This window comes from Gordonia oleivorans, from assembly GCF_040044975.1.
GTDB classification, from domain to species: Bacteria; Actinomycetota; Actinomycetes; order Mycobacteriales; family Mycobacteriaceae; genus Gordonia; species Gordonia oleivorans.
On the sequence record NZ_JBDZDI010000031.1, the window covers coordinates 1 to 47,159 of the forward strand.

Here is a 47,159-nt window from a genome sequence, read left to right on the forward strand (position 1 = left end):
GTTTCATACCATTCAAAAAAATGGCATCAAACAATCCACCAACACACTATCGAGTTCTCAAAGAACACACACCCACCAACACCACCCACACAGGGCGAACTCCGATGAGCTTGTTCTGTTTCCCAGATCGTTGACCCTCGCTCGGGCAACTTTTCCAGGTTACCAGCCGTGTTCCGCGGGTGCAAGTTGCGCCCTCCGGCTTCCGACTACATCCCAGAGTACGACGCCCCTCCAGCGGAGGGAAGACACTCAGCAACCCCCGAATCCTTGTCGGCCCCGGGGGAGTTGCTCTCTGCGGTGCAACAAGAAAGTTACACAGACGCGAACAGCACGTCAAATCCCCTGGTCAGAGCGAGATTGTCGCACCGGCGAAGCTCTTCTTACCGCGCCGGATCACCAACCACCGGCCATGCAGCACGTCGCCGGCACCGGGGCGCCAATCGGCATCGGTGATCTTCGCGTTGTTCACGTACGCGCCACCCTCGCCGATGGCACGACGGGCAGCCTTGTTGCTGTCGGACAGACCGGTGTCCACCAGGAGCTCGACCATCGTCGGCGCCGAATCCGTGTACTCCGCGATCGTGGTCTCTCCGAGAGCGGCGGCAAGCGTTGCCTCGTCCAGTTCGTGGAGGTCGCCGCGTCCGAACAATGCCTGACTCGCAAGCTCAACGGCGGCGGTGTTGGCCGAACCATGGATGAGCGTGGTCATCTCGGCGGCAAGCCGCTTCTGCGCGAGGCGTAGATGCGGCGTGTCGACGGTCGCCTGCTCGAGCTCGGCGACCTCGTCCCGGGTGAGGAAGGTGAACCACCTGAGATACCGCACCACATCGGCATCCGCGGTATTCACGAAGTACTGGTACCAGGCGTAAGGGCTGGTCAGCTCCGGATCGAGCCACAGGCTGCCGCCACCGGTGGACTTCCCGAATTTCTTGCCGTCCGACGACGTCACCAACGGCACCGTCATGGCATGGACCGAATCACCGTCCACTCGGCGGACGAGGTCGACGCCACCGATGATGTTGCCCCACTGATCCGACCCGCCCACCTGCAGGAGGCAACCGTAACGGCGATGCAACTCGAGAAAGTCGTTGGACTGCAACAGGATGTAGCTGAACTCGGCGTAGCTGATGCCGTCGCTCTCCAGCCGCCGCTTCACGGTCTCGCGCGCGAGCATCACGTTGACCGAGAAGTGCTTGCCGAGGTCGCGGAGGAAGTCGATGACCGTCATCTCCCCGGTCCAGTCGAGATTGTTGACCAGCACGGCACTGTTGGCCGAATCGTCGATGGTGACGAAACGCCGCAGCTGGCCACCGATCCGGTCCGCCCATCCGCGCACGACGTCGGCGGAGTTCATCGTCCGCTCGCCGACGTCCCGTGGGTCGCCGATCATCCCGGTCGCGCCGCCGGCGAGGACCAGTGGACGGTGCCCGGCGAGCTGAAAACGCCGCAACGTCAGCAGCGGCACCAGATGCCCGGCATGCAGGCTCGACGCGGTCGGATCGAAGCCCGCATACAGCGTCACCGGTCCGGCCGACAAGGTCGACCGGAGTTCGTCGAGATCGGTGGACTGCGCGATGAGCCCGCGCCACTGCAGTTCGTCGATGATGTCGGTGGTCACCGCGGGCGTCTGCGACTTCTCAGCACTCACGACGTCGATCTTGTCACCCGTGCCGAGGCCGACCGCATCGGGCATCGACGATGTCACGACCCGGCGGTGAGTCGGTTGTGCTCGGCGTCGTCGACGGACCGTGCCTCATCGGCCAGCATGACCGGGATGCCATCCGCATCGATGTGATAGGCGACCCGTAGGCGAGGGTTGTAGAGATCGTCTCCCGCGTCGAGCAACGGTCCGTGATCCTGTGGGCAGACCAGCCGTTCCCGAACGATCGGGTTGATCGCCTCCGCACGCGACATCGTGTCTGATTCCTCTCGTCCTCTTCTCGGCGCCGCTGGGCAGGCGGCATGATCTGTCACCCTCAATCATGCCCCCGCGGTCGCCGACACCTCGTCAGCGGCACGATCATCGCCCCGGTGTTCCCAGGGAACCTTGGCGGCCGCCGACCTCGTGTATCTGCGGTACCGGCCATCATCGTCGCGATACCAGACCTTGGGTCCCGGCCGCGGAACCCCCGCGCGTCGAAGCTCGTTGCTCAGTGGGCGATACGAATCCGACACGGGAATGTCGTCCACGATGTGGATCAGGTGTGGCCTGCTCTCGGCGGGCAGTGCGCCGAACGCCACCCGCAACTGCGTCACGGTGAGCGAGTCGGCCCTGGCATCGTCTCGCAGGGTGATCGCTGCCACCGCGAGGCCGTTCTCCGACTCGCCGACACCGTAGGCCACCACCTGGTCGACGGCGTCCATCCGGGACAGCGCTTGTTCGATGGGCGGCAGGTAGACGACCCCGTCGGAGCTGCGCACCGCGGTGTCGGTCGATCCCATGAACCACATGTCGTCGTCGGCGTCGCGGTAGAACAGGTGACCGGACACCTCCCACCGGTCCCGCGATGCGAAGACGTCCCGCAACACCGTGGCCGACGTGTCCAGGCGGGAGGGCGTGCGCGCCAACAGAAGTCCCACCTCGCCGACCTCCGCGCGCCGGACGAAGCCGTTCCCGCCGACCGCCAGGCGACGATGGTCGAGATCGATCGCCGCGATCTGCACCGGGTTGGTCTCGGGGAGTGCGCGGCCCATCGATCCGATCTTGTCTCCGGACACATTGGCCAGGATCGCCGATCCGTCCGCCGTCGCGAAGAACTCGAGAACGCGGGCACGCGGGAAACTGGACAGCACGTCCTTCCAGAGACCGGTGGGCATGCCCGAACCCATGAGCAGGCGTATCGGGTTGTGTTCGTTGATGTGGAAGTCCGGTGATCGCACGATCTCGCGCATCATCGTCCAGGTGTAGGACACCACCGTGACGCCGTACCGGCGGACCTCGGTGCTGAACGTCTCCGCATCGATGCCGTTGGACAACGCGATGCGCGAGCGGCCGACGACGGTCGCGCCGAGGGTGGTCAGCAGGCCGGACGCATGGTGCAGCGGCGGTAGGCAGTAGACGGTGTCCCGGTCGGTCAATCCGGCCGCCGACGCCGCGCCGAACGCCGACATGGCGAATCGGTGGTTGGTGATCGGCCACACCGCCAGATTGCCCTGGGCGCGGGTGAACAGAATGAATGCGAGATCGCCGGCCAGTCCGGGATCGGGGCGGTACCAGGCGGGTACCGGCACCGATTCCGGATCGATCTGCTCCATGTCGATCACCTGTCGACCGTCGGCACCGTCGATGACTCGTGAGTCGCCGCTACCGCCACCGAGCACCAGGACACGCTCGGCATGGTCGGCGACGACGTCGACGTGGTGCGGATCGGCGATCACCACGATGCAGTCGGTCAGGCGCAGCATCTCGGGGATGTCACCGTCGGCCGACAACAGCACCGCCACCGCGCCCAGCCGCGACAGTGCCGCGACCACGACCAGGGCACTGGGGCGTGTGGCCATCAGGACGCCGACGTGTTGGCCCGGACGGATACCGCATGAGATGAGTCCGGCGACCACGTTGTCGATGCGGGTGTTGACCTGCGCGTGGGTCAGCACGCGGTTCTCGAAGAGGAACAGTTCCTTGTCGGCACCTCGTTTGGTGTTCTCCGACATCAACTTCCCGAGCGAGATCTGGGTGCCCGGCTGGATCTGCCCGAGACGGAACAGGCGTGGCACCGTCCGCACGGACTCCTGCGCCACCGCGAGCGACGAGCGCTGGAACGTCGTCGCCAATTCGACGATCTCGCGCGACAGACCTGCCCCGGCGTCGGCGACCGCACCGAGCCCGTGCGTGAGTCGCGACGCCAGGCTCACGCCGCTGCCATGACCTGGTTCGCCGAGCACCATCGGCTCGATGCGATCGGGTTGTTCACGCAGACCGGACTGCCATTCGATCCATTCCGCGGTGATCGGCCACGTCTGCGCCCCAGCCGTGCTACCGACGACGAGCCCGAAATGTCCTACCGGAACCCGGGATTCATAGACCTGCGAGTCCGGAGCGGCCCGCACGATGCCCCGGACCGCGGCCGGCTGCCCGATGTCGTCGGCTTCCCCGACGAATGCCAGAGTGGGACAGGTGATCTCAGACAGCGTGACCACCTCTCCGTTGATCACGAAGCCACCCGAGACCATCCGGTTGTGCACCACGAACTGGCGCAGCAGCTCCGCGATCGCCGGCCCGGACCACGCCACCCATCCATCGGACTCGAGGAATCGGCGCTGGTCCTCCCTGGGCAGCAACGCATCCCGGTCGTGCAGTTGGCGGAGGAAGTCGATGCGGCTTCGTGCCGTCTTGACCGGATCGAGCATCTGAAATCCCAGGCGCGCCAACCATCCCGGCACCCAGAGGTTGCCGACCACGCGATCGGCGAGGATCTCGGCTCCGGGGACCACCAGCCCGGCCGGCAGGCCCAACGGCAGGGCGGCCAGCACGTCGACCGGGCTCCCGAAGGTGATCAGACTGGCCAGGCCACGCGATCGCCGAAACGCGACCGTCTGGTAGGCGAACATCCCGCCCTGCGAGTAGCCGGCGAGGTGGACATCCTTACCGGTCGACTCGATGATCTGATCGATCGCGCGGCTGACGGCCACCACGTGGTCGGCGAGATTGCGCTCCATCCCGCCCTCTTCGGAGTCGGGCGAGCCGAAGTCGATGACCCAGGGGGTGATGCCGTGGCGATGCAGAATGGATACCGCACCATTGTGCTCGGTGACGTCATAAACGTTGGCGGACACCATCATCGGTGGAATCAACACCACGTTGGGGCCGCCGGTGTCGTCGTCGGGGAAGTACTTGCGGAGTCGGAACATCTTCTCGGTCTCCACGACCGCGAACGGTGCCGGCAGCGTGCCCGTCTCCAGTCCGCCCAACCGCAGGACCTCGAGTCCGTTCTGCGCTGTCGCGACCACCCTTCCGACCATCGCGCCGACATCCGGCAGTCCGCCGATACCGACCATCTCCTCGACCTCCCCTCATCCGGAGGTACCCGCACGTGCGTCTGGTGTGTCGTGTCCCCGATCACGCCACACCCGGGCACCATCACGGACACCGCCCACCAGTGTGGGCCCTCACTCTACTCAACCGCGTGTGGACAAACGCGGATTATCACTGCAGTATGCGCCCCGCCCAGTCGGCGCGCTGCCGGGCCACCACGTCACGCAGCACCCCCAACTGGCGACGGACCTGGCCGGGCGCCGTGCCGCCGTGCGCGTCGCGCGATTCGATGGAGCCCCGCACCGACAACACGTCGCGGACCTCAGGCGTCAACGCCGGATCGATGGCGGCGAACGTCGCGTCGTCGAGTCCATCGAGGCCCACTCCCCGACTCTCCGCCTCTCGCACGCACGCCCCGGCCAGCTCGTGGGTGACACGGAACGGCACGCCTTGTCGCACCAGCCACTCGGCGATGTCGGTGGCCAGGGTGAACCCGGCGGGCGCGAGCTCGGCCATGCGGTCTTCGTGGAACTCGAGGGTGGCGACGAGCCCGGTGATGGCGGGTAACAGGAGTTCGAGCTGCGCGACCGCGTCGAAGACCGGTTCCTTGTCCTCCTGGAGGTCACGGTTGTAGGCCAGCGGCTGCGCCTTGAGTGTGGCCATCAGTCCGGCCAGGTCCCCGATGAGGCGCCCGGCCTTGCCGCGGGCGAGTTCGGCGACGTCCGGGTTCTTCTTCTGCGGCATGATCGAGCTACCGGTCGACCACGCATCGGCCAGCGTGACATACCCGAATTCCGGTGTGCTCCAGAGGATCACCTCTTCGGACAAGCGGGAGAGGTCGACGGCGATCATCGCGAAGACGAAGGCCGCCTCGGCGGCGAAGTCACGTGAGGAGGTCGCATCGATCGAGTTCTCGGCTGGGGCGTCGAATCCCAACTCGGTGGCGATGGCACCCGGATCCAATCCCAGCGACGACCCGGCCAATGCGCCGGAACCGTACGGGGACACCGCAGTTCGACGATCGGCGTCGGCAAGTCGGTCGACGTCGCGGATCAGCGGCTGGGCATGGGCCAGCAGATGGTGGGCCAGCAACACCGGCTGCGCGGCCTGCAGGTGTGTCTTACCGGGCATCACCGCATCCGGATGCGCGATCGCCTGTCCCATCAGTGCTTCCACCACATCGAGCACGCCGGTTGCCACGCGCGTCATGGCGTCGCGGACCCACATCCGAAACAGCGTCGCCACCTGATCATTTCGCGACCGTCCGGCCCGCAACCGACCGCCGAGCTCGGCCCCCACGCGTTCGATCAGTCCGCGTTCCAGTGCTCCATGCACATCCTCGTCGGTGGGCGCCGGACCGAAGGAACCGTCGGCGACGTCGGCGGCCAGACGATCGAGGCCGTCGAGCATCGCGGCCAGATCGTCGTCGCCGAGCAGTCCGGCAGTGTTCAGCACCCGGGCGTGCGCCTTGGATGCCCGGATGTCGAACGGCGCCAGCACCCAGTCGAAGTGGGTGGACTTGCTCAGTGCCGCCATCGCCGCGGCCGGGCCGTCGGCGAAGCGACCGCCCCAGAGCGACCCCTCGTTGGTGCCGCCGGTTCCGGTGTCACTCACCGATCAGGTCCCGTCGGGCCGCGATCTTGGACGACAGTCCGTGCAGTTCGACGAACCCGCGGGCGTTGGACTGGTCGAAGCTGTCACCCTCGTCGTAGGTGGCGAGGTTGAAGTCGTAGAGCGATTCGGGGCTACGACGTCCGTTGACGGCGATGTGACCACCGTGCAGGGTGAGCCGGATGTCGCCGGTGACATGCTCCTGGGTGGAGTCGACGAAGGCGTCGAGGGAGCGCTTCAGCGGCGAGAACCACAAACCGTCGTAGACGAGTTCGGCCCACTTCTGATCGGTCCGCCGCTTGTAGCGGCCGAGTTCGCGTTCGAGGGTGACGTGCTCGAGCTCCTCGTGCGCGGTGATGAGCACCATCGCGCCGGGTGCCTCGTAGACCTCACGGCTCTTGATGCCGACGAGCCGGTCCTCGACGACGTCGAGGCGCCCCACACCCTGGGCGCCGGCGCGGCGATTGAGTTCCTCGATGGCCTCGAGCACGCTCACCGGGCGGCCGTCGATGGCGATCGGGCGTCCCTTGTCGAAGGAGATGATCACCTCGTCGGGCGACTGCCAGTTGATGGTCGGGTCGTCGGTGTAGGAGTAGACGTCCTTGGTCGGCGCATTCCAGAGGTCCTCGAGGAATCCGGTCTCGACCGCGCGGCCCCACACGTTCTGGTCGATCGAGAACGGGGACTTCTTGGTCACGTTGATCGGGATCGCGTTCTCCTCGGCGAAGGCGATCGCCTTCTCACGGGTCCACGCGTAGTCGCGGACCGGCGCGATGACCTCGAGTTCGGGTGCCAGCGAGGCGAATCCGACCTCGAAGCGCACCTGGTCGTTGCCCTTGCCGGTGCAGCCGTGGGCGACGACGGTGCCGCCGTGGTCACGCGCGGCGGTCACCAGGTGCTTGGCGATCAGCGGCCGCGACAGGGCCGAGACCAGCGGGTACCGGTCCATGTAGAGGGCGTTGGAGGTGATCGCGGGCAGGCAGTAGTCGTCGGCGAACTCGTTTCGGGCGTCGACGAGCACCGCCTCGACGGCGCCACAATCGATGGCACGCTGGCGCACGACCTCCATGTCCTCGCCGCCCTGCCCGAGATCGAGCGCGACGGCGACGACCTCCTTGCCGGTCTCCTTGGCGATCCAGCTGATGGCGACCGAGGTATCCAGTCCGCCTGAGTATGCGAGTACGACGCGATCGGCCATGGTGATGTGAGCTCCTGTTTCGTGGGTGCGCGTCCGTCGTCGGACGCGATGTATGTGGTCTTGGGGTGCGGAGGTGGGGTCTGGTGATTCTCGGGAGTGGGGTCAGCCGATCACACGAGACCCTCGATTCGTCGGGCGAGTTCGGCGCCGTCGATGGGGTCGCGGGCGCAGACGAAGATCGTGTCGTCGCCGGCGATCGTGCCGACGACGTCGGGCAGGCTGGCGCGGTCGATCGCGCTGGCGAGGTAGTGCGCGGCGCCCGGCGGGGTCCGCAGCACCGCCAGGTTGCCGCTGCTGTCGGTCGACACCAGCAGCTCCGAGAGGAGCCGCGCGAGACGGTCGGTGCCGCCGAACACCCCGCGCAACGGGGACCCGTCCTCGGGCACCACATACACGCCGACGCCACCGTCGGCCGCGCGGAGCTTGACCGCGCCGAGCTCGTCGAGATCACGAGAAATCGTCGCCTGCGTGGCGTCGATGCCCTGCGCCGAGAGCAGCTGCTGCAGTTCGGACTGACTGCGCACCTGGTTCTTCGCGAGGATCTCGACGATCAGCGCGTGCCGGCCCGCCCGGGTGGACGCCAGCCGGGTCACCGGGTGGTGCTCGCTGGAGGCCGTCATGATCGCTCCAACAGCCAGATGAGCAGTGCCTTCTGGGCGTGCAGCCGGTTCTCCGCCTCGTCGAGGACGACGCTGGCCGGGCCGTCGATGACCTCGTCGGTGATCTCGTCGCCGCGGTGCGCGGGCAGGCAGTGCAGCACGATCGCCTCGGGGTCGGCGACGGCGAGGAGTTCGGAGTTGATCTGATACGGCAGGAAGGGCGCCTTGCGGTCCTTGCCGTCGTCCTCCTGCCCCATCGAGACCCAGGTGTCGGTGACGAGCACGTCGGCTCCGGTCGACGCCCGCTGCGGATCACCGACCACGGTGATCGAGCCGCCGGTGACGTTGGCGCGCTTCTCGGTGTCGGCGATCACCTGCGGGTCGGGTTCGAAGCCGAGCGGCGAACTGATCGTGACGTGCATTCCGGCGGTGACGCCGCCCAGTGCCAGCGAGTGCGCCATATTGTTGGCGCCGTCACCGAGGTAGGTCATCTTCAGCCCGGCGGTGCGGCCCTTGCGCTCGATGATGGTCTGCAGGTCGGCCAGCACCTGGCAGGGGTGGAAGGTGTCCGACAGTGCGTTGATCACCGGGACGGTCGCGGTCGCGGCCATCTCCTCGAGACGTTCGTGTCCGAAGGTCCGCCACACGACGGCCTCGACGAACCGGGACAACACCCGACCGGTGTCCGCGAGGGACTCGTCTCGACCGAGTTGGGTGGTCCGGCCGTCGACGACGACGGCGTGCCCGCCGAGTTGCGCGACGCCCATCTCGAAGGAGAACCGGGTGCGGGTGGAGTTCTTGTCGAAGATGACGCCGACCCCGCGCGGCCCTTCCAGCGGCCGGAAGGCGTACGGGTTGGCCTTCACCTCGGCGGCGATCGCCAGGATCTGCGCCTGCTCGTCGGGTGTCACATCGTCGTCACGCAGGAAGTGCCGGGTCACGGCTTCTCCTTCCGGTCGGCGGCGGCCGCCGCGATGTCCAGGAAACCGGGCAGGGCGGCGACGAAATCGGCGCCCTGTTCCTCGGTGAGGATCAGTGGCGGTGCCAGGCGGAGCACCTCGGGTGCCGGCGCGTTGATGAGGTATCCGCCGTCCCGCGCCGCCGCCTCGGTGCCGGCGGCCAGCGGCGCGTTGAGCACGATCCCGAGGAGCAGTCCCGCGCCCCGGACGTGGGAGATCTGCGGATGGCCGAGATCCTCGATGCCGGTGGCGATCGATTTCCCCACGGCCGCAACGTGATCGACGAGACCTTGCTTCTCGATCTCTCCGAGGACCGCGAGCGCGGCGGCGGCCGAGACGGGATTGCCTCCGAATGTGGTGCCGTGCTGGCCGGGGGTGAACAGCTCCGCTGCCGGACCGGTGGCCAGGCACGCACCGATCGGCAATCCACCGCCGAGCCCCTTGGCCAAGGTCATCACGTCCGGCACCACGCCCGCCTGCTGGTGCGCGAAAAAGGTTCCGGTGCGGGCGATCCCGGTCTGCACCTCGTCGAGGATCAGCAAGGCCCCGTGTTCCGCGGTGATCCGGCGGGCGTGCGCGAGGTAATCGGTGGGGGGAACCACCACGCCCGCCTCCCCCAGGATCGGCTCGAGAATGACCGCCGCGGTCTGTTCGCCGACGGCCGACTCGAGTGCCGCGACGTCGCCGTAGGGCACGAAATCGACCCCGGGGGGCATCGGCTCGAACGGCTCCCGTTTGGCGGGTTGCCCGGTCATCGCCAGGGCGCCCATGGTCCGGCCGTGAAATGCCTTCTCGGCGGCGATGATCTGTGGACGGCCGGTGCGGCGCGCGAGCTTGAACGCGGCCTCGTTGGCCTCGGTGCCCGAGTTGCAGAAGAACACCCGGCCCGGATGCCCGAACCGGTCGAGCAGGGCTTCGGCGAGTTCGACGACCCGCTCGTTCACGTAGAGGTTGGAGACATGCCCGAGCGTCTGCAACTGCGTCGACACCGCGTCGACGATGGCCGGGTGGGCGTGGCCGAGTGCGTTGACCGCGATACCGCCCAGCAGGTCGAGGTAGCGCCGGCCGTCGGCGTCCCACACATAGGCGCCCTCACCGCGTTCGAGTGTGATCGGCGGGGTGCCGTAATTGTTCATCAACGCCGAGGACCAGCGCTGCTGCCATGGGGTGGTCATGAGTGCTCGGCCTTCGTTCCGGGTTGGGTGAGAGTTGCTGCGGGAGAATCGGAGTCGACGCCACCGGGCACGACGGTGGTGCCCGCGGAGCTCGATGTGAGCAGTTCCGCGAGGACCGCGTGGGGTACCCGCCCGTCGATGACGTGGGCGCGGCTCACCCCACCGGTGACCGCGCGCAGGCAGGCCTCCATCTTGGGAACCATGCCCGAATCCAGGCGCGGCAGGAGTTGGGTCAGGGCGTCGGTGCCGATCTGCGAGACCAGCGACGAACGGTCCGGCCAGTCGGTGTAGAGACCCTCGACGTCGGTGAGCATCACCAGTCGCGACGCGCCGAGAGCCTCGGCGAGGGCGCCGGCGGCGGTGTCGGCGTTGATGTTGTGGACCACGCCGTCGCGGTCGGGTGCGATCGTGGAGACGACGGGAATCCGGCCGGCCGCAACGAGATCGAGTACCGCCGAGGTGTTCACCGAGGTGATGTCACCGACCAGACCGATGTCGGTGGCCACACCCTCGACGAGGACGGTGCGGCGGGTCGCGGTGAACAGGTGCGCGTCCTCACCGGTCAACCCCACCGCATACGGACCGTGCGCGTTGATCAGGCCGACCAGTTCACGCCCGACCTGACCGAAGAGCACCATCCGCGCGACATCCATCACCTCGGGTGTGGTGACGCGGAAGCCGCCCCGGAATTCGCCGGACAACCCGAGCTTGGACAGCATCGCCGAGATCTGTGGTCCCCCACCGTGAACGACCACCGGATGCATACCGCACGCGCGGAGGAACACCATGTCGGCGGCGAAGGCGCGTTTGAGATCCTGGTCGACCATCGCGTTGCCGCCGTACTTCACGACGACGGTCGCGCCGGCCAGCGCCTGCAGCGCCGGCAGCGCCTCTGCCAATACGGTCGCCTTGTCGATGGCCGGCAATGCGGAGTGATCGATCCCGTTGTCGCTCATGAGGAGTACGCCGAGTTCTCTTCGACGTAGGCGTGCGAGAGATCGGTGGTGCGGATCGTCGCACTCGCCTCCCCGAGGCCCAACTCGATCCGGACGATGACGTCGACAGCCGACAGGTCCACGTCGCGGGCACCCTCGGCACCGGTTCCGTCGACACACACCGCATGTCCGTTGAACGACACCGAGATACGGTCCGGCTCGATCGGGACCGGCGCGATGCCGACGGCCGCCAGCACCCGGCCCCAGTTGGGATCGGAACCGAACAGTGCGGTCTTCACCAGCGAATCCCGGGCGACGACACGGGCAATGGTGATCGCGTCGTCCTCGGTGCGCGCCCCGGCGACGGTGATCAGGATCCGCTTGGTGACACCCTCGGCGTCGGCCATGAGTTGTGCCGCGAGATCATCGCAGACGGCCAGGACGGCGGCGTCGAGGTCGTCCTGCTCGACCGGAATCTGGCTGGCACCCGAACTGAGCAGTAGCACAGTGTCATTCGTCGAGGTCGAACCGTCGATGTCGAGCCGGTCGAACGTTGCCGCGGTGGCGCGCCGCAGTGCGGTGTCGAGTTGTTCGGCGGTGGCGCGGGCATCGGTGGTGAGCACGCACAGCATCGTCGCCAGCGACGGCGCCATCATGCCGGCACCCTTGGCCATCCCACCGACGTTCCACCCCTGCGGATGATGCAGCGCAGCCTGTTTGGGCACCGTGTCGGTGGTCATGATGGCGTAGGCGGCATCGGTTCCGCCGGAGAGCCCACCACCCATCTCGTGGACGATCTCGGTGACGCCGGCGAGGACCTTGTCCATGGGCAGGCGATCACCGATGAGGCCGGTCGAGCAGACCGCGACCTCGACCGCACCGGTGTCGGTACCCCAGTTGCTCAGGGCGTCGGCGACGGCCTCGGCCGTGGCATGGGTGTCCTGGAATCCACCCGGACCCGTACATGCGTTCGCGCCACCGGAATTGAGGATCACCGCGCGCAGACGTCCGGTGGTCAGCACCTGCTGCGACCACAACACCGGCGCGGCCTTCACCTGATTGCGGGTGAACACTCCCGCGGCGGAGTAGTCGGGGCCCTCGTTGAACACGAGCGCGAGATCGGCCTTGCCCGACGCCTTGATCCCGGCTGCGATACCGGCGGCACGGAAGCCGAGCGGCGCGGTGACGCCCTGTTCACGCAGCAACCGCGGGCCTTCGATCGGTGCTCCCCCGACGATCCGGTCGTCCGATGTGGTCACGGTGCCACCCCCACGGTGCTCAGCCCTTCTGCCTCGTCCCAGCCCAGTGCCAGGTTCATCGATTGCACGGCGGCGCCGCCGGTGCCCTTGGTCAGGTTGTCCACCGCGCCCACGGCGACGAGCGTGCCCGCCCGTTCGTCGACCGTCACTGCCAGTTGAACCGCATTGGAGCCGATCACCGAGCCGGTCGTCGGTAACGATCCGGCGGGCAGGACGTGGATGAAATGCTCGTCGGCGTAAGCCTTGTCGTACGCGGCACGGACCTCGTCGGCGCTCGCGCCCGTGCGGGCGGTGCAGGTGGCGAGGATGCCGCGGGACATCGGTACGAGGACGGGGGTGAAGGACACGCTGACCGGGATGTCGGCGGCCGCCGACAAGGCCTGCGCGATCTCCGGGGTGTGCCGATGGACTCCGCCGACGCCGTAGGCCCGGGCCGACCCGATGACCTCGGAGGCCAGCAGGTCGACCTTCGGCGCACGGCCGGCGCCCGAGGTTCCGCTCACCGCGACGACGGTCACGGCCGGTTCGATCAGTCCCGCGGCCACGGCGGGCAGCAACGACAGGATCGAGATCGTCGGATAGCAGCCGGGCACCGCGATACGACTCGCGTCCCGCAGCACCTCCCGGTTGCCCGGGAGCTCCGGCAGACCGTACGGCCAGGTGCCGGCGTGATCACCGCCGTAGTACGTCGTCCAGTCGGCCGGGTCACGCAACCGGAAATCGGCACCACAGTCGATGACCAGGGTGGTCGGCGGCAATGCGTCGGCGATGGCCGCGGAGGTGCCGTGCGGCAACCCGAGAAATACCACGTCGTGTCCGGCGAGGATCTCCGGCGTGGTCTCCTCGAGCACCCGATCGGCAAGCGGAAGCAGGTGCGGATGCTGGGATCCGAGCGTGCTGCCCGCGTTGCCGCCGGCGGTCAACGCGCCGATCTCGAGGTCCCCGGACCGCAGTCGGGGATGTCCGCACAGCAGGCGCAGGATCTCCCCGCCCGCGTAGCCGCTCGCACCGGCGACCGCCACCTTGATCGTCATGCAATCATTATGCATGACGCTGCAAATCAATTCACCGGGGGTCGGTGGTGGTCAGCGCAGACGCGCGCCCACCTCGCTGCCGGCGTTCTCCACCGCGGCGAGTTTGGCTGCGTTGGCCTCGTCTTCGGTGAGCGTACGGTCCTGCGCACGGAATCGCAGGGCGAAGGTCAGCGACTTGTGACCCTCGCCGACCTGGCTGCCGGTGAAGACATCGAAGAGTTCGATGGACTCGAGCAGATCTCCGGCACCGGACCGGAGCGCCTCGGCGACCACCCCGGCCGGAACATCGGCGGCCACGACGACCGCGACGTCCTGCAGTACCGCCGGGAACACACTGACGCGAGGTGCCGGAAGTACCACGCCCAGCGGGAGGGCATCGACGTCGACCTCGACCGCACAGGTCCGCTTGGGCAGTCCGGAGCGTTCGAGTACGGCCGGATGGAGTTCACCGGCGAAGCCGACGGTCACGCCGTCAACGGTGAGCCGAGCGCAGCGGCCCGGATGCCATGGGCGCTCATCGGCTGCGGACAGGTCGACGGTCACGCCCGCGGCACGGCCGACGGCACGGGCGGCCTCGAACGCGTCAAGGTAGTCGGCCGGACGACCCGGACCCCATGGTCCGGCCGGATCACGCTGACCCACCAGCACTGCGGCGACGTGCAGCGGCTGAAGCGGCAGGGAGGCGTCGAGTGCGGCGATCTCCTCCTCGGTCGGGCGTCGCGTCACATCGAGCGCGCCGACCGGGGCGACATGGTCACCGGCGATTACGACCTGACCCACGGTGAACAATGCCAGATCCCGCTGCCCGCGGGCGATGTTGCGTCCGGCCATCTCCAGCAACCCCGGCAACAAGGTGGTATTCAGCTCGGGCCGGTCTGCCTCGAGCGGATTGAGCACCTTCACCGTCTTGCGACGCTCGTCGTCGGCGGGCAGATCCCACACATCGAACACACCGGCCGGCATGAACGGGTAAGGCAACACCTCGACGTAGCCGTCGAGGGCCAGGGTGCGACCGATACTGCGACGACGCTGCTGTTGCGGCGTCAGGCCGGTCCCGGCAGCCGGCGCGCGCGGCGGGATGGCCGGGATGTCCTCCAGACCCTGGAGACGCAGCACCTCCTCCACGAGATCCGCGCGTTGACGCAGGTCCGGTCGCCAGGAGGGCGGCGTCACCGAGAGCCGATCGGTGCCGGTGACGACGCAACCGACCTCGGTCAGCCGGGCCTCGGTGGTGCCCACCGGATACGGGATGCCCGCGGTGCGGTCGGGTTCGTCGGCGGCGATGTCGATCGGCGCGGGCGCGGGGATGTCCACGCGGGCCTCCGACAACGGTCCGGCAACCCGACCGCCGGCGAGGTCGACGATGAGCGATGCACCGCGGTCGGACGCGACGACGGTGACCTCCGGATCGACCGACCGCTCGAAGCGCTTGGTGGCCTCCGAGGTCAGCTTGTGGCGTTTGCCGGTACGGAACACCCGAACCGGATCGAAGGTGGCCGATTCCAGTAGCACCCGGGTGGTCTCGGGACCCACCTCGGTGGCCTCTCCACCCATGAGTCCGGCCAGCGCGATGGGACCACTGTCGTCGGCGATGACGACATCCTCCGGATCGAGCTCACGCACGACGCCGTCGAGGGTGGTCAGCTTCTCCCCCGCGACAGCGTTGCGGACGGTGATCGTGCCGGTGAGTTTGTCGGCGTCGAACGCGTGCAGCGGTTGTCCGAGTTCGAGCATCACGTAGTTGGTGACGTCGACGATTGCCGAGATCGGTCGCACACCGGCGACCATGAGTCGTTTCTGTACCCACCACGGTGACACCGAGCGGGCGTCCACGCCGGTGAGCAGGCGCGCGGTGTAGCGGGTGGCCTGCGACGCCGCATCGATCGCCACCGGCCAGGGCTCGTCGTCGCCGGCCGCGAGCGGCTCGCCGGGGAGTCCGACGTCGACGAACGGCACCGAGAAGGCGCCGGCGAGTTCGCGACCGAGTCCACGGATGGAGAAGGCGTAGCCGCGGTCGGGGGTGACGTTGACGTCGATGGCGGCGTCGTCGAGGCCGAGGACCTCACGCGCGTCGGCACCGGGCTCGGCGGTGCCGGGGGCGAGGACGAGGATGCCCGCATGGTCGGTGCCGATACCCATCTCGGAAACCGAACAGATCATCCCGTCGGAGGTGTGTCCGTAGGTCTTGCGCGCGGTGATCTCGAACGGACCCGGCAGCACGGTTCCGGGCAATGCCGCGACGATCAGGTCACCTTCGGCGAAATTCCGTGCACCACAGATGATCCCGCGTGGCTCGGCCTCACCGACCTCGACCATGCAGTAGCGGATGGGTTTCTTGAACTCGGTCAGTTCAGTGATCGTCTGTACCCGGCCGATCACCAGCGGTCCGGTGATCTCCGGGAACGGATCGATGTCCTCGATCTCGAATCCGACGCGGACGAAGCCTGCGTCGATCTGCTCGGTGGTCGCCGACCAGGTCGGGTCGCCGGCGCGAAGCACCTCGGTGTACCAGGACTGTGGGGCACGCACGTCAGTCAGCTGCTTTCATCGATCGTTGGGCGGTGGGAGAAGCGGCTCAGGCCGCAGGGCCGAACGGGAGGGAGAAACGGATGTCCCCCTCGACCATGTCCCGCATGTCGGAGATGTCGTTACGGAACTGCAGGGTGCGTTCGAGGCCCATGCCGAACGCGAAGCCGGAGTAGACGTCAGGGTCGATTCCGCTGGCGCGCAACACATTCGGATTCACCATGCCGCAGCCACCCCATTCGACCCAGCCGGGCCCGCCCTTCTTGCCGGGGAACCACACGTCGACCTCGGCCGACGGCTCGGTGAACGGGAAGTAGCTCGCGCGCATGCGGGTGGTGGTTTCGGGGCCGAACAGGGCCCGCGCGAACACCTCCAGGGTGCCGCGCAGATTGGCGAGGGTGAGGCCTTTGTCGACGGCGAGCCCCTCGATCTGGTGGAACACCGGCGTGTGGGTGGCGTCGAGTTCGTCGGTACGGAAGGTGCGTCCCGGGCACGCCACGTAGATCGGCACCTCGCGGTTGAGCATCGAGCGCACCTGGACCGGCGAGGTGTGGGTGCGCAGCACCTGACGGGATCCCTCGGGTGCGATGTAGAAGGTGTCCTGCATCGACCGGGCCGGATGATCCGGAAGGAAGTTGAGGGCGTCGAAATTGTAATGCTCGGTCTCGACCTCCGGGCCTTCGGCGATCTCCCACCCCATACCGACAAACACGTCGGCCACCTGCTCGGCGATCACCGTGATCGGGTGGCGGGCACCGGCGGGGCGACGCCGCGACGGCAGGGTGACATCCACCGACTCGGCGACGAGGACCGCGGTGTCACGCTCGGCCTCCAGGACGACGATCCGGGCGTCGAGTGCGGAGCTCACGCGACCGCGCACCTCGTTGACGAGCTTGCCCGCGGCCGATCGCTGATCCTTGGGGAGGCTGCCCAGCGCGCGCCGGGCGAGTGCAATCGCCGACCGATCTCCGAGATGAGCGGTCTTGGCCGCCGCGATCGCATCGAGGTCCGCGGCCGCATCAAACGCAGCGATCGCTGATGCGGCCGCGTCATCGAGCTCGTGCTGCTCGGGAAAACGGAGATCGGTGGTCGGTTGCTCGGACTTTCCCTGCTCTTTGCCGGAAGGTGCCACGGCTGGCGGACTCCTCGTATCGCGTGTCGGACAGACTCCTCGATCGCTTGCGTACGGGCGAAACACACCGTCAGCGGCTGCGATGATTCCCTTCGAGGGTAGTCGACCCGCCGATCGGGACGACCTGCAGGGATCCGCTCAGGAGATCGGCGCGAACTCGCGAGGGGAACGCAGGATCGCGAGCGAGCGCGCACCGATTGCCGCCGCCACCGCCACCGCGATCCAGTACCACCCGATGAGAATGCCGTCGTGGGCGAGCAGCAATAGTGACGCGGCGACGACCACGAGGCACAGCAGCATCGCGAGATCACGACCGGCCGACGCCGAGCGTTCCAGGGTGGCATCCCACCACGGCAGCCGCCGGTTCTCCAGCGGGCTGAGCACGGCGGTCACCACGATCATGAGAGTCACCAACACCACGGTCTCGGCGATGATCGTCGGCACGAACGTCGGGCTCGACGGATCACGCTCCAGACCCAACGCGATCCCCCCGGCGATGATCGCGGCCAGCACCGGAAGGTGCCACAGGTACAGCGTCATCGCTCCCCGATTGCCCATGGCGACCCACCACCACAGTCGCGGACGCATGGTCAACCGCGCCAACGGTCCGCGAAGAGCGGTGACCAGGGCACCCAGAGTGACCGCATGACCGGCGAGCAGCAGCGTCGGCGGGCTCATATTAGACAGATGCTGCCCCGGCACCGTCACCATCGACAGTTCATAGGGTCCGACGGCGACGAGGACGATGTCGGCGAGGAACGCGATCGCCGCGACCACGACGGCCCAGCGACTCGTCACCAGTCGCTTGGCGTAGGTGACGCCGAAGATGGCCGGCAACATCCACACGATCAGAAAGTTCAGGTACCCCAGCCACGCGGGACCGACGGTGAGCCGCACGGCGTCGACCGTCCCGATCGCGGCCAGACAGCAGGCGACCGCCACGATCAGATGCCGAGTGGTCGTGATCTGTTGCAGCAGTGGCACCACCGCGAGCACGAGCAGGTAGGCACCGAGGAACCACAGGAGTTGGACCGACAATCCCGCCGTCACCCCGGCGGCGGCGTCGAGCCCGGCCAGTTGCAGGATCGCGACCGTCGAGCCCGCGAACGCCAGGTACCAGACAAGCGGGCGCAGCAGCCGTTGCGCACGTCCGAGAAGCCACTGCCCCGGCGTCGTACCGGATCGCCACCCGTACGTCGCGGCCGCAGCACCGGCGAAAAAGAACAGCGGCATTATCTGCAGCACCCAGGTGAGTGCTTGCAGGACCGGCACCGCAGCGAGGGTGTTGCCCAGCGAGATCCGGCCGGCGTCGGTGACGACGGTCAGCATCAAGGAGTGTCCGACGATCACCACGACGAGGGAGACGATCCGGACCAGATCGACGACGCGGTCACGGCCGGCCGAGAGTCGGTCGAGGTCACTCGCGTCGGGCATCTGCCGGGAGATGTTCGTACTGTTCACCCGGTCGATTCTCGGCACACCGTAGCCGCACGGCATGAGTGATTACACGCATTTCAGCGCAGTTGCCGCGCGCCCGCGATGGGCGTCAGGACGGGTGACGCGCCTGGATCCGTGCACCCTCGTAGAGGCAGATCGACGCGGCCGCAGCAAGATTCAGACTCTCCGCGCGGCCCCGGATTGGGATGAAGACCCGTTGGTCGGCGAGCGTCGCGACGTCGTCGGGCAGGCCGTGCGCCTCGTTGCCGAACAGCCAGGCCACCGCACCACGCAGCACCTCGGCTGCGTCGTCGAGGGCGAGTTCACCGTCGGCGGCCGTCGCGAGCAAGACAATCCCCTTGTCCTGCAATGCTTTCAGTGTCCCGGCGATGTCTCGATGCCGCACGACGGGTAGGTGGAAGACGCTTCCGGCGCTGGCGCGAACGCACTTGCCGTTATGTGGGTCGACGGCGTCGCCGAGCAGGAGCACGGCGTCGGCACCCATGGCATCAGCAGTGCGGATCAACGTCCCAGCGTTGCCCGGCTCACGGGGTTCGACGGCGACCGCGAGCAGTCGGGGCGCGCCGGCGAGCACGTCGTCGAGATCGGCGTCGAGGAGCCTGGACACGGCGAAGATGCCCGGCGGCGTGGTGGTCTCCGACAGCTTCTGTGCGGCGCGTTCGGTCAACCCGGCGGTCGGGATTCCGGCGCCGCGAGCGCGAATCAGGATGTCGGAGAATCGGTCCTCGTCGGAATCGCGCACCAGGATCTGATCTGCTCGATCGGTGTCGAGCGCAGCGACAACCGCATTGGCACCCTCCACGAGGAATCGCTGCTCGGCGCGACGCACCGCGGAACGATGCAACTTGGCATACGACACGACCCGCGAGGATCGTTCGGACAGGATCTCCATCAGAGTCGTCCGTCGATCTCTCGCGGGTCGGTGTCGGTTGCGCGGTGGCTGATCAGGCAGCCGGCGCGTTGACGTCGGCGGGCAGCGCCTTGCGAGCAACTTCGACGAGACCGGTGAAGGCCTCCGGGTCGGTCACGGCGATGTCGGCGAGCACCTTGCGGTCCACCTCGACACCAGCTGCCTTGAGGCCCTGGATGAAGCGGTTGTAGGTGATGTCGTTGGCGCGGGCCGCGGCGTTGATGCGCGCGATCCACAGCTTGCGGAACTCACCCTTGCGGGCGCGACGGTCCCGGTAGGCGTAGGTCAGCGAGTGGAGCTGCTGCTCCTTGGCCTTGCGGTACAGGCGCGAACGCTGTCCGCGGTAACCCTTGGATGCCTCCAGGGTTGAACGACGCTTCTTCTGGGCGTTGACGGCCCTTTTTACGCGTGCCATTGGTCAATCCTCTTCTTCGGTAGTGGTCTGGGCGCAGCGTCAGCGGTTCAGCAGGCGCTTGATGCGCGGCGCATCGTTCTCGCTCACGACGGTGGTGCCGTCGAGGCGACGCGTACGACGCGAGGACTTGTGCTCCAGCAGGTGGCGACGGTTGGCCTTCTGGCGCACGATCTTGCCGCTGCCGGTCACCTTGAAACGCTTCGCGGTGCCCTTGTGGGTCTTGCTCTTTGGCATGTCTTTCCTTCATTCGAGCGAGCGGGAGCCACCCGCGTCGGCGGGTGTGCTCACGTTCGCAGTGGTCTGGCCGTCGCCGGCCTGCGGACGCGGCCGGCGATCGGTATCGACTAGCTCGCGGCGTCGGGTGCGGCGGCGTCCTTGGCTTCCCGGGCGGGACGCTGGGACTGCTGCTGCGCCTTGACGCGGGTCTTCGCACCCTTGTGGGGGGCGAGGACCATCGTCATGTTCCGTCCGTCCTGCTTGGCCGAGGTCTCGATGAACCCGTAGTCGGCGACGTCGTTGCCGAGTCGCTGCAGGAGCCGGAATCCGAGTTCGGGGCGTGACTGCTCACGACCGCGGAACATGATGGTGACCTTCACCTTGGACCCGTCCTTCAAGAACCGGATGACGTGACCCTTCTTGGTCTCGTAATCGTGGTCGTCGATCTTCGGGCGGAGCTTCTGCTCCTTGATGACGGTCATCTGCTGATTGCGACGCGCCTCGCGCTGTTTCTGAGCGGCTTCGTACTTGAACTTGCCGTAGTCCATGATCTTGCACACCGGCGGACGGGCGTCGGGTGCGACCTCGACCAGATCCAGATCAGCCTCGTAGGCCAGGCGGAGCGCATCTTCAACACGCACGATGCCCACCTGCTCCGAATTCGGTCCGACGAGTCGGACCTCCGGGACGCGGATGCGCTCGTTGATGCGGGTCTCAGTGCTGATGGGGCCTCCTTGATAATTCCGAATAGGTCGGCCGCCGCGGATATGTCGGGCGCAGGAGGAATTCGCCTCAGCAAAAAAGCCCCGCTCGCGATCCTTGAGGATCTTCGGCAGGGCTCCATCACCGACCGGTCCACCGATGACAGCAGCATCGGACGGTTTCATCCACGCTCACGCGCGGTGAAACCGCTGGACCGGACCGTACAACTGCGTCGTGCAGAATCGCTTCTGCGGGATCGCGTCGTAGCGGTGGGAGCCGAACTCCACTTGCTACCCCGGCGGACCGGGGCGGTCGTGCTATGGAAGTCTAACAGTCATGACCGGGAATACCTATTCGCCCTCCGACGACGCCGCTGGTAGCGGGGCTGACGACGGGAACCCAGGTGACGGCCGGACCGCAGAGAACACTTCCAATGCCGTCGACGACAACGTCCGCGACCTGGCCGATATTCCGGCGATCGAGGTGATCACCAAGGCCGCATTCATGCTGATGAGCGCGGCCGCGGAGAAGTTGGGCGCCGGTGACGCCGACGTCGACCTCGACGAGGCGCGTCGCCTGATCACCGCGCTCGCCGGGCTCGTCGACGCGGCGAAGCCGGACCTCGGCATCCATGCCGCACCGGTCCGGGAAGCCCTCAAGCAACTGCAGCTCGCCTTTCGCGATGCGAGCGCCTACCCGGATGAGCCGGGTGAGGGCCCCGGTGAGAAGTACACCGGCCCGGTGCGTGATCGGCGGCGGTAGCTCTCACCGGTGTGAGCGGACCGGCAATTCGGCCACGGCATATGCGCCGGGTGCGACGCCGGCGGCGGCAAGTTCGGTTCCGAGTTCCGAGATGATCGCCGAACAACCCGGCGGTACGGATGTAGCCCTCGCCCGTCGGGCGCGCCAGTCTGACATTGGGGTCGATGACGCTGCAATCGTGCGAGTTGCACTTCCCTCGTGACATCTGCGCCGCCGCCCGACGTGGGAACCTACGCTGGTCGCATGACCGCACCCGAGGACCCCACTCCGACCGAGCCCACATCTCCGGTCGATGACGTGATCGACGCGGAGATCGTGAGTCCGCCGGCCGCTCCGTCGACTCCGCCGCTCCCCGATCCGGACTACTCCGAAGCCGGCGTTCCATCGTTCGACTTCGTGCGCGACAAGATCGAGAATCGCATCGCCACGGCGATCGGTTCACAGGAGTTGGCCGAGTCCACGCCTGAGGGTCAGCAGGTCGACGAGATGATGCGCGAGCGCGATGAGGCGGCCAAGAAACGCCTGGAGGAGATCCGCAGGTCGATGGGGAGCTCCGGCACCTGAACCCCCGTTGGGTGGGCCGCTCAGGCGAACTGACCGAGGGAGTCGCGCGGGAATCACCTGCACTGGGTACGGCCTGGTTGCGTCGAACAGCTGATCGCCGACCACCGTTGCCGACTCGTGGTAGCGGTCCTCACGGAGTTCGTACACCGTCAGCGCCACCCGTTCGGGGTCGATGACCCAGTAACTGGGGACTCTGAGCCGTTCGTACGCCGCCTTCTTCGTGTTGAGGTGGTGTAGCGCGGTGCTCGGTGATGCCACCTCGACCACGAGAACCGGGGCCGCGGGCAGGTCTCGATCGGTGAACTCCTCGACCCGGCCCACCAGAACGTCGGACCGCAACTCGACACTGTCGCCGGCGCGAACCGCGAACGGTGCCGTCATGACGGCCAATCTGCGCGGGCATATGGCATCGAGCACGCCGGCGAGTTTGACGACGATCTGCTGGTGCCGAATCCCGGTGCGGGGGTCACGATCAAGACCCCGTCAATGATTTCGTACCGGTGACCGTCATCGGGCATCCTCTCCAGATCGCGCACCGTCAACAGACGCGAACCGGGAATGGGGAAACCGTCACGAGTGGTCGTCGCGCTGTCCATGGTGCACATCCTCGGCCGCACCGGTCGGAGAACCACACGCCTCCGGCAACCTCGTGCGCCTGTCAGCCCGCGGAGGCGACCCGTTCGTCGTCGAGGATCTCGGCTAGGAACTTGCCGGTATGGCTCTCCGGGGTGTCCGCTATGTCCTCGGGCGTTCCCTCGGCGACCACCGTGCCACCACCGACGCCCCCTTCGGGACCCATGTCGATGACCCAGTCCGCGGTCTTGATGACGTCGAGGTTGTGCTCGATGACGATGACCGTGTTGCCCTTGTCGACAAGTCCGTTGATCACATCGAGAAGTTTCTTGATGTCCTCGAAATGCAGACCGGTCGTCGGCTCGTCAAGGATGTACACCGTCCGGCCAGAGGATCGTTTCTGCAGTTCGGCCGACAGTTTGACGCGCTGCGCCTCACCGCCGGACAACGTCGGCGCAGGCTGCCCGAGCCGGACATAACCGAGTCCGACGTCGACGAGTGTCCTGAGGTAGCGGTGAATCGAGGTGACGGGTTCGAAGAACTCGCAGGCCTCCTCGATTGGCATGTCGAGGACCTCGGAGATCGTCTTGCCCTTGTAGTGCACCTCGAGGGTTTCTCGGTTGTAGCGGGCACCGTGGCACACCTCGCACGGCACGTACACGTCCGGCAGGAAGTTCATCTCGATCTTGATGGTGCCCTCACCGGTGCACGCCTCACACCGACCGCCCTTGACGTTGAACGAGAATCGGCCGGGCTGGTAACCACGCACCTTGGCCTCGGTCGTGGCGGCGAACAGCGTGCGGATCTTGTCGAACACCCCGGTGTAGGTGGCCGGATTGGAACGCGGTGTCCGTCCGATCGGCGACTGGTCGACCTGGACCAGCTTGTCCAGATTCCCGAGCCCGTTCACCCGCGTGTGACGGCCCGGAACCTGACGTGCGCCGTTGAGCTTGTTGGCCAGCACCGTGGCGAGGATGTCGTTGACCAGCGTCGACTTGCCCGAGCCGGACACCCCGGTGACCGCGGTCAGCACACCGAGCGGGAATGACACGTCGATGCCGCGGAGGTTGTGCTCACGCGCACCGACAACGGTGAGCTGCCGATTCTTGGTGATCGGCCGTCGAATGGCCGGCACCGGCAGGGTGTCCCGCCCGGCCAGGTAGTTACCGGTCAGCGACTTGCGGTTCTTGAGCAGGTCCTTGTAACTGCCGGAGTGCACCACCTGACCGCCATGTTCACCGGCCCGTGGGCCGATGTCGACAATCCAGTCGGCCGAGCGGATCGTGTCCTCGTCGTGCTCGACGACGATGAGGGTGTTCCCCAGATCGCGCAGCCGGGTCAGGGTGTCGATGAGTCGGCGGTTGTCGCGCTGATGCAGACCGATCGACGGTTCGTCGAGCACGTAGAGGACGCCGGCAAGGCCGGAGCCGATCTGCGTGGCCAGCCGGATGCGTTGTGCCTCACCGCCCGACAGCGAGCCCGCGGCCCGGGCCAGCGACAGGTAGTCAAGTCCGACGTCGAGCAGGAAACGGATGCGGGCCTGCACCTCCTTCAGCACCCGGCCGGCGATCGCCTTCTGGCGTTCATCGAGGGCCAGACCGTCGAGGTACACCGCGCAGTCGGCCACCGACAGCGCGCACACCTGGGCGATCGACATCTCACCCGCGGTCGGGTGGTCGAGAGTCACCGAGAGGATCTCCGGGCGCAGTCGGGCTCCCTCGCAGACCGGACAGGGCACGTCCCGCATGTACCCCTCATAGCGTTCCTTCATCTGCTCGGACTCGGTCTGGTCCATCCGGCGGTTGAGGAAGGCCATCACGCCTTCGAACTCGGTGTAGTACGAGCGCGTCCGGCCGTAGCGGTTACGGAACTTCACGTGCACCTGATGGTCGCTGCCGTTGAGCAGCGCGTTGCGCGCCTTCGCGGGCAACTTCTTCCACGGCGTGTCCATGTCGAAGTTCATCTGATCGGCAAGACCACTGATCAGACGCACGAAGTAGTCGGCGTTGTGACCCGACGACCACGGGGCGATCGCACCGTCGGTCAGCGACAGGTCCGGATCGGGGACGACGAGATCCTCGTCGATCTCCTTGCGAATGCCGAGGCCATCGCATTCCGGGCAGGCGCCATAGGGCGAGTTGAAGGAGAACGACCGCGGCTCGAGGTCGTCGATGGCGATCGGGTGCCCGTTGGGGCACGCCATCCGCTCGGAGAACCGCCGTTCACGATGCGGGTCGTCCTCTTCCAGATCGACGAAGTCGAGCACGATGATCCCGTCGGCGAGCCGCAATGCGGTCTCCACCGAGTCCGTCAGTCGCTGCTTGGCACTCGGCTTGACCGCCAGGCGGTCGACGACCACCTCGATGTCGTGCTTCTCCTGCTTCTTCAGCTTCGGCGGATCGGACAGTTGATGCACCACGCCGTCCACACGCGCACGGGAGAAGCCCTGCGTTTGCAGTTCGGCGAACAGATCGACGAATTCCCCCTTGCGGGTGCGGACGACCGGCGCGAGCACCTGGAATCGGGTGCCCTCCGACATCTCGAGGACCTGATCGACGATCTGCTGCGGCGTCTGCTTGGCGATCTCGGCACCACACACCGGGCAGTGCGCCTTCCCTGCGCGCGCGTAGAGCAGACGCAGATAGTCGTACACCTCGGTGATGGTGCCGACCGTCGAGCGTGGGTTGCGGTTGGTGGACTTCTGATCGATCGACACCGCGGGTGAGAGTCCCTCGATGAAGTCGACGTCGGGCTTGTCCATCTGGCCCAGGAACTGGCGGGCGTAGGCCGAGAGCGACTCGACGTACCGACGCTGTCCCTCGGCGAAGATCGTGTCGAACGCGAGGGACGACTTCCCCGACCCGGACAGACCGGTGAAAACGATCAGACTGTCACGCGGGAGGTCCACGTCGACTCCGCGCAAATTGTGCTCACGCGCTCCGCGGACGATCAGGCGATCAACCACTACATTCCTATCTACGAACTCGGCTGTCGGGGCTTGCGGCACCCCGCGCGGATCACCGTAGCGAGGGCCACCGACAATCCGGTGAGAAACAAGCTTCTGCGGCGCCGAACCCATCAGCGCACCGGCATCCCACGATACGCGGCATCGTCGACCTGCTCCGATGTCGATCCCTGCGACGCCGCCGGATCACGCAGCCGTCGGGGCTACGCTTGGTTTTCATGTCCTCAGCCGAGATCACCATCACCGACAACTACACCGGCGACCTGTCCGAATCGGGTCCACAGCGACGAACCCTGTCCAACGCCACGATCGTCAAGGTGTCGGTCGGTCCGATGGACAACAACGCCTACATCGTCACCTCAACCGCCACCGGCGACCAGCTCATCATCGACGCCGCCAACGACGCCGACACCATCCTGGCGGTCCTCGCCCAGTTGGGTGGTACGCCGAAGCTCATCGTCACCACCCATCGACACTTCGACCACTGGCAGGCACTCGAACAGGTCGCCGCCGCCACCGGTGCACCGACCGCGGCCGGACGCTTCGATGCCGACGAGTTACCCATCACCCCCGATCTCCTCGTCGACGACGGCGACGTTCTCACGGTCGGCGACCTCACCTTCACCGCAATCCATCTGGTGGGTCATACCCCGGGCTCTATCGCGTTGGCACTCACCGATCCCGCCGATGGTGTCGTCCATCTCTTCACCGGCGACTCACTCTTTCCCGGTGGCGTCGGAAAAACTTGGGAGCCAGGTGATTTCGATCGCCTCATCGACGATGTCTCGACGAAGATCTTCGATCGTTTCCCCGACTCCACCGTGGTCTATCCGGGGCACGGCAAGGACACCACCCTGGGTACCGAACGCCCCGCGCTGCCGGAGTGGCGCGAGCGCGGCTGGTGAGACCCGGTTCCCCCAACAGGGGTGGAGCATCGGCACGGCACTCGCCCCCGGGCTCGAGCCGGCCCGGCCACCCGCGCGGACGGAACCGCTGACATGCTCGGCCGTCGGCGGCGCGGACGCGGCGGGGCGACCACACGAACCACCGGACCGCGCACCGACGGGTAGCCTCGATAAGGCGCCGGATCGACATCGTCCACTCCAACAGCCGGGTGTCCGAGTGCCGCGGTTCCGGTTCCACCAGCAGACCGAACGAAGGGCAGTATCACCGATGATTCTTCGCCGTATCGCACGTCCCATGCTCGCCACCGTCTTCTTCGCCTCGGGTATCGACGCCGTGCGCAAACCGGCCGGACGCGCCGAGATGGCCGGCGACTTCATCGAGAGTTCGCTCAACGCACTGCCGCCCAACGTCTCCGCCACTCTCCCCAGTGATCCGGCGACGCTCGTCCGGATCAACGGCGCCATCCAGGTGGGTGGCGCCGCACTGCTGGCCACCGGAAAGTTCCCTCGTGTGGCCGCCATCGCGCTCGCAGGTTCGCTGGTACCGACGACGTTCGCGGGTCACCCGTTCTGGCAGGAAACCGATCCCGCCAAGCGGGCCGCGCAACGCACCCAGTTCTTCAAGAACATCAGCCTGACCGGTGGCCTGCTGATCGCCGCCGCCGACACCGAGGGCAAGCCGTCGCTGGCCTGGCGCGGCAAGCGCAAGGCCAATGCGGCCGGCGCCGCCGTGAGCGCAGCTCTGCCGTTCGGCGCCAAAGCCGGTACCTCGGCCTGGGATTCGTTCGTCGAACGCACACACGACGGCGCCACCGCTCTCGGTGAGAAGTCCGAGAACGTGGCCGAGAAGGTGCGTGATCGCGCGCCGGAACTCGCCGAGGTCGCCCGCGAGCGATCGGTGGAGTTCGCCGACCTGCTCCGTGACCGCGCACCGGAGCTGGCCGAGCTGGCGCGCGAGCGATCGACCGAGTGGGCGGAGCTGATCAGCGAACGCGCACCCGAACTGGCCGAAGCCGCCCGCGACCGATCGACCGAGTGGGCCGAGCTCATCAGCGAACGCTCCGCCGAGGTTGCCGATCGGCTCGGCGAGAAGGCACCGGAGTTGGCCGAATCGGCGCGGTCCCTGGCCGCCACCGCTCAGGAGAAGGCTCAGGAGACGGCCGACGCCGGTCGTCGGCGCTGGCGGAAGGCCGCGTCCTGACGCTGCACGACACCCGGCCCGCCCCGGTCACCCCGTCCGACTTCGCCCCCCACCTGTATCCGTGGTGCGAGGACGGTGCCGTCTCCGGGGTCGGTGATCGTCGATCGCCGATCCCGGGGACAGCGATGGTCGTGGCCGTCGGGTCGAACGCGTCACCCGCAGTACTGTCCCGGAAGTTCGCTCGGGCCGGCCTCGACCCGACCGGTCTGAGTCGTCGCATTCTCCCGGTGCGGATCGAGGGAATGACGGTCTCTCATTCGGCGCATGTCGCCCGGGGCGGGTATATTCCCGCGACGCCCTATCGCAGTGCCGGCGGCGGCGTCGATACCTCGGCGGCCTGGCTGACCGCATCCGAACTGGCCGCCCTCGACCAGACCGAACCCAACTATCAACGAATGACAGTGAATTCCCACAGCTTTCCCCTCTACGTCGCGTCGGAACCGCTGACGCTTTCGTTCCACATCTACGTGTCCCGGCACGGCGTTCTCGGCTCCTCGCCCGACACCCCGATTCCGTTCGGGCCCCAGCGCAGCGTGCTGGCCTGGTTGTCCGACCGACTCGGTGCGCCATGGTTGGCCGGCCCTGCCGCCGACGTGTGCGACGTGCTCGGCAATCCGACGCGGGCAGCGAGTATCACGGACCAGATGCGCACGCGCGGACTCCGTTTCCCCGCGGGCGTGAGCGGCCACGGAGTGCCGTCGCGGTGAGTACGTCGTCTTCCATCCAGACCGGCGACGACGCGCACACCGTGGAGGAGCAGGCACATCTCGACCTCGTCTACGCCCGCCTCGACCGCATGCGGGCCAACACCGAGCGTCGCCTCTCGGCAACGTTGCGCGAGTCCGACGGCACACCGCAGGCTGCGTCCGAACGCGAATCCTACGAGCGCATGTACGTCGACGACCTGGCCAAATTCGATGCGGCCGAACACAATCTGTACTTCGGCAGATTGGATCTCGACGATGGGGAGACCCGCCGGATCGGTCGGATCGGCGTCCTCGACGACGACGCCGCCGACACCACCCTGCTGTTGGACTGGCGCGCCCCACTGTCCCGACCGTTCTATCTCGCGACACCCGCGGCACCCGAGGATGTGGCCCGCCGCAGGCACATTCGCACGCGCAATCGCCGGGTCCGCGCGGTCAACGACGAGGTGCTGACCGCAGGTGAGGCGATCGCCGACGACTTCGGACACGGCGATGTGGTCAACGAGTCGGCGCTCGTCGCAGCCATGAACACCGCCCGGACCGGCGAGATGACCGACATCGTGGAGACGATCCAACGTGAACAGGATCTGATCATCCGGTCCACGCATCGCGGCGTGACCGTGATCCAGGGCGGGCCGGGTACCGGCAAGACCGCCGTCGCGCTGCACCGAGCCGCCTACCTGCTCTACACCCACCGTGAGATCCTCTCCCGCAGCGGCATTCTCATCGTCGGCCCGAACAACGACTTCCTCGACTACATCGGACAGGTGCTGCCGTCGCTCGGTGAATCGGGTGTCCTGCTGGCCACCATCGGCGAGCTGTTCCCCGGCGTGCACGCCACCGCCGACGAACCCCGCACAACGCGTGAGGTCAAGGGCAGACTCGGCATGATCGACGTCCTGAAACGGGCGGTTCGAGCTCGGGAGTCGTTGCCCCGCACACCGATTCCCGTGTTCTTCGACGGCTATCGGATCGAGGTCGACGCCGACCTCATCAAGGCCGCACGCGGCAAGGCGAGGTCGTCGCGCCGCGCACACAATCAAGCGCAGTCGGTGTTCCTGCGCACCGCGCTCAACGGACTCGCCGAACGACATGCCCGGGCCATCGGTTCGAGTCTGCTCGACGGATCGCAACTCCTCAGCGCCGGCGACATCGCCGACATCCGCACCGACATGTCCCGAGATCCCGACATCCGCGCCGTGTTGCTCGAATTCTGGCCGACGCTGACGCCCCAGGATGTGCTGCGAGACCTGTTCGCCGACACGAATTCTCTGCGAAAGTGCACTCCGGGATGGTCGGACGCCGACCGCGCGACGCTGTATCGGGCGGCTGCCGCCGACGACTCGACGCTCACACCCGCCGACGTGCCGCTGCTCGACGAACTCGCCGAACTGATCGGCTACGGAACCGCGGAGGCCGAGGCGGAGGAGCGCGCCCACTGGCGTCGGCAACTCGCCGAGGCGCAGGACGCGCTCGACATCCTGACCGGTTCGGCCCCACAGGACCTCGAGGATGAACTCGATCCCGAGATCCTGATGGCCTACGACCTCATCGACGCCGAGCAGCTCGCCGCCCGTCAGACCCAGACCAACCGGGCGACCACCGCCGAACGCGCATACGGCGACCGCACCTGGACCTTCGGTCACGTGATCGTCGACGAGGCGCAGGAACTCTCGGCGATGGCGTGGCGAATGGTGATGCGCCGCATCCCGAATCGGTGGATGACCATCATCGGCGATACCGCCCAGACCGGCGATCTCGCCGGTACCACCTCGTGGGACGAGGTGTTGACACCCTATGTCGCAAAGCGTTGGCAGTTGCGCGAACTCACCGTCAACTACCGGACCCCGGCCGAGATCATGACCTATGCCGCCCGGGTACTGCGGCACGTGAACCCGGAGATGTCGGCGCCGACATCACTGCGCTCCAACGGAATTGCGCCGACCGCCGTGCCCATCGACGCCGATCATCTGGTCGCGGCCGTTGTGGCGACGGCCACGCGGGCCGACCTGACCGGCCTGACCGGCATCGTCGTACCCGATACCCTCAGCGTCGCTGTCGCCGACGCTCTCGCCGATCGTCCCGAGGCGGACAGGCCTCGAGTGCACACCGTCACCACCTGCAAAGGCCTCGAGTTCGACACCACCGTGGTCGTCGAGCCCGGCGAGCTGATCGCTCAGTCCCCCCGGGGGCACAGTGACCTCTATGTGGCGCTCACCCGCAGCACGCAACGGCTCATCGTGGTGCATGCCGGTGAGCTACCCGAGGAACTGTCGGATCTGCCCACCGAGTGAGTTCTCGGCGGGCAGATCGTCCGCGCGCCCTATGTGGTGTGAACGATCAGGACGTCGGAGGTGGACTTACGGGCGGCGTCGGCCGGGACCGATCCCAGCAGTCGACCGGCGATGGAGTTCAGTCCGCGGTTCCCGACCACCAGTAGATCGGCCTGGACATCGGTGACCAGCTGAAGCAATGCGTCTACCGGTGCTCCCTTGACCGCACGCTGGATGACCTGCGTGGCACCGGCAGAGGTGGCGCGCTCCTTGGCGCGGCGCAAGATCTCCTCGGTCGGCGACGATCCGGTCACCTGGTACGCCTCATCCTTGAGGACGTCGGCGACTTCACCCGCGGACCGCTCGTTCGGGAAATACGCGCATGCGATCACCAGCTTGGCGTTCGCACCTGCAATGGCCCCCGCACGATCGACCGCGGCCATCGACGACTCAGAGCCATCGGTTCCGACGACAACCGTGGTATACGCGCTCATCCCTACCTCCACCTCGTGTTCGGCACCGCCCGTATGGGCGAGCACATGCATCCCCCACACTCTAGGGAGCCCTGGATCAGCAGGCTAGTGTGACGCCCGGTGTTTTGTCCCGCGATCGCGGCAGCAGTCACGAGATCCCGGCCGCATCCATTCCGCGGAGCTCCTTTTTCAGGTCCGCGATCTCGTCGCGCAGTCGACCCGCGAGCTCGAACTGCAAATCGCGGGCGGCGGACATCATCTGCTCGGTCAGCTGCGCCACCAGATCGGCCAGTTCGGCACGTGGCATCGACGAGACGTCGCGCTTCTCGATCACCCCGGCGCTCGCCGCCTTGGACACCTCACCCTGGGCACGTCGTCCGCGGCTGGCACTGCGCCCCGATCCGACCACGCCCGCCGAGGTGTCCTCGGCCTCCCGGTACACCTGATCGAGGATGTCGGCGATCTTCTTGCGCAACGGTTTCGGATCGATTCCGTGCTCGGTGTTGTAGGCGACCTGCTTTTCGCGGCGACGTTCGGTCTCGTCGATGGCATTGCGCATCGAGTCGGTGATCTTGTCGGCGTACATGTGCACCTCACCGGACACATTGCGCGCGGCGCGGCCGATGGTCTGGATCAGCGACGTCGTCGACCGCAGGAAGCCTTCCTTGTCCGCGTCGAGGATCGCCACCAGCGACACCTCGGGCAGATCGAGCCCCTCTCGCAGCAGATTGATACCGACGAGCACGTCGAAATCACCGGATCGTAGCTGCCGAAGCAATTCGACACGCCGCAATGTGTCGACCTCGGAGTGCAGGTATCGAACGCGGATGCCGAGTTCGAGGAGGTAATCGGTGAGATCCTCGGCCATCTTCTTGGTCAGGGTGGTCACCAGTACCCGCTCGTCGCGTTCGGTCCGTTCGCGGATCTCGTGGACGAGGTCGTCGATCTGCCCCTTGGTGGGTTTCACGACGATCTCCGGATCGACCAGGCCGGTCGGGCGGATCACCTGCTCGACGAACTCGCCGTTGGACTGCCCGAGTTCGTACGGTCCGGGCGTCGCCGACAGGTAGACGGTTTGACCGATACGGTCGACGAACTCATCCCAGGTGAGCGGGCGGTTGTCGACCGCCGACGGCAGCCGGAAGCCGTATTCGACGAGGTTGCGTTTGCGCGACATGTCGCCCTCGTACATACCGCCGATCTGCGGGACGGTCACGTGCGACTCGTCGATGACCAGCAGGAAGTCCTCCGGGAAGTAGTCGATCAGCGTCGCCGGCGCGCTGCCGGCCGGTCGGCCGTCGATGTGGCGCGAGTAGTTCTCGATCCCCGAGCAGAAACCGACCTGACGCATCATCTCCAGGTCGTAGGTGGTGCGCATACGCAGCCGTTGCGCCTCGAGCAGCTTGCCCTTGCCCTCCAGGTCGGACAGGCGTGACTCGAGTTCCTCTTCGATACTCGTCATCGCCTTCTCCATCCGGTCCGGGCCGGCGACGTAGTGCGTCGCGGGAAAGATCCGCAGCGAATCAACCTGTCGCACAACGTCTCCGGTCAACGGATGCAGGTAGTACAGCGCCTCGACCTCGTCGCCGAAGAACTCGATGCGCACGGCGAGCTCCTCGTAGGAGGGAATGATTTCGACCGTGTCACCGCGGACGCGGAAGGTGCCGCGACTGAAGGCGACGTCGTTGCGGGCGTACTGCACGTCGACGAGCAGCCGCAGCAGTGCGTCGCGGTCGACCTCGTCGCCGACGTTCACCTCGACGGAACGGTCGAGGTAGGACTGCGGGGTGCCCAGACCGTAGATGCACGACACCGATGCGACCACGACGACGTCCCGCCGGGACAGCAGATTGGACGTCGCCGAGTGACGAAGCCGCTCCACGTCGTCGTTGATCGACGAGTCCTTCTCGATGTAGGTGTCGGTCTGCGCGATGTATGCCTCGGGTTGGTAGTAGTCGTAGTACGAGACGAAATACTCGACCGCGTTGTTCGGTAGCATCTCCCGCAGTTCGTTGGCCAGTTGCGCGGCGAGGGTCTTGTTGGGCGCCATCACCAGGGTGGGTCGCTGCACCCGCTCGATGAGCCACGCCGTGGTCGCCGATTTGCCGGTTCCGGTGGCGCCGAGCAGGACGATGTCCTTCTCCCCTGCCGTGATGCGTTTCTCCAGGTCATCGATGGCCGCCGGCTGGTCACCCGCAGGCTCGTACTCACTGACCACCGTGAAGTGGCCCTCGGTCCGCTCGACCTCACCGATCGGGCGGTACTCCGAGTGCGCGATCACCGGACGTTCTGCTGCAAAGGCCATGACACCAGGGTAAACGCGACCTATGACATCGATGTTCCGCGCTGTCGGCGCAGGCGGGCCGTAAGGTCTCAGACATGCCCACAGAGGTCGACGTGCACCCACCGAAACGCGAGATCTTCGATGTCGCAGCGATGACGAACACCGACAACAAGGGGTTCGTCCGACGGGTCGACGCGTACCGGCCCACCGACGTGGGTCTGTACATGGCCCGTCCCACCCCCGGCCATCCCCGATTCTCCTACCTCGAATCCTGGCTGCTTCCGACTCTGGGCCTGCGCGCAAACATCTTCCATTTCGACGAGGGGTTTCGTGATGGCCAACGCCTCTACCTCGACGTCGGCCGGTTCGGCGGCCCGGACGACGCCGGTTGCTGGCACGCCGAGGACTGGTATCTCGATCTCGTCGACGTGCCGGGCACACCGTTGCACCTCGTCGACGTCGACGAGGTGTTCGCCGCGCACGACGCCGGATTGCTCCCACTCGCCGATGCCGTTACCGCGGTCGACATTGCGACGCGCGCACTGGTGGGCGCCGCCGACCACGGACACGACGTCCAGGCGTGGCTCGACGATGTGACCGGGACGCGGATGACGTGGCGGGATCGGCCATGACGGCGCCACAGCGGGTGACCCGACGCACGGTGATCGCCGCTGCGCCCGACCGCGTGTGGGAACGTGTCGCGAGTATGGACGGCATCAACGCCGAACTGATGCCCTACCTGCGGATGGTCCTGCCGCGGCGGCACCGCGGGAAGACGATCGCCGACGTCGAACCCGGTGTGCGGATCGGAAAGGTCTGGCTTCTCTACGGTGGTTTCTTACCCCTGGACTACGACGACCTGACCATCGCCGAACTCCGGCCGGGGATCGGATTTCGGGAACGCTCATCGATGCTCACGATGACGTCGTGGCGGCACGATCGCACACTCACGCCGATCTCACCGTCCTCTCCCGACTCACCGGAGGCCACGGAGGTACTCGACGAGGTCGCGTTTCTTCCGCGCCTGCCACTGCGTCCGCTGTCGCCGGTGTTGCGGTGGTTCGTCGGCCATCTGTTCCGGCACCGGCACGCGCGTCTGTCCGCACACTTCGCCTGACGCGTTCGGCGACCTCGGGATCCGCTATCCCTCGGCGACCAGCACCCGTGCGGGCCTGCCGGGGTCCGACGACGCATATGTATCCGGTGCGGTGCGGGCAAATCCCCCCGGCGGGAGGAGGGACTCGAGTTCCGCCGCCGCCGCGGCGTCACGTGCGGAGATGGTGAGTTCCGTGGGTGCATCGTCGGTTGCCGGGGCGCTCACCACGACGGCCGTCGCCTTGTCCCCACAGATCGCCCACAACCGGTTGGTGATGCGAGCGCCGAGCGAATCGGGATTCGGTTCGGCCGCAATCAGTCTCGGATCCGGCTCGGCAGCACGCCGGTGGCGCACATTGGCCTCGAACGGAACCAGACGCTGATCCCACAACGCCGCCGACGCGCCCGCCAGGTCGCCGGGGGTGCCGGAGTTGTCCAACCAGACATCGGCCACCGCGCGACGCTGCTCGTCGGTTGCCTGCGCGGCGATGCGTGCGCGGGCATCGGCCTCGGGAAGGCCTCGCTGGGTGGTCAGCCGGTGAATCCGCAGCTCTTCGTCGGCGCCGACGATGATGACCAGATGAAAGAACGGCGCCCCATGGTTCTCCACCAGTAGCGGGATGTCCTGGATGACGATGGCGTCGTCGGGGGCGGCCTCGAGCAGTTCCTGGGTGCGCGCCCCGATGAGCGGGTGCGTGATGGAGTTGAGCGTGGTGCGGCTCTCATCGTCGACGAATGCCTTGGCCGCCAACGCGGCTCGGTCAAGGGTGCCGTCGTCGGCGAGAATGCCCTCGCCGAACGCCTCGACGAGGGCCGCGAGGCCGGGAGTCCCCGGCTCGACGACCTCTCGGGCGATCTTGTCCGCGTCGATGTGGTAGCCACCCCGCTCGATCAGGGTGGTGGCGACGGTCGATTTGCCGGCGCCGATGCCGCCGGTCAGCCCTACTCGGATCACGACTCCCAGTGTGGCAAACGGCCACGAAGTACCGGTCACGCGACCCGCGGGTGAAGATCGTCACACGTTGAGACATACTCGGACCAGCGTCTCTTCGAGGGGGTGCCACGACACGGGGCCGACGGGCGAAGGAGGAGCGAGACCATGTCGTGCTGCATCGTGGTTGCCGTACTGCTCGGCGTCGCGTCCCTCGGTTCATGCCACATGAACCGAGGGACGCGACGACGGCGGTTCGCACCGACGGCATCGCGGAGCGGACCCGACGACTATCGATCCCGATGTCCTCGCGCGCGGACGCCACGGCATTGCTCGATGTGGATCTGCGGAACCTCACCGACGTGCACGTCCGCCCGGTCATGTGACCGACCGCCTCCGGAACCCGGCGCCACTCTCGGCTCCACCCGGCCGTGAGAATCGCGATCCGTCCTGCCGCCTCAGCCGGTGACGCCGGTCAACTCGATGGTCGTCTGCGGCAACTGTGCCTGATCCTTCCGCTTCCCGTCGGCGAGATCGAACGCGGTGATCGTCTTCGCGCTCGGGTCGCTGACATACGCCACCCCGTTCTGCACAACCATATTCGGCATCGGTGACTGCCATTCATCGGGTTCAGTCCATGCACCGATCGCCGGAACGGACCTGATCTCGGCACCGGTGTTCACGTCGAAGACGTGGATCGCGCCGTCGGTGCCGAGGAGAACCGCCTCTCCGTTGGGGCCCCGTTCCAGCGACCGGAAGCTATAGCTGGTGCTGATCGGCACGATCCGGATCGTGCCGTTGCGGGTGTCGGTCAGCGAGAACTGTTGTGGGCGCTCGAGTTCGGCGTCTTGCTCCTTCTTGTAGTCGCCGAACGAGATCGGCGACGATTCGTCACCGGCCTGGTTGCCGATGCGGCCGTACCCATCGGGGCTCTGTACCTTCTGAATCTCGTTGCCGCGCACGATCAGGATGCCGTCCTCGCAGCCGAAGGTCAGTACTCCGTCGGCGGCTCCGGATTCGCCGTGGATGCCGGGGCATTGGTCGTTACGGGCGATCTCCCGACGATCACCATCCAGAATGGCGATCCCGCTGCGCTCGTCCTCGTTGCCGACCGACACGACGAGCGTGTCGTCTGCACGCGCCACCGCAACACCGTGGTGGGGTTCGGGCACGGTATGGCTCGTCGATTCGGCTCTCCCCTCGGCGAGCGCATCGGGATCGACGATGTCGACTTCGCCGGTGCCGTCGGAGAACAACGTGATTCGCCCGTCGTGCGGCACCACGTGGCCTGGCTTTGTGCCGCCGAATCGCATGTCCGTCATGACCGGCGTTGCTGTGTAGGAGTGTCCGTGGTCGCCATGGGATTCCGTCCAGGTACCCATGTCCAGCACCTGGAATCCGTCGCTCGTGGACACGAACACGTTGCGGCCGTTGCCGGCCGAGTTGAGTCGGGTGAAGCCCTCGACCGGGATGTCGGCGACCTGGTCGAGCGAGTTCGCGTCGAGGATCAACACACCCCCGTCATACGACAGCGCGAGTCGCGGTGTCGCACTTTCCTGTTCAGTGGCCACTGGCGCCGCGGACGAGGCACCCCCGGAGGAGGAGTCCGTTCCGCAGGCGGCCAGCGCGAACGAGGCGACCGATGCCAGGGCGATGATCTTGGTCGGATTTGTCAGTTTTGCATACACAACGGACAGTCAACCCGTTAATGAAAATTATTGTCAAAAGACAATGTGTCCGATGTCCCGGGAAGACAGAACTCCCCGGCCCATACCGGGCCGGGGAGTTCAGTTGACTTACGTCAGGGCACGATCAGGCGTTGCCCGACAGCTTCTCGCGAAGCGCGGCGAGCTGCTCGTCGCTGGCCAGTGAACCACCGGCCGACGACGAGGACGAGGACGACGACGAGGTCGACGCGCTACGGCTCTCCGATGCCGACGAGTAGTCCGACGGGGCCTTCTCGGCCTCGGCCGCAGCAGCGGCGAACTTCTCGATCTGGGCGGTGTGCATCTTGTGGCGACGCTCGGCCTCGGCGTACCGGGCCTCCCATGCCTCACGCTGCTTCTCGAAGCCTTCGAGCCATTCGTTGGTCTCGGCGTCGAAGCCCTCGGGGAAGATGTAGTTGCCCTGCTCGTCGTAGCTGTCGGCCATGCCGTACTTCGACGGGTCGAACTCCTCGGTGTAATCCTCGTTGGCCTGCTTGAGGCTCAGCGAGATCCGGCGACGCTCGAGGTCGATGTCGATGACCTTGACCATCGCGTCGTCGCCGACGGCGACAACCTGGTCCGGGACCTCGACGTGGCGCTCGGCCAGCTCGGAGATGTGCACCAGGCCCTCGATGCCCTCGTCGACGCGGACGAATGCACCGAACGGCACCAGCTTGGTGACCTTGCCCGGAACGATCTGACCGATCGCGTGGGTACGGGCGAACTGACGCCACGGATCTTCCTGAGTCGCCTTGAGCGACAACGAGACCCGCTCACGGTCGAGATCGACGTCGAGAACCTCGACGGTGACCTCGTCACCGACGGTGACAACCTCGGACGGATGATCGATGTGCTTCCAGGACAGCTCGGAGACGTGCACCAGACCGTCGACGCCGCCGAGATCGACGAACGCACCGAAGTTGACGATCGAGGACACGACGCCCTTGCGGACCTGGCCCTTCTGCAGCTGGTGCAGGAACTCGCTGCGAACCTCGGACTGGGTCTGCTCGAGCCACGCACGACGCGAGAGCACCACGTTGTTGCGGTTCTTGTCGAGCTCGATGATCTTGGCCTCGATCTCCTTGCCGATGTACGGCTGCAGATCGCGCACGCGACGCATCTCCACCAGCGATGCCGGGAGGAAGCCACGCAGGCCGATGTCGAGGATCAGGCCGCCCTTGACGACCTCGATGACGGTGCCCTTGACGGCCTCGTCCTTCTCCTTGAGCTCCTCGATCGTGCCCCAGGCGCGCTCGTACTGTGCGCGCTTCTTGGACAGGATCAGCCGACCCTCTTTGTCTTCCTTGGTCAGAACCAGGGCCTCGACCTCGTCGCCGACGTTGACGACCTCATTGGGGTCGACGTCGTGCTTGATCGAGAGTTCGCGTGAGGGGATCACGCCTTCGGTCTTGTAACCGATGTCGAGCAGAACCTCGTCGCGGTCGACCTTGACGATGGTGCCTTCGACGATGTCGCCATCGTTGAAGTACTTGATCGTGGAGTCGATGGCGGCGAGAAAGTCCTCAGCCGAGCCGATGTCGTTGACGGCTACTTGCGGCGAGGTGATGGTGGAGGACGGCATATTGGTGAGTTGCTCCGGACAGGTATGTAGTAGGTACAGTTTGTCGTGCTGGGGGGCGTGCCCTGTCTGAGGGCACACGCAACCGCGCGAGATACAGCACACGCGCGTCGATCAGGGTACTCCAGGGGCGTTGTGCTGGGCAAATGCCCTCCGCGACGCCGACGGTCACCGAAGACCTCGGACACGACGAGAGGTGCAACGGTGGCGCACTCGGTGGAATTCCTCCTCGACGACGTCTCTGACCAGCGGATCCGGCGCCAATGGGCCGACCTGGCCGACGCCGGACTACCCAATCAGGCCTCGATCCGGTCGTCGACCAATCGCCCGCACATCACCGCCATCGCCGCCGGTCACATCGCGTCCGGCATCGACCCGGCCCTGTCCACGGTGGCGATGCGACTGCCGTTTCCGGTGTCGCTCGGCGGCATCGTGGTCTTCGGCGACGGGCACCGACGCGTCATCGCCCGCCTGGTGGTGCCGACGACGGAACTGCTGTCGGCGCACTCGGCGATCGTTCGGCTCGGTGCCGAGTACGCGACGTCGGACGGGCATGAGTCTGCTCTGTTCGAGCATTGCCGGCCGGGCCGCTGGACGCCGCACGTGACACTGGCCCGTCGCGTCGAGGTGGACGCGGTACCGGAGGTCCTGCGTGTTCTCGGCGCGGCCGCGGCGCCGCCGGACGCACCGGCCACGATCACCGCGCTGCGCCGCTGGGATCCCGACACGGTCTCCGAGCACATCGTCGGCGGTCGGGCCTGCTGAGTCGATCTGCTCCTGCGAGTCGTATATCGATCGGACAAAACGGTCGACTATCGGTGGCGGCAAGCGGACTCTGGGACCATGACCGACCCCAGTCCCCTCGATGCGCCCACCGCTGACAACCTCGCGATGGCCGACGCCGACTCCGTCGCCGAACGACTCTTCGCCGATGCCCTGCACGTCTCGGAGTTCATGAGCGTGTACATCGGGGAACGGATGGGCTGGTACGCCGAGCTTGCCAACCACGGCCCGACGACCTCGGACGATCTGGCACGACGTACCGGCACTGATCCGCGTTACGCCCGCGAGTGGCTGGAGATGCAGGCCGCCTACGCGCTGGTGAGCGTCGGCCTCGAGACCACGCCGCCGCGATTCGCCCTGTCACCGGGCGCTGCGGAGGTCCTGCTCGACCGACACAGTCTCGCCTATCTCGGGGAACTGCCCCGGATCTTCGCTGCCGCCTTCGGCCGCCTCCCCGAACTCCTCGACGCCTACCGCGGCGGTGGCGGCGTCAGCTGGCATCGGTTCGGCGTCGACGCACGGGAGTGCCAGTCGGCGCTGAACCGTCCCTGGTTCGAGCGCGCGCTGGCGCCGGCGTTGGCGTCGGTCCCCGAGGTGGACCGGCGGCTGCGCCGCCCGGGTGCCCGCGTCGCCGACATCGGATGCGGTTTCGGGTGGTCGACGATCGCGCTGGCGACCGCCTACCCGGAGGCCACCCTCGTCGGCCTCGACATCGACGAGAAATCGGTGGACGCGGCCCGCGGCAATGCCGACGAGGCCGGTGTGGCCGCACGGGTTCGCTTCGAACTCGCCGACGCCGCGACCCTCGCCGACGCCGAGCCGTTCGATCTGGCGTTTGCCTTCGAGTGCGTCCACGACATGCCGCGTCCGGTGGATGTCCTCCGCGCGGTGCGCGAGGCACTCGCGCCCGGCGGTTCGATGATCGTCATGGACGAGGCCGTCTCCCCCGCGTTCGCCGGGCCGGCCTCCGAGGTCGACCGCCTGATGTACGGCTTCTCGCTGTTCATCTGCCTGCCGGACGGCATGTCGTCGACGCCGTCGGCGGCCACCGGCACGGTGATGCGACCCGAGACGCTGCGCACCTACGCGGTGGAGGCCGGATTCGGCGACATGGCAGTCCTGCCGATCGATGACTTCTCGTTGTTCCGCTTCTACGAGTTGATTGCATAACCGTCCGGGACGGGCCCGCTCTACACTCGCTGCGTGAACTCTCCTGATCCGTCGACGCCCGATTCACCGCACCAACCGCGGGTCCTCGGCGACATCGGTTCGGCGGTCAGCGAGCGGGCCAACCGCTCGTGGTGGGATCTGGAAAGCCGTGAGTATCACCGCGAGCACGGGGATTTCCTCGGTGCCGACGTCGCCGGCGGCGACTTCGTGTGGTGTCCGGAGAATCTGCGCGAGGCCGATGCGCACCTCCTCGGCGACGTTCGGGGACGCACCATCCTGGAAGTGGGATGCGGTTCGGCGCCGTGCTCGCGATGGCTCGCGACCCGCGGCGCACAGGTCGTGGCCACCGATCTGTCCCGCGGCATGCTCGGCTACGGCATCGCCGCGATGGAACTATTCGGCGAGCAACGGGTGCCGCTGGTTCAGGCCAACGCCGAATCGCTGCCCTTTGCCGACACCTCGTTCGACATCGCCTTCTCCTCGTTCGGGGCCGTCCCCTTCGTCGCCGACTCCGCGACCGTGATGGCCGAGGTCGCCCGCATCCTCATTCCCGGTGGGCGGTGGGTCTTTTCGATCAATCACCCGATGCGCTGGATGTTCCCCGACGACCCCGGCCCGGACGGTCTGACCGTGGCCATCCCCTACTTCAACCGGACGCCGTACTCGGAGGTCGACGCAGACGGCACGATCACCTATGTCGAGCATCATCGGACGATCGGTGATCGAGTCCGCGAGATCCGTTCGGCTGGAATGATTCTCGACGACATCGTGGAACCCGAGTGGCCCGACGACCTGGAACGCGAATGGGGACAGTGGAGTCCGTTGCGCGGCAGCTACTTTCCGGGTACAGCGATCTTCTGCTGCACGAAGCCCGACTGATCCCGGTCACACCTCACCTGATCTGGTAAATCCACGCGGTGGGCTGCGATAACGCACCGGTGCCCAACCATTCGTAATCGCGGGCCATCCCGGCGCCGTGAAAGTTGCGCAGAAAGTTCACCATCCTCGCGCGGTCACGAACCCCGGAATCGATCGCCTTGAGCATGATGGCCGTCAGATCGTAGCTCTCGGCGGCGAAGAAGTGCGGTTCCCGCCCATATCGCTCCCGGTAGTCACTGACGAATGCGGGTGCGGCCGGGCCACATTCACAGGTGAGGCGTACCCCCGATCCCTGCGGTCCGGTGATGGCGAAGAACGATCGGTTCACCACTCCGTCGCCGCCGGCGTAGATCGGCGCCGCCAGGCCCGCGGAGCGTAGTTGATCGACGAATGGCGCCGCCTCGTCGGTCACTCCGAGGTAGAAGACGGCGTCTGGTGCCTGACTCTTGACCTGCTGCACCTGCTGTGGAAACTGTTCACTACCCACCGGCACGGTGATCACACAGGAGTTGTCGGCCGCGGCACCGAGGTTCGATGCGAACATCCGCGCCGCGGCGGCGGTGTACGCGTCGTCGTCACTGACCACACATACGCGGCGGTACCCCTCGCCCCGGAGATAGAGGGCGATTGCCCGGTTGAGGACCCCCTCGTACGCGGCGCCCATGAAGAAGTTGCCCCAGTTCTGCTCGAGGAGCACGCTTCTCGTTGCCGACGGGCTCGCAAATGCAAGCCCCACCGGCGCAAGTACAGGGCCCGTCGCCGCAGACTCTGCAGATGACCACGGGCCGATCAGGCCGATGATCGACGGATCGGCGGCGGCGGTCTGAGCCACCCGGGCAGCGGTGTCGGCCGATGCCTGCGTGTCGAACTGGGCGATGCCCACCTGGCATTCGGGGTTCGCCGAGTTATGCGCATCGATCGCCATCCGAACACTGTTCGGCAGGGTACTGGCGGTTTCGGCGCGGGCCCCGCTCAACGGCGCCATGAGCGCCAGTTTCGTCGATGAGCCGCAGACCGCCTTCCCATCGCCCGCCGGGTCCAGCGTGGAGTCAGAGGCGTTGTGCGCCACCGGCACCCCGTCCAACGACACCTGGATGATCTCGGACACACGTGTTGGTTCGACGGGTGCGGCATTCGCGCCGGCGATCGAGTCAGCGGACGACTCGCCGTCGGGCCACAGGACCAGCCCCGCCACCACCGCAGCGACCACGAGAAGGACCAGTACCGGGACGCCGATCATCATGACTCGCCGACGCCTCGCCCGACGTGCGTCGGTGGGGCGACCCGATTCGCCGGACACCGCTCCGCTCGCCGGATTCGGCGGCCCGAACGGGGAATTGGCGAACGGGGAATTGCCCCTCGGGTCGATCATTCCAGGATTCGAGAGTGGTGACATGCCAGGGTTCGAGATCGGCGGCATGCCAGGGTTCGAGATCGGCGGCGCCACCCGGGGAGCGGTTACGGGGCGACTACTCGGAGCGGGCCGCGAGACAATCTGAGTTGCCGACGTCGCTTCTGAGGCCATCGGCGCAACCGCGGCGACTCCGATCTGCCGTACGACCGTCGTCGCGTCACGGACGCTCGGGTTCAGTCGGGCGAGGCCGGTTCGGATGTCGTCGGCGAATTCACCACATGACGCGTAGCGGTCTGGCGGCCGCTTCGCCATCGCCCTGGCCAATGCAGCGTCGAGAGGCGCAAAATCGGCAATCACATCGCTCAATCGCGGCGGCGGCGAGTTCCAGTGCGCAGCCATGATGGCCCCGGGATGTTCCCCGGCAAATGGGGGGTGTCCGGCCAAGAGCTCGAAAACCGTGCATCCCAACGCGTATTGATCAGAGCGGCCGGAGGCTGAACTCCCGTCGAGGATTTCCGGTGCGGCGTAGTGCAGGGTGCCGATAAAGGCGGCTGTCGCTGTCAAGTGGGCGCTGGAGGTGATGAGGCGGGCGATACCGAAATCGAGCAGCGTCACCTGCTCGATCGCGGTGCCCGGACCGTCGCGGGTGATCATGATGTTGCCCGGCTTGACGTCGCGGTGAACGACATCTCGCTGGTGCGCGTAGTCCAACGCCGACGCGGTGGCCGTGACTATCGTGCCGATGTCGCCTGGACGCAGCGGCTGATGACGTGAAAGATCCTCCCCTGCAATATATTCCATGGTGAACCAGGGAACCTGGTCGGTAACCCCGTAGTGATAGATGGTGACGATGCTGGGATGTTTGAGAGATGCTGCCGTTTGCGCCTCGCGGGTGAACCGCTGCTGGAAAGACTCATCGCCACGCGCAGATATGAGTTTCAGTGCCTCCAACCGGCCCAGGTGGGGATGTTCGACAAGGTAGACGTCCCCCATCCCGCCCGACCCCAGCGCACGCACGACCCGATAGCCTGCGAATTCAGCACCCGTTTCGAGTGGCATGATCTACCTCCGTGTGGACGCGCCAGGCGCAGAAAAGCGACGATCAGCGCGATCAACACGGTAGCGAAGAGTCATGAACAATGGTGGCGGTTCACCCTCATTTACCACCAAAGAATGTACTGCACATAGTTATTCAAACGAAGGAACAGGGCTTCCCGGCCACTCTTCCCCGGTTATGGAAATCAACCCATTTCTTATAACAGCTTCGACAGGAAACCCTTTGTCCGTTCATGCTGTGGATTTCCGAGAACCTCACGCGGAACACCCTTTTCGACGACGACGCCACCGTCCATGAAGACGAGTTGATCGGCAACCTCACGGGCGAAACCCATCTCGTGGGTGACCACAACCATCGTCATCCCCGATGCCGCGAGTTCACGCATCACCCCGAGCACCTCGCCTACCAGTTCGGGATCGAGCGCCGAGGTGGGCTCGTCGAAGAGCATCAGTTTCGGGTCCATTGCGAGCGCCCGTGCGATCGCCACACGTTGCTGCTGGCCACCGGACAGTTGCGCCGGGTAGGTGTCGGCCTTGTCCGCCAACCCCACTCGGTCGAGCAAGTCCTTGGCCCGCGCGATGGCCTTGTCCTTGGCCTGCTTCTTGACCTGCGTCGGCGCCTCGATCACGTTCTCCAGCGCCGTCCGGTGCGGGAACAGGTTGAAGTGCTGGAACACCATGCCGATGTCCCGGCGCTGTTTGGCCGCGTCCTTCGGGCTCATCTCGTAGAGTTTGTCGCCACGCTCCCGATAGCCGATGAGGTCACCGTCGACGTACAGGCGTCCGGCGTTGACCACCTCGAGGTGATTGACGCAGCGCAGGAAGGTCGACTTGCCCGAACCGGACGGGCCGATCAGGCAGAGGACCTCGCCCTTCGCGACCTCCAGAGTGATGCCCTTGAGCACCTGGAGAGTCCCAAAACTCTTGCACACGCGGTCCGCCAGCACCATGGGCTGCGTCTTCACGTCACCGACGCTCATCGCTCTCCTCATCGACGACGACCTTGTTCTGCGCTGCCGCCATTGCCTTCAACTGCCGGGCCGTGAGTTGCCTCGAGGCACCTCTCGCGTAGTAACGCTCGAGATAGAACTGGCCGACCATCAAAATGCTGGTGACCGCGAGATACCAGCTCGAGGCGACCAGCAGGAGTGGAATCGGCTCGAAATTCACACCCGAAATATCGTGCGCGACGCCGTAGAGCTCGAGGCTGAACGGAACGGCGGTCACCAGGCTGGTGGTCTTCAGCATGCTGATGACCTCGTTGCCGGTCGGCGGGATGATGACCCGCATGGCCTGAGGGAGCACCGTGCGCCGCATCGTCTGGGTCCACGACATCCCCAGCGCCACCGAGGCCTCGGTCTGCCCCTCGCCCACCGAGGAGATACCGGCGCGCACGATCTCTGCCATGTAGGCGGATTCGTTGAGCGCCAGACCGATCATCGCGAAGGTGAACGCCGCGTTGAGTGACTGGATGTCGAAGTGAACGAACTGATAGACGAACGGGATTCCGAGATCGATCTGTTTGTACAGCGACGGGAAGAGCCCCCAGAACACCAACTGCACGTACACCGGCGTGCCGCGGAAGATCCAGAGATATACCCAGGACACCGACCGCAGAACAAGGTTCGGCGACAGTCTCATGACCGCCAGCAACACGCCGAGCACGATGGCGATCACCATCGACAGCACGGTCAACGCGAGGGTGTATCCGACACCTTCGAGGATGCGGGTGTCGAAGAGGTACTTCGCGTAGGTGCTCCATCCGTAGGCACTGTTGGTCGCGGCGCCGTAGACGAACAAGAACAGCAGGACGAGGACGATCGCCGCGGCTACCCACTGCCCCGGATGCTTGAGGGGTACCGCCTTGATCGGTGCGGGTCCTGACGAATCGTCAGAACCCACACCGATCGGACCGGTTGCCGGTGAGCTCACCCGGTCAGCTCGTTGCGCCGTTGATGACCGCGGTCGGGATGGCTCCGGCCTGCACGCCCCAATGCTCGGTGATGGTCTTGTACTGGCCGTTGTCGATCAGGTACTGAACGGCCTTCTGGACGGCCTGCGCCAGCTGCGATCCCTTGGCGATCGGATATCCGTACGGCGCCGAATCGAACACTTCTCCGGCCGCTTCGATCTTGCCGCCGGCCTGCTTGATCGCATACGCGGTGACCGGCGAGTCCGCCGACATGGCGTCCACTCGACCCAGAACGAGGGCGTTGGTCGCCTCGGACTGATCGGTGAACTTCACCTTCTCGATGGCCGGCTTACCCGCGTCGGTGCAGGCCTTGCTCTTCGCCGGGATCTCATCGGTGTCCTGCACCGTGGTGGCCTGCACGGCAACCTTCTTGCCGCAGGCGTTGTTCGGGTCGATGTTCCCACCGGCCTGCTGCGCCCACTGGGTGCCGGCATTGAAGTAGGTGACGAAGTCGACCTGTTGCTGCCGCTCGAGGTTGTCGGTGAACGAGGACATACCGATGTTGAAGGTACCTGCCTGGATCGACGGAATGATCTTGTCGAAGTCGGCCTCCTTGTAGACCGGGGTGACGCCGAGGACCTTGCTGATGGCGTTCATCAGGTCGACGTCGAAACCGATGATCTGACCGCTGCTGTCCTTGAACTCGTTCGGGGCGTAGGGCACATTCACGCCGACGATCAGCTGTCCGGACTGTGCGATCTCCGTTGTATGCCAATCTGGGTGTGAGTCACTTCCGAGGAGGAGGTTCACAACATGAGTATTAGTGCTGGTTACACGATCGCTGAGATCACAGCCTATGTCCGGGAGTATCTGGAGTTGCCGC

General features: G+C 66.4%; 40 protein-coding genes and 2 pseudogenes. 12 read left to right on the plus strand and 30 right to left on the minus strand.

Annotation, left to right across the window (positions count from 1 at the left end):
* Positions 1–346 precede the first annotated feature (346 nt).
* From tyrS to infC, 18 genes are all read right to left on the minus strand, one after another.
* Positions 347–1,705 (minus strand): tyrosine--tRNA ligase, encoded by a 1,359-nt coding sequence (gene tyrS, locus ABLE92_RS24800; protein ID WP_496560850.1) that lies wholly within the window; start codon positions 1,703–1,705, stop codon positions 347–349.
* Positions 1,702–1,914, minus strand: coding sequence for a Trm112 family protein (locus ABLE92_RS24805; RefSeq protein WP_348807477.1), 213 nt, complete (start codon positions 1,912–1,914; stop codon positions 1,702–1,704). The genes tyrS and ABLE92_RS24805 overlap by 4 nt, the downstream gene beginning before the upstream one ends.
* 66 nt (positions 1,915–1,980) lie before the next feature.
* Positions 1,981–4,998 (minus strand): AMP-binding protein, encoded by a 3,018-nt coding sequence (locus tag ABLE92_RS24810; protein ID WP_348807479.1) that lies wholly within the window; start codon positions 4,996–4,998, stop codon positions 1,981–1,983.
* A gap of 148 nt (positions 4,999–5,146) precedes the next feature.
* Positions 5,147–6,589 carry an argininosuccinate lyase gene (gene argH / locus ABLE92_RS24815; protein WP_348807480.1) on the minus strand — a complete coding sequence of 481 codons (1,443 nt, stop codon included), beginning with the start codon at positions 6,587–6,589 and terminating at the stop codon, positions 5,147–5,149.
* The gene (locus tag ABLE92_RS24820) at positions 6,582–7,784 is read right to left on the minus strand and encodes an argininosuccinate synthase (RefSeq protein ID WP_348807481.1); all 1,203 of its coding nucleotides are present in this window, start codon (positions 7,782–7,784) and stop codon (positions 6,582–6,584) included. Before ABLE92_RS24820 ends, argH begins: the two co-directional genes overlap by 8 nt.
* 110 nt (positions 7,785–7,894) lie before the next feature.
* Positions 7,895–8,404, minus strand: a complete 510-nt coding sequence (locus ABLE92_RS24825; RefSeq protein ID WP_348807483.1) for an arginine repressor — start codon at positions 8,402–8,404, stop codon at positions 7,895–7,897.
* Entirely contained in the window at positions 8,401–9,324 is a 924-nt protein-coding gene (gene argF, locus ABLE92_RS24830) for an ornithine carbamoyltransferase (protein WP_348807484.1), read from the minus strand. The genes ABLE92_RS24825 and argF overlap by 4 nt, the downstream gene beginning before the upstream one ends.
* On the minus strand, positions 9,321–10,517 hold the full coding sequence (locus tag ABLE92_RS24835; protein WP_348807485.1) for an acetylornithine transaminase: 1,197 nt from the start codon (positions 10,515–10,517) through the stop codon (positions 9,321–9,323). The genes argF and ABLE92_RS24835 overlap by 4 nt, the downstream gene beginning before the upstream one ends.
* Complete coding sequence (gene argB / locus ABLE92_RS24840; protein ID WP_348807486.1) at positions 10,514–11,473, minus strand: acetylglutamate kinase; 960 nt, start codon at positions 11,471–11,473, stop codon at positions 10,514–10,516. Before argB ends, ABLE92_RS24835 begins: the two co-directional genes overlap by 4 nt.
* Positions 11,470–12,711 carry a bifunctional glutamate N-acetyltransferase/amino-acid acetyltransferase ArgJ gene (gene argJ, locus ABLE92_RS24845; protein ID WP_348807487.1) on the minus strand — a complete coding sequence of 414 codons (1,242 nt, stop codon included), beginning with the start codon at positions 12,709–12,711 and terminating at the stop codon, positions 11,470–11,472. The genes argB and argJ overlap by 4 nt, the downstream gene beginning before the upstream one ends.
* A complete protein-coding gene (argC, locus tag ABLE92_RS24850; protein ID WP_348807488.1) occupies positions 12,708–13,745 on the minus strand; it encodes an N-acetyl-gamma-glutamyl-phosphate reductase in 1,038 nt (345 codons plus the stop codon). The genes argJ and argC overlap by 4 nt, the downstream gene beginning before the upstream one ends.
* A gap of 51 nt (positions 13,746–13,796) precedes the next feature.
* The gene (gene pheT / locus ABLE92_RS24855; RefSeq protein WP_348807489.1) at positions 13,797–16,274 is read right to left on the minus strand and encodes a phenylalanine--tRNA ligase subunit beta; all 2,478 of its coding nucleotides are present in this window, start codon (positions 16,272–16,274) and stop codon (positions 13,797–13,799) included.
* A 46-nt stretch (positions 16,275–16,320) separates the two neighbouring features.
* Positions 16,321–17,403, minus strand: coding sequence for a phenylalanine--tRNA ligase subunit alpha (gene pheS, locus ABLE92_RS24860; protein WP_348807490.1), 1,083 nt, complete (start codon positions 17,401–17,403; stop codon positions 16,321–16,323).
* Between the two features lie 138 nt (positions 17,404–17,541).
* On the minus strand, positions 17,542–18,864 hold the full coding sequence (locus ABLE92_RS24865; protein ID WP_348807491.1) for an acyltransferase family protein: 1,323 nt from the start codon (positions 18,862–18,864) through the stop codon (positions 17,542–17,544).
* Positions 18,865–18,949: 85 nt separating this feature from the next.
* The gene (locus ABLE92_RS24870) at positions 18,950–19,753 is read right to left on the minus strand and encodes a TrmH family RNA methyltransferase (protein ID WP_348807492.1); all 804 of its coding nucleotides are present in this window, start codon (positions 19,751–19,753) and stop codon (positions 18,950–18,952) included.
* A gap of 52 nt (positions 19,754–19,805) precedes the next feature.
* Positions 19,806–20,186: a 50S ribosomal protein L20 gene (gene rplT, locus ABLE92_RS24875; protein ID WP_238423314.1), complete on the minus strand. Its 381-nt coding sequence runs from the start codon at positions 20,184–20,186 to the stop codon at positions 19,806–19,808.
* A 39-nt stretch (positions 20,187–20,225) separates the two neighbouring features.
* On the minus strand, positions 20,226–20,420 hold the full coding sequence (rpmI, locus tag ABLE92_RS24880) for a 50S ribosomal protein L35 (protein ID WP_012834577.1): 195 nt from the start codon (positions 20,418–20,420) through the stop codon (positions 20,226–20,228).
* Between the two features lie 110 nt (positions 20,421–20,530).
* Positions 20,531–21,169 (minus strand): translation initiation factor IF-3, encoded by a 639-nt coding sequence (infC, locus tag ABLE92_RS24885; protein WP_348807517.1) that lies wholly within the window; start codon positions 21,167–21,169, stop codon positions 20,531–20,533.
* A gap of 271 nt (positions 21,170–21,440) precedes the next feature.
* On the opposite strand from infC, the gene ABLE92_RS24890 reads away from it, so the two are divergent.
* On the plus strand, positions 21,441–21,866 hold the full coding sequence (locus tag ABLE92_RS24890) for a DUF1844 domain-containing protein (RefSeq protein WP_348807493.1): 426 nt from the start codon (positions 21,441–21,443) through the stop codon (positions 21,864–21,866).
* A gap of 243 nt (positions 21,867–22,109) precedes the next feature.
* Positions 22,110–22,430, plus strand: coding sequence for a PspA domain-containing protein (locus ABLE92_RS24895; protein WP_348807494.1), 321 nt, complete (start codon positions 22,110–22,112; stop codon positions 22,428–22,430).
* Positions 22,431–22,568: 138 nt separating this feature from the next.
* Here ABLE92_RS24895 and ABLE92_RS24900 read toward each other — a convergent pair.
* Both ABLE92_RS24900 and uvrA read right to left on the minus strand, forming a co-directional pair.
* A pseudogene (locus ABLE92_RS24900) lies at positions 22,569–22,847 on the minus strand (Uma2 family endonuclease); the annotation flags it as partial.
* Positions 22,848–23,088: 241 nt separating this feature from the next.
* Positions 23,089–25,968, minus strand: coding sequence for an excinuclease ABC subunit UvrA (uvrA, locus tag ABLE92_RS24905; protein WP_348807495.1), 2,880 nt, complete (start codon positions 25,966–25,968; stop codon positions 23,089–23,091).
* Between the two features lie 218 nt (positions 25,969–26,186).
* Here uvrA and ABLE92_RS24910 point away from each other — a divergent pair, with 218 nt between their 5' ends.
* From ABLE92_RS24910 to ABLE92_RS24925, 4 genes are all read left to right on the plus strand, one after another.
* Entirely contained in the window at positions 26,187–26,873 is a 687-nt protein-coding gene (locus ABLE92_RS24910; RefSeq protein ID WP_348807496.1) for an MBL fold metallo-hydrolase, read from the plus strand.
* Between the two features lie 268 nt (positions 26,874–27,141).
* Complete coding sequence (locus ABLE92_RS24915; RefSeq protein WP_348807497.1) at positions 27,142–28,074, plus strand: DoxX family membrane protein; 933 nt, start codon at positions 27,142–27,144, stop codon at positions 28,072–28,074.
* Positions 28,075–28,316: 242 nt separating this feature from the next.
* Positions 28,317–28,781 (plus strand): hypothetical protein, encoded by a 465-nt coding sequence (locus ABLE92_RS24920; RefSeq protein ID WP_348807498.1) that lies wholly within the window; start codon positions 28,317–28,319, stop codon positions 28,779–28,781.
* The gene (locus ABLE92_RS24925; RefSeq protein ID WP_348807499.1) at positions 28,778–31,075 is read left to right on the plus strand and encodes a HelD family protein; all 2,298 of its coding nucleotides are present in this window, start codon (positions 28,778–28,780) and stop codon (positions 31,073–31,075) included. Before ABLE92_RS24920 ends, ABLE92_RS24925 begins: the two co-directional genes overlap by 4 nt.
* Positions 31,076–31,104: 29 nt before the next feature.
* Here ABLE92_RS24925 and ABLE92_RS24930 read toward each other — a convergent pair whose 3' ends face one another.
* On the minus strand, positions 31,105–31,548 hold the full coding sequence (locus ABLE92_RS24930) for a universal stress protein (protein ID WP_348807500.1): 444 nt from the start codon (positions 31,546–31,548) through the stop codon (positions 31,105–31,107).
* 127 nt (positions 31,549–31,675) lie between these two features.
* A complete protein-coding gene (gene uvrB, locus ABLE92_RS24935; protein ID WP_348807501.1) occupies positions 31,676–33,832 on the minus strand; it encodes an excinuclease ABC subunit UvrB in 2,157 nt (718 codons plus the stop codon).
* 74 nt (positions 33,833–33,906) lie between these two features.
* Here uvrB and ABLE92_RS24940 point away from each other — a divergent pair, with 74 nt between their 5' ends.
* Both ABLE92_RS24940 and ABLE92_RS24945 read left to right on the plus strand, forming a co-directional pair.
* Complete coding sequence (locus ABLE92_RS24940; protein WP_348807502.1) at positions 33,907–34,443, plus strand: ribonuclease FAU-1 family protein; 537 nt, start codon at positions 33,907–33,909, stop codon at positions 34,441–34,443.
* Positions 34,440–34,928: an Rv1443c family protein gene (locus ABLE92_RS24945; protein WP_348807503.1), complete on the plus strand. Its 489-nt coding sequence runs from the start codon at positions 34,440–34,442 to the stop codon at positions 34,926–34,928. The genes ABLE92_RS24940 and ABLE92_RS24945 overlap by 4 nt, the downstream gene beginning before the upstream one ends.
* A gap of 24 nt (positions 34,929–34,952) precedes the next feature.
* On the opposite strand, the gene coaE is transcribed toward ABLE92_RS24945, so the two are convergent.
* The gene (coaE, locus tag ABLE92_RS24950; protein WP_348807504.1) at positions 34,953–35,861 is read right to left on the minus strand and encodes a dephospho-CoA kinase; all 909 of its coding nucleotides are present in this window, start codon (positions 35,859–35,861) and stop codon (positions 34,953–34,955) included.
* A 197-nt stretch (positions 35,862–36,058) separates the two neighbouring features.
* Here coaE and ABLE92_RS24955 point away from each other — a divergent pair, with 197 nt between their 5' ends.
* Positions 36,059–36,223 (plus strand): hypothetical protein, encoded by a 165-nt coding sequence (locus ABLE92_RS24955; RefSeq protein WP_348807505.1) that lies wholly within the window; start codon positions 36,059–36,061, stop codon positions 36,221–36,223.
* A gap of 72 nt (positions 36,224–36,295) precedes the next feature.
* On the opposite strand, the gene aztD is transcribed toward ABLE92_RS24955, so the two are convergent.
* Together aztD and rpsA are read right to left on the minus strand one after the other, a co-directional pair.
* Positions 36,296–37,525 carry a zinc metallochaperone AztD gene (gene aztD / locus ABLE92_RS24960; protein WP_348807506.1) on the minus strand — a complete coding sequence of 410 codons (1,230 nt, stop codon included), beginning with the start codon at positions 37,523–37,525 and terminating at the stop codon, positions 36,296–36,298.
* A gap of 124 nt (positions 37,526–37,649) precedes the next feature.
* Positions 37,650–39,125 carry a 30S ribosomal protein S1 gene (gene rpsA, locus ABLE92_RS24965; protein WP_348807507.1) on the minus strand — a complete coding sequence of 492 codons (1,476 nt, stop codon included), beginning with the start codon at positions 39,123–39,125 and terminating at the stop codon, positions 37,650–37,652.
* A gap of 201 nt (positions 39,126–39,326) precedes the next feature.
* On the opposite strand from rpsA, the gene ABLE92_RS24970 reads away from it, so the two are divergent.
* From ABLE92_RS24970 to ABLE92_RS24980, 3 genes are all read left to right on the plus strand, one after another.
* Positions 39,327–39,887, plus strand: coding sequence for a 2'-5' RNA ligase family protein (locus tag ABLE92_RS24970; protein WP_348807508.1), 561 nt, complete (start codon positions 39,327–39,329; stop codon positions 39,885–39,887).
* A 78-nt stretch (positions 39,888–39,965) separates the two neighbouring features.
* A complete protein-coding gene (locus ABLE92_RS24975) occupies positions 39,966–41,075 on the plus strand; it encodes a class I SAM-dependent methyltransferase (RefSeq protein ID WP_348807509.1) in 1,110 nt (369 codons plus the stop codon).
* 33 nt (positions 41,076–41,108) lie between these two features.
* Complete coding sequence (locus tag ABLE92_RS24980) at positions 41,109–41,954, plus strand: class I SAM-dependent methyltransferase (protein WP_348807510.1); 846 nt, start codon at positions 41,109–41,111, stop codon at positions 41,952–41,954.
* A 13-nt stretch (positions 41,955–41,967) separates the two neighbouring features.
* Here ABLE92_RS24980 and ABLE92_RS24985 read toward each other — a convergent pair whose 3' ends face one another.
* The 5 genes and pseudogenes from ABLE92_RS24985 to ABLE92_RS25005 all read right to left on the minus strand — a co-directional run bounded on the left by ABLE92_RS24985 (position 41,968) and on the right by ABLE92_RS25005 (position 47,086).
* Positions 41,968–43,326 carry a branched-chain amino acid ABC transporter substrate-binding protein gene (locus ABLE92_RS24985; RefSeq protein WP_348807511.1) on the minus strand — a complete coding sequence of 453 codons (1,359 nt, stop codon included), beginning with the start codon at positions 43,324–43,326 and terminating at the stop codon, positions 41,968–41,970.
* Between the two features lie 444 nt (positions 43,327–43,770).
* Positions 43,771–44,367, minus strand: a pseudogene (locus ABLE92_RS26235) (serine/threonine-protein kinase); the annotation flags it as partial.
* 194 nt (positions 44,368–44,561) lie between these two features.
* Positions 44,562–45,344: an amino acid ABC transporter ATP-binding protein gene (locus ABLE92_RS24995; RefSeq protein WP_348807513.1), complete on the minus strand. Its 783-nt coding sequence runs from the start codon at positions 45,342–45,344 to the stop codon at positions 44,562–44,564.
* Positions 45,331–46,296 (minus strand): amino acid ABC transporter permease, encoded by a 966-nt coding sequence (locus tag ABLE92_RS25000; RefSeq protein WP_348807514.1) that lies wholly within the window; start codon positions 46,294–46,296, stop codon positions 45,331–45,333. The genes ABLE92_RS24995 and ABLE92_RS25000 overlap by 14 nt, the downstream gene beginning before the upstream one ends.
* A gap of 4 nt (positions 46,297–46,300) precedes the next feature.
* Entirely contained in the window at positions 46,301–47,086 is a 786-nt protein-coding gene (locus tag ABLE92_RS25005; RefSeq protein WP_348807515.1) for an ABC transporter substrate-binding protein, read from the minus strand.
* Between the last annotated feature and the right edge of the window lie 73 nt (positions 47,087–47,159).

Coding starts and splice junctions, on each gene's coding strand:
- rpsA (WP_348807507.1), bottom strand. CDS start 39,125: ATGCCGTCCTCCACCATCACCTCGCCGCAAGTAGCCGTCAACGACATC.
- ABLE92_RS24910 (WP_348807496.1), top strand. CDS start 26,187: ATGTCCTCAGCCGAGATCACCATCACCGACAACTACACCGGCGACCTG.
- ABLE92_RS24920 (WP_348807498.1), top strand. CDS start 28,317: ATGACGGTCTCTCATTCGGCGCATGTCGCCCGGGGCGGGTATATTCCC.
- ABLE92_RS24820 (WP_348807481.1), bottom strand. CDS start 7,784: ATGGCCGATCGCGTCGTACTCGCATACTCAGGCGGACTGGATACCTCG.
- ABLE92_RS24825 (WP_348807483.1), bottom strand. CDS start 8,404: ATGACGGCCTCCAGCGAGCACCACCCGGTGACCCGGCTGGCGTCCACC.
- ABLE92_RS24835 (WP_348807485.1), bottom strand. CDS start 10,517: ATGACCACCCCATGGCAGCAGCGCTGGTCCTCGGCGTTGATGAACAAT.
- rpmI (WP_012834577.1), bottom strand. CDS start 20,420: ATGCCAAAGAGCAAGACCCACAAGGGCACCGCGAAGCGTTTCAAGGTG.
- ABLE92_RS24870 (WP_348807492.1), bottom strand. CDS start 19,753: ATGGAGATCCTGTCCGAACGATCCTCGCGGGTCGTGTCGTATGCCAAG.
- rplT (WP_238423314.1), bottom strand. CDS start 20,186: ATGGCACGCGTAAAAAGGGCCGTCAACGCCCAGAAGAAGCGTCGTTCA.
- argB (WP_348807486.1), bottom strand. CDS start 11,473: ATGAGCGACAACGGGATCGATCACTCCGCATTGCCGGCCATCGACAAG.
- ABLE92_RS24895 (WP_348807494.1), top strand. CDS start 22,110: ATGACCGCACCCGAGGACCCCACTCCGACCGAGCCCACATCTCCGGTC.
- ABLE92_RS24985 (WP_348807511.1), bottom strand. CDS start 43,326: ATGATCGACCCGAGGGGCAATTCCCCGTTCGCCAATTCCCCGTTCGGG.
- ABLE92_RS24805 (WP_348807477.1), bottom strand. CDS start 1,914: ATGTCGCGTGCGGAGGCGATCAACCCGATCGTTCGGGAACGGCTGGTC.
- ABLE92_RS24995 (WP_348807513.1), bottom strand. CDS start 45,344: ATGAGCGTCGGTGACGTGAAGACGCAGCCCATGGTGCTGGCGGACCGC.
- ABLE92_RS24915 (WP_348807497.1), top strand. CDS start 27,142: ATGATTCTTCGCCGTATCGCACGTCCCATGCTCGCCACCGTCTTCTTC.
- ABLE92_RS24940 (WP_348807502.1), top strand. CDS start 33,907: ATGCCCACAGAGGTCGACGTGCACCCACCGAAACGCGAGATCTTCGAT.
- ABLE92_RS24810 (WP_348807479.1), bottom strand. CDS start 4,998: ATGGTCGGTATCGGCGGACTGCCGGATGTCGGCGCGATGGTCGGAAGG.
- ABLE92_RS24890 (WP_348807493.1), top strand. CDS start 21,441: ATGACCGGGAATACCTATTCGCCCTCCGACGACGCCGCTGGTAGCGGG.
- ABLE92_RS24945 (WP_348807503.1), top strand. CDS start 34,440: ATGACGGCGCCACAGCGGGTGACCCGACGCACGGTGATCGCCGCTGCG.
- ABLE92_RS24930 (WP_348807500.1), bottom strand. CDS start 31,548: ATGAGCGCGTATACCACGGTTGTCGTCGGAACCGATGGCTCTGAGTCG.
- uvrB (WP_348807501.1), bottom strand. CDS start 33,832: ATGGCCTTTGCAGCAGAACGTCCGGTGATCGCGCACTCGGAGTACCGC.
- argC (WP_348807488.1), bottom strand. CDS start 13,745: ATGACGATCAAGGTGGCGGTCGCCGGTGCGAGCGGCTACGCGGGCGGG.
- ABLE92_RS24955 (WP_348807505.1), top strand. CDS start 36,059: ATGCCACATGAACCGAGGGACGCGACGACGGCGGTTCGCACCGACGGC.
- ABLE92_RS24975 (WP_348807509.1), top strand. CDS start 39,966: ATGACCGACCCCAGTCCCCTCGATGCGCCCACCGCTGACAACCTCGCG.